At 70.3% G+C, this 57,671-nt stretch carries 46 protein-coding genes and 2 tRNA genes (2 of these 48 only partly in view); 6 read left to right on the forward strand and 42 right to left on the reverse strand.

All coding sequences use genetic code 11. The features are described from left to right. The 8 genes from ACN20J_RS17655 to leuS form a co-directional block, all read right to left on the reverse strand. Positions 1-41 carry the start of a hypothetical protein gene (locus ACN20J_RS17655; protein WP_189837892.1) on the reverse strand. 205 nt of this gene lie to the left of the window's left edge, so only the first 41 of its 246 coding nucleotides appear in the window; the start codon lies at positions 39-41; its stop codon lies off the left edge, out of view. Between the two features lie 172 nt (positions 42-213). Continuing rightward, positions 214-1,095, reverse strand: a complete 882-nt coding sequence (locus ACN20J_RS17660; protein ID WP_419666278.1) for a YceI family protein — start codon at positions 1,093-1,095, stop codon at positions 214-216. Between the two features lie 177 nt (positions 1,096-1,272). Beyond that, complete coding sequence (locus tag ACN20J_RS17665; RefSeq protein ID WP_189837890.1) at positions 1,273-2,094, reverse strand: arylamine N-acetyltransferase family protein; 822 nt, start codon at positions 2,092-2,094, stop codon at positions 1,273-1,275. A gap of 4 nt (positions 2,095-2,098) precedes the next feature. After that, entirely contained in the window at positions 2,099-4,735 is a 2,637-nt protein-coding gene (locus tag ACN20J_RS17670) for a ComEC/Rec2 family competence protein (protein WP_419668902.1), read from the reverse strand. Between the two features lie 113 nt (positions 4,736-4,848). Next, on the reverse strand, positions 4,849-5,970 hold the full coding sequence (locus ACN20J_RS17675) for a helix-hairpin-helix domain-containing protein (RefSeq protein ID WP_419666279.1): 1,122 nt from the start codon (positions 5,968-5,970) through the stop codon (positions 4,849-4,851). Between the two features lie 107 nt (positions 5,971-6,077). Then, positions 6,078-6,923 carry a DegV family protein gene (locus ACN20J_RS17680; RefSeq protein WP_055610571.1) on the reverse strand — a complete coding sequence of 282 codons (846 nt, stop codon included), beginning with the start codon at positions 6,921-6,923 and terminating at the stop codon, positions 6,078-6,080. Between the two features lie 72 nt (positions 6,924-6,995). After that, on the reverse strand, positions 6,996-7,883 hold the full coding sequence (locus tag ACN20J_RS17685) for a hypothetical protein (protein WP_419666280.1): 888 nt from the start codon (positions 7,881-7,883) through the stop codon (positions 6,996-6,998). Positions 7,884-8,044: 161 nt separating this feature from the next. Further along, positions 8,045-10,921, reverse strand: a complete 2,877-nt coding sequence (leuS, locus tag ACN20J_RS17690; protein ID WP_190227940.1) for a leucine--tRNA ligase — start codon at positions 10,919-10,921, stop codon at positions 8,045-8,047. A gap of 416 nt (positions 10,922-11,337) precedes the next feature. On the opposite strand from leuS, the gene ACN20J_RS17695 reads away from it, so the two are divergent. Next, the gene (locus ACN20J_RS17695) at positions 11,338-12,663 is read left to right on the forward strand and encodes a cytochrome b/b6 domain-containing protein (RefSeq protein ID WP_189837886.1); all 1,326 of its coding nucleotides are present in this window, start codon (positions 11,338-11,340) and stop codon (positions 12,661-12,663) included. After that, positions 12,663-14,285, forward strand: coding sequence for an NADH-quinone oxidoreductase subunit NuoF family protein (locus ACN20J_RS17700; RefSeq protein ID WP_189837885.1), 1,623 nt, complete (start codon positions 12,663-12,665; stop codon positions 14,283-14,285). Before ACN20J_RS17695 ends, ACN20J_RS17700 begins: the two co-directional genes overlap by 1 nt. Positions 14,286-14,445: 160 nt before the next feature. On the opposite strand, the gene ACN20J_RS17705 is transcribed toward ACN20J_RS17700, so the two are convergent. The 4 genes from ACN20J_RS17705 to ACN20J_RS17720 form a co-directional block, all read right to left on the reverse strand. Beyond that, positions 14,446-14,518: transfer RNA gene (locus tag ACN20J_RS17705), tRNA-Ala, on the reverse strand. Between the two features lie 393 nt (positions 14,519-14,911). Then, positions 14,912-15,145, reverse strand: a complete 234-nt coding sequence (locus ACN20J_RS17710; RefSeq protein ID WP_010986886.1) for a hypothetical protein — start codon at positions 15,143-15,145, stop codon at positions 14,912-14,914. Between the two features lie 3 nt (positions 15,146-15,148). Continuing rightward, on the reverse strand, positions 15,149-15,322 hold the full coding sequence (locus tag ACN20J_RS17715; protein ID WP_189837884.1) for a hypothetical protein: 174 nt from the start codon (positions 15,320-15,322) through the stop codon (positions 15,149-15,151). A gap of 66 nt (positions 15,323-15,388) precedes the next feature. After that, the gene (locus ACN20J_RS17720) at positions 15,389-16,870 is read right to left on the reverse strand and encodes an MFS transporter (RefSeq protein ID WP_190227939.1); all 1,482 of its coding nucleotides are present in this window, start codon (positions 16,868-16,870) and stop codon (positions 15,389-15,391) included. A gap of 94 nt (positions 16,871-16,964) precedes the next feature. On the opposite strand from ACN20J_RS17720, the gene ACN20J_RS17725 reads away from it, so the two are divergent. Continuing rightward, complete coding sequence (locus ACN20J_RS17725) at positions 16,965-17,885, forward strand: helix-turn-helix transcriptional regulator (protein ID WP_419666281.1); 921 nt, start codon at positions 16,965-16,967, stop codon at positions 17,883-17,885. 4 nt (positions 17,886-17,889) lie between these two features. Here ACN20J_RS17725 and ACN20J_RS17730 read toward each other — a convergent pair. The 7 genes from ACN20J_RS17730 to ACN20J_RS17760 all read right to left on the reverse strand — a co-directional run bounded on the left by ACN20J_RS17730 (position 17,890) and on the right by ACN20J_RS17760 (position 22,821). After that, positions 17,890-17,962, reverse strand: a tRNA-Ala gene (locus ACN20J_RS17730). A 216-nt stretch (positions 17,963-18,178) separates the two neighbouring features. Then, positions 18,179-18,838, reverse strand: coding sequence for a histidine phosphatase family protein (locus tag ACN20J_RS17735; protein WP_189838481.1), 660 nt, complete (start codon positions 18,836-18,838; stop codon positions 18,179-18,181). Positions 18,839-18,876: 38 nt separating this feature from the next. Further along, positions 18,877-19,323: a ribosome silencing factor gene (gene rsfS / locus ACN20J_RS17740; protein WP_189837881.1), complete on the reverse strand. Its 447-nt coding sequence runs from the start codon at positions 19,321-19,323 to the stop codon at positions 18,877-18,879. Between the two features lie 430 nt (positions 19,324-19,753). Further along, positions 19,754-21,577: an LCP family protein gene (locus tag ACN20J_RS17745; RefSeq protein ID WP_419666282.1), complete on the reverse strand. Its 1,824-nt coding sequence runs from the start codon at positions 21,575-21,577 to the stop codon at positions 19,754-19,756. A 16-nt stretch (positions 21,578-21,593) separates the two neighbouring features. Then, positions 21,594-22,268, reverse strand: a complete 675-nt coding sequence (nadD, locus tag ACN20J_RS17750; RefSeq protein WP_055610578.1) for a nicotinate-nucleotide adenylyltransferase — start codon at positions 22,266-22,268, stop codon at positions 21,594-21,596. Between the two features lie 47 nt (positions 22,269-22,315). After that, entirely contained in the window at positions 22,316-22,480 is a 165-nt protein-coding gene (locus ACN20J_RS17755; protein WP_186000990.1) for a hypothetical protein, read from the reverse strand. Positions 22,481-22,665: 185 nt separating this feature from the next. Beyond that, on the reverse strand, positions 22,666-22,821 hold the full coding sequence (locus ACN20J_RS17760) for a hypothetical protein (protein WP_189837878.1): 156 nt from the start codon (positions 22,819-22,821) through the stop codon (positions 22,666-22,668). A 101-nt stretch (positions 22,822-22,922) separates the two neighbouring features. On the opposite strand from ACN20J_RS17760, the gene ACN20J_RS17765 reads away from it, so the two are divergent. Then, positions 22,923-24,044, forward strand: a complete 1,122-nt coding sequence (locus ACN20J_RS17765) for a M48 family metallopeptidase (RefSeq protein ID WP_246575002.1) — start codon at positions 22,923-22,925, stop codon at positions 24,042-24,044. A 129-nt stretch (positions 24,045-24,173) separates the two neighbouring features. Here ACN20J_RS17765 and ACN20J_RS17770 read toward each other — a convergent pair whose 3' ends face one another. The 5 genes from ACN20J_RS17770 to proB all read right to left on the reverse strand — a co-directional run bounded on the left by ACN20J_RS17770 (position 24,174) and on the right by proB (position 29,186). Continuing rightward, positions 24,174-25,241 carry a hypothetical protein gene (locus ACN20J_RS17770; RefSeq protein ID WP_189837876.1) on the reverse strand — a complete coding sequence of 356 codons (1,068 nt, stop codon included), beginning with the start codon at positions 25,239-25,241 and terminating at the stop codon, positions 24,174-24,176. 77 nt (positions 25,242-25,318) lie between these two features. Further along, the gene (locus ACN20J_RS17775) at positions 25,319-25,936 is read right to left on the reverse strand and encodes a hypothetical protein (RefSeq protein ID WP_189837875.1); all 618 of its coding nucleotides are present in this window, start codon (positions 25,934-25,936) and stop codon (positions 25,319-25,321) included. A 184-nt stretch (positions 25,937-26,120) separates the two neighbouring features. Continuing rightward, positions 26,121-27,407: a glutamate-5-semialdehyde dehydrogenase gene (locus ACN20J_RS17780; RefSeq protein ID WP_189837874.1), complete on the reverse strand. Its 1,287-nt coding sequence runs from the start codon at positions 27,405-27,407 to the stop codon at positions 26,121-26,123. 74 nt (positions 27,408-27,481) lie between these two features. Then, entirely contained in the window at positions 27,482-27,940 is a 459-nt protein-coding gene (locus tag ACN20J_RS17785; protein ID WP_189838480.1) for a hypothetical protein, read from the reverse strand. A gap of 139 nt (positions 27,941-28,079) precedes the next feature. Next, on the reverse strand, positions 28,080-29,186 hold the full coding sequence (gene proB / locus ACN20J_RS17790; RefSeq protein WP_361919590.1) for a glutamate 5-kinase: 1,107 nt from the start codon (positions 29,184-29,186) through the stop codon (positions 28,080-28,082). 405 nt (positions 29,187-29,591) lie between these two features. Here proB and ACN20J_RS17795 point away from each other — a divergent pair, with 405 nt between their 5' ends. Further along, positions 29,592-31,676: a hypothetical protein gene (locus ACN20J_RS17795; RefSeq protein WP_419666283.1), complete on the forward strand. Its 2,085-nt coding sequence runs from the start codon at positions 29,592-29,594 to the stop codon at positions 31,674-31,676. Positions 31,677-32,001: 325 nt separating this feature from the next. Here ACN20J_RS17795 and obgE read toward each other — a convergent pair whose 3' ends face one another. From obgE to ACN20J_RS17845, 10 genes are all read right to left on the reverse strand, one after another. Further along, the gene (gene obgE / locus ACN20J_RS17800) at positions 32,002-33,438 is read right to left on the reverse strand and encodes a GTPase ObgE (protein WP_189837871.1); all 1,437 of its coding nucleotides are present in this window, start codon (positions 33,436-33,438) and stop codon (positions 32,002-32,004) included. Between the two features lie 148 nt (positions 33,439-33,586). Beyond that, the gene (gene rpmA, locus ACN20J_RS17805) at positions 33,587-33,841 is read right to left on the reverse strand and encodes a 50S ribosomal protein L27 (RefSeq protein ID WP_006374707.1); all 255 of its coding nucleotides are present in this window, start codon (positions 33,839-33,841) and stop codon (positions 33,587-33,589) included. Positions 33,842-33,855: 14 nt separating this feature from the next. Next, entirely contained in the window at positions 33,856-34,176 is a 321-nt protein-coding gene (gene rplU, locus ACN20J_RS17810) for a 50S ribosomal protein L21 (RefSeq protein WP_006374708.1), read from the reverse strand. 220 nt (positions 34,177-34,396) lie between these two features. Further along, complete coding sequence (locus ACN20J_RS17815) at positions 34,397-35,749, reverse strand: phospholipase D-like domain-containing protein (protein WP_189837870.1); 1,353 nt, start codon at positions 35,747-35,749, stop codon at positions 34,397-34,399. Between the two features lie 279 nt (positions 35,750-36,028). Continuing rightward, complete coding sequence (locus tag ACN20J_RS17820; RefSeq protein WP_419666284.1) at positions 36,029-40,150, reverse strand: Rne/Rng family ribonuclease; 4,122 nt, start codon at positions 40,148-40,150, stop codon at positions 36,029-36,031. A 249-nt stretch (positions 40,151-40,399) separates the two neighbouring features. Beyond that, positions 40,400-41,209, reverse strand: coding sequence for a TIGR03936 family radical SAM-associated protein (locus ACN20J_RS17825; RefSeq protein WP_419666285.1), 810 nt, complete (start codon positions 41,207-41,209; stop codon positions 40,400-40,402). Positions 41,210-41,257: 48 nt separating this feature from the next. Continuing rightward, positions 41,258-42,691 (reverse strand): hypothetical protein, encoded by a 1,434-nt coding sequence (locus tag ACN20J_RS17830; RefSeq protein ID WP_419666286.1) that lies wholly within the window; start codon positions 42,689-42,691, stop codon positions 41,258-41,260. Positions 42,692-42,706: 15 nt separating this feature from the next. Next, on the reverse strand, positions 42,707-43,240 hold the full coding sequence (locus ACN20J_RS17835; protein ID WP_364192314.1) for a GNAT family N-acetyltransferase: 534 nt from the start codon (positions 43,238-43,240) through the stop codon (positions 42,707-42,709). Positions 43,241-43,335: 95 nt separating this feature from the next. Next, positions 43,336-45,465, reverse strand: a complete 2,130-nt coding sequence (locus ACN20J_RS17840; RefSeq protein ID WP_419666287.1) for a restriction endonuclease — start codon at positions 45,463-45,465, stop codon at positions 43,336-43,338. A gap of 141 nt (positions 45,466-45,606) precedes the next feature. Further along, positions 45,607-46,029, reverse strand: a complete 423-nt coding sequence (locus ACN20J_RS17845) for a hypothetical protein (protein WP_190227932.1) — start codon at positions 46,027-46,029, stop codon at positions 45,607-45,609. Positions 46,030-46,249: 220 nt separating this feature from the next. Between ACN20J_RS17845 and ACN20J_RS17850 the strand changes: the two genes are divergently transcribed. Beyond that, positions 46,250-46,942 (forward strand): hypothetical protein, encoded by a 693-nt coding sequence (locus ACN20J_RS17850; protein WP_361995590.1) that lies wholly within the window; start codon positions 46,250-46,252, stop codon positions 46,940-46,942. 33 nt (positions 46,943-46,975) lie between these two features. Here the strand turns inward: ACN20J_RS17850 and ACN20J_RS17855 are convergent, their stop codons facing one another. From ACN20J_RS17855 to ACN20J_RS17890, 8 genes are all read right to left on the reverse strand, one after another. Continuing rightward, positions 46,976-47,413, reverse strand: a complete 438-nt coding sequence (locus ACN20J_RS17855) for an NUDIX hydrolase (RefSeq protein ID WP_361995592.1) — start codon at positions 47,411-47,413, stop codon at positions 46,976-46,978. 534 nt (positions 47,414-47,947) lie between these two features. After that, positions 47,948-49,909 carry a TIGR03960 family B12-binding radical SAM protein gene (locus ACN20J_RS17860; RefSeq protein WP_419666288.1) on the reverse strand — a complete coding sequence of 654 codons (1,962 nt, stop codon included), beginning with the start codon at positions 49,907-49,909 and terminating at the stop codon, positions 47,948-47,950. 129 nt (positions 49,910-50,038) lie between these two features. After that, the gene (locus ACN20J_RS17865; protein ID WP_419666289.1) at positions 50,039-51,553 is read right to left on the reverse strand and encodes a CHAD domain-containing protein; all 1,515 of its coding nucleotides are present in this window, start codon (positions 51,551-51,553) and stop codon (positions 50,039-50,041) included. A 50-nt stretch (positions 51,554-51,603) separates the two neighbouring features. Continuing rightward, a complete protein-coding gene (rodA, locus tag ACN20J_RS17870) occupies positions 51,604-52,803 on the reverse strand; it encodes a rod shape-determining protein RodA (protein WP_189837860.1) in 1,200 nt (399 codons plus the stop codon). After that, complete coding sequence (gene mrdA / locus ACN20J_RS17875) at positions 52,800-55,055, reverse strand: penicillin-binding protein 2 (RefSeq protein WP_190227927.1); 2,256 nt, start codon at positions 55,053-55,055, stop codon at positions 52,800-52,802. Before mrdA ends, rodA begins: the two co-directional genes overlap by 4 nt. Before the next feature lie 79 nt (positions 55,056-55,134). After that, positions 55,135-55,818, reverse strand: a complete 684-nt coding sequence (gene mreD / locus ACN20J_RS17880; RefSeq protein WP_189837858.1) for a rod shape-determining protein MreD — start codon at positions 55,816-55,818, stop codon at positions 55,135-55,137. A gap of 19 nt (positions 55,819-55,837) precedes the next feature. Further along, the gene (gene mreC / locus ACN20J_RS17885; protein WP_189837857.1) at positions 55,838-56,782 is read right to left on the reverse strand and encodes a rod shape-determining protein MreC; all 945 of its coding nucleotides are present in this window, start codon (positions 56,780-56,782) and stop codon (positions 55,838-55,840) included. 219 nt (positions 56,783-57,001) lie between these two features. Next, on the reverse strand, positions 57,002-57,671 hold the 3' portion of the coding sequence (locus tag ACN20J_RS17890) for a rod shape-determining protein (protein ID WP_037747701.1). The gene runs 350 nt beyond the window's last position; only the last 670 of its 1,020 coding nucleotides appear in the window; its start codon lies beyond the right edge, outside the window; the stop codon is at positions 57,002-57,004.

The raw sequence follows: 57,671 nt of genomic DNA on the forward strand, positions 1-57,671 counted from the left end.
TCGCGGTCGGGCAGGACCAGTACATGTCTCACATCGCTCACCCGGCCATTTTCCGGTACGCGGACAACGCTCCGCGCCCAGGGCGGGCAACCCTCAAAACACCAGGTCAGACCTACCAACCAGGGCAGACCCGCAGACCAGGCAGCCCCATGAGCCCTGTCAGCCCCATCAGACCCACGAGCCCCGCCAGCCCTGTCAGCCCCGTCAGCCCCGTCAGCCCTTGGGCACGATCTGTACATCCAGGTCGACCGTGATGCTCGGGCCGACCACCGCGATCCCCCGAGCGAGCATCGTCTGCCAGCTCACCGTGAAGTCGTCGCGGCGCAGCTCGGTGCTGGCCCGGCAGGCCGCCCGCACCTCGCCCTCCATGCCGTTGCCGACACCGAGATACTCCGTGTCGAGCGTGACCGTCCGCGTCACCCCGTGCAGCGACAGCGCCCCGGTGACCGCCCACCGGTTGCCACCCCGGTGCGTGAAGCGGTCGCTGTAGAACTCCAACGTCGGAAACCGGTCGACGTCCAGAAAGTCCGCGGACCTCAGATGGTCGTCCCGCATCTTCACGTTGGTGTCGATGGACGACGCGTCGATCACCACATGCATGGCCGACTGCTCGGTACGCTCCGCCAGCCGTATCGCCCCCGCGAACGTGTTGAACCTGCCGCGCACCTTGGCCAGCCCGATGTGCCGGGCGGTGAACCCGATCGTGGAGTGCGTCGGCTCGATCTCCCAGTCCCCCGGCCGGGGCAGTGCGGTCGGCCGGGCGACGTGCAGCGTCACTTCGCCGAGCGAGGCCAGCCCGTTCTCCTCCACCCTGGCCTTCGTCCGGAACGGGGCGTACCCCTCGGCCGACACCGCGAGCCGGTACTCGTCCGCCGGCACCGTCACCGTGAACGACCCGAACGGATCCAGCCCCCCGCCGACCACTTTTCGTCCGGCCGTATCCGTGACCACGAACTCGGCATTCTGCACAGGCTGGTTGACCGGATCCAGCACCCGGCAGGTGAGCACGCCGGCCCCGGCCGGCATCGACACCGCGGCGACACGATCCGCCCGTTGCGTTCGATTCGAACGCTTCCCCAGCCAGCTGCCGAACATTGCGACCCACCCTCGCGCGAGACGAACGTTGTGAAATCACCGTTGCCGAGGAGGTATTCGACCACTGATGCGACTTTCGAGGCAACAGACGACCACATCGCAGGAATCCAGCACATGTGCTGGGACTACGCACGAGTAGCCCGAATTGGCAGCTCTGTTAATGCCTTTCCCTGAGAATTAGCCTTTCCTGACAACCGGGACGCGTTCCAGCTCGATCCCGAACCGCTCCCGATACGCCGTCAACACCTCCTCGTCCGTGGCCAGTTCCGAGACTTCCTTCCCGCCGTCGGGGTTCGTGACCGTGAGAGTGGGGCCGCTGAGCGTGATGCGCCCGCCGTCCTCGGTGAGCCGCGAGCAGACGAGCGACTGCGTGAAGTGCGAGGCCGGTGAGGTGCTGTGCCACCACGCTCCGGCCACGCAGTCCCCGAGCACCCGCGGCCGGGTCTCCAGCCGGTACTGCGCCCTGCCGTCCCGCACGACGTCCAGGTCCCCGAACCGCCTGTCGTTCCCTCGCACCCCCGCCGGGTCCGCCCCGGCCACGATCACCCGGAACGCGCCACCCGGATCCGCCTGCTCTCCCCGCTCCCCAAAAGCCAGCGGATAGTGGCTGTTGGCCCCGAATCCGACGTCGACGAGCCAGTCGCCCCCGTCCACCGTCCGCACCCGCAGCGCGAGATGGTCGAACGGAATCCCCAGTCGTTCCTCCTCCCCGTACACACGCGCCGCGAGAAATGTCACATCGAATCCCAGCGCCCCGAGCAACATCCCGAACGCCCCGTTCAGTTCGTAACAGAAACCGCCCCTCCGGGACCCCACCACTTTGTCCAGCAGCCGCTCCTCCTCCAGCACGATCTCCTCGCCGAGATGGATCGAGAGATTCTCGAACGGCACGGTCAGCAGGTGCCTCAACTGGAGCTCACGCAGTACGTCGGCGGTGGGCCAGGCGGGGTGGGCGGCGCCGATACGGCGGAGGTAGGCATCAGCCTGTGCGGGTTTCATACCCTCAGTCTCCCGCCACCAGCAGGCGCTCACCGCCTCCTGCCACGGCGACCGCCCCGTCCTCGTCCGTACGCAGCACCTCCGCACCCCCGGCCCGAAGCGCCGCCACCGTGCTCGGCGCCGGGTGCCCGTACGGATTGTCGGCGCCGCAGGAGATCAGAGCGAGGCGCGGCGACACCCGGCGTATGAGGTCCGGATCCTGATAGGCCGACCCGTGGTGGGCGACCTTGAGCACGTCCACGCTCCCCAGGCCGGCGCCCGCCGGGGACCGCAGCAGTGCCTGTTGTGCCGGTGGTTCGAGGTCTCCGAGCATCAGCAGCGTCAGCCCCGCCGACCGTACGAGCAGGGTGACGCTCGCGTCGTTCGGCCCCTCGGGTCCCGGGGCGCCACTCGGTGGCGGCCACAGGACCTGCCAGTCGAGCCCACCCGTCCGTCGCCGCTCCCCCGCCACCGCCCGCGTCACCGGGATCCGCCGGGCCGCCGCCTGCCGGTGGACGGACTCCGCCTGGTCCAGCGGCTCTTCGAAGCCCGTCGTCTCGATCGCGCCCACCGATCTCCCGCGCAGCACGCCCGGCAACCCGGCTACGTGGTCCGCGTGGAAGTGGGTCAGCACGACGAGCGGGATCCGTGTGACGCCGAGCGCGCGCAGGCACCGGTCGGCCAGCGTCGGGTCCGGCCCCGCGTCGACCACGACCCCGGTGCCGTCGCCCGCCGCGAGGACCATCGCGTCGCCCTGTCCCACGTCACACATCGCGAACCGCCAGCCGGGCGGCGGCCACCCCGTGATCACCCGGGTGAGAGGAGGCGGCTGCACCATCACGAGCAGGAGCAGCACTCCACAGGCCGCGCTGAGCCAGGGGCGTCTCAGGAGCCTGCGCCCGACCAGCACCACGACGGCGATCACCAGGGCGAGCAGCAACGCGCCCGTCCAACTGCCCGGCCAGTCCACTCCTCCGCCCGGCAGCGCGGCCCCCGCACGGGCGATGTCGGCGATCCACCCGGCGGGCCAACTCGCGCACCACGCCAGCGCCTTGGCGACCGGCATCGCCCAGGGAGCCGTGGCCAGGGTCGCGAAGCCAAGGACCGTGGCCGGCGCGACCGCGAACTCCACCAGCAGATTGCACGGCACCGCCACCAGGCTCACCCGGGCCGAGAGAACGGCGACCACCGGCGCGCACACCGCCTGCGCGGCCCCCGCTGCCGCCAAAGCCTCGGCCAACCGCGGTGGCACCCCGCGCCTCCGCAGCGCGGAACTCCACCGCGGTGCCAGCGTGAGCAGGGCGCCGGTGGCGAGCACGGACAGCAGGAACCCATAACTCCGGGCGAGCCAGGGGTCGTACAGCACCAACAGCAGAACCGCCGTGGCCAGTGCCGGGATCAGCGATCGGCGGCGGCCGGTCGCGATGGCCAGCAGCGCGATCGATCCGCAGGCCGCGGCTCGCAGCACACTCGGGTCCGGCCGGCACACGATGACGAAGCCGAGCGTGAGCGCCCCGCCGGCCAGGGCGGTCGCCCGCAGTGGGATGCCGAGCCGCGGAGCCAGCCCTCGGCGCTCCGCCTGCTGGGCACGACCGGGTGGCCCGATGAGCAGGGCCAGCAGGATCGTGAAGTTGGCGCCGCTCACCGCCAGGATGTGTGTGAGGTCCGTCGCCTTGAACGCCTCGTCCAGCTCCGGTGTGATCCGTGAGGTGTCTCCCACCACCAGGCCCGGCAACAGCGCCCGTGCGTCCGACTCCAGGCCGTCGGTCGCCGCCCGCAGCCCGCCTCGCAGCTCTCCGGCGAACCGCTGCGTGTCCGACGGCTGCCCGACCACTCGCGGCGGGCCACTGCCGCGGACGCGCAGCACCGCCGCGATCCGGTCACCGCCTCCGAGCGGAGGCACGACCCGCGCCGTCACACGCACCCTCGTGGAGGGCAGGAGAGAGAGCCAGGGCGAGCCCTGCCGCTCACGGGCCACCCGCGCGCCCGCATCCACGATCAGCAGCACCGGCGTTCGCGTCTCCGCGACCGTCCCGTCCGGCTTCTCGACCCGTCTGACCTCGGCGTTGAGCAGGACGGCGGTCGGAGCCGCGTGGTTGCCCTTGATCCGCGGACGCGTCAGCCGTGGGTCCGAGGTGACCTCCACCTCGGCGGCCACCTGGGCGTACTGTCGCGCCAGCTCCGGGACGGGGCCACGCCGCAGGTCCGCGCCGTGCAAACCGCCCGAGGCAGCCGCCGCCGCGACACAGAGCAGCACAGCGGCGACGGACACCTTCGGCCACGAACCCCATCGACCTCTGCGCGTGCTGCCCTGCGGCACACCACCTCGCCCACGCCCACGCTCCGGCTCCGGCTCCGGCTCCGGCTCCGGCTCCGGCTCCGGCTCCGGCTCCGGCTCCGGCTCCGGCTCCGGCTCCGGCTCCGGCTCCGGCCGATGATGCGGCCGTAGCTCACCGCTCGCACGGCTCCGGCCGGTGGCCAACAATCCACCGGCCACGACCACGCAGACGATCACCACACCGGTGACCCACCCCGGCGGCGCGTCCAGCGCCAACGCCGCCGTCGCCCACGCCGCCAGTGCCGGCGGCACCAACCGCAGGTCCGTCGGCGCCTCTTGGCGGGGATGCGCGGCACCGAGCGGATTACCGGACGTGGCATGCACGCCCGGACGGCGGTCGTCGGACAGCTGAGCGTCGTTCAGCACGCCGGGCGCCGAGGAGGCGTGCCGCACTACGGGTCCCGCCGGACCCGCCGGACCGTGTGTCTCCGGGCCCCTCATGGCCGTACGAGATTCTGCAGATCCGCGAAACGGCGGTCGCCGATTCCGTTCACCTCGCGGAGTTCGTCGACCGAGCGGAAGCCGCCGTGCTGGGTGCGGTAGTCGATGATGTGCTGGGCCAGTACGGGGCCGACGCCGGGCAAGGTGTCCAGCTGTTCCAGCGTTGCCGTGTTGAGGCCGACCGGAGCGGCGGCAGCCCCCGCGGCGGCTCCGCCGGAGCCCGCGGCACCAGGACCGCCCGCCGCACCGGGCCCGGCGACAGCCGGAGGCGCTCCGACCACCACCTGCTCACCGTCCACGAGCAACCGCGCTCGGTTGAGTCCCTCGGTGTCCGTACCTGGGCGCACCCCGCCGGCCGCCCGGAGGGCATCGGCGACCCGGGAACCGGCCGGCAACCGCTGGAGACCGGGTTCCCGCACCTTGCCGCTGACGTCCACCACGACCACGGCACCGGCACCGGCAGCACCTGCCGTACCGGCCACGCCCACAGGATCCCGTGCGGCAGCGGACGATCCGGCCGCCGCCTCCTGCCCGCCCTCGCCCTCTCCCCCGTACGAATCCACAGCCCGCACCACTTCAGGTGCCCGCACCGGCTGGGTCCGCCCCGACCAGAAGTGCTGCGCCGCGAAGACGGCCGCGACCACGAGAACCACGGTGAGCGCGACCACGCTCCTCCGCTCCAGCCCGCACCTGGACTGCAGCCACAAGGGCATCCGCTCCCGGACCGCGAGCCCGGCCCGCTCCCGCCACACGGCCCCGGCTCGGGCCTCGACATCAGCTCCGATTCCAGCCCCAGTTTCAGCACCGCTCTCAACGGCAGTCTCAACATCGGCGACCACACCACCGCCGCCACGACTCCACCCCTCCCGCCCCGACAAGACCGGCGGGCCATGCCTCAACTCCCCGCGCACTCTCGTCCGTTCGGCGAAGAGTGTCTCCGCGCGCAGGCGCAGCGCCTCCGCGGAGGCTTCTCGGCGCCGGGACCTGCCGCGATAGCGGTGACGGTTGTGGTGGTCGTGGTGTCGGCGGTGGCTGTGCCGCGTTCGGCTGTCGGAGACCGGGCCCCGGCCCGGCCCACTGGTTGCTGTCGCTGTCCGTGAAGGTGATCGAAGTGCCATGCGTCGAGAATCGGGCACAACCGCCGAACCGCGATGATCTTGCTCAATTCCCGGGGATTACCGCCCAGTTGTGGATAACTCCGTCACCCACACGAGCCAGTCCGACCTCACCGAGGCGAAACAACCGCCCCCAGCAACCCGGGCCCGGTGTGCGCCCCGATCACCGCCCCGACCTCGCTCACATGCAGATCGGCCAGCCCCGGCACCCGAACCCGCAACCGCTCCGCGAGCGCCGCCGCCCGCTCGGGCGCGGCGAGATGATGGACCGCGATGTCGACCTGCGCGCTGCCCGCCCGCTCGGCCACGATCTCCTCCAGGCGGGCGATCGCCTTGCCCGCGGTCCGCACCTTCTCCAGGAGCTCGATGCGTCCGCCGTCCAGTTGCAGCAGCGGTTTCACGGCCAGCGCCGACCCGAGCAGCGCCTGCGCCGCCCCGATCCGGCCGCCCCGGCGCAGATAGTCGAGGGTGTCCACGTAGAAGTACGCGTACGTACCCGCGGCCCGTTTCTCCGCCGCGGTGACCGCCTCGTCGACCGTGCCGCCCGCCTCGGCGGACTCGGCCGCGGCCAGCGCACAGAAGCCGAGGGCCATGGCGACCATCCCGGTGTCCACCACCCGCACGGGCACCGGCGCCTCGCGCGCGGCCAGGACAGCGGCGTCGTACGTGCCCGAGAACTCCGCGGACAGGTGCAGCGAGACGATGCCGGTCGCGCCGGACTCTGCGACCCTGCGATAGGTCTCGGCGAACACCTCGGGGCTGGGCCGGGAGGTGGTGACGGACCGTCGTTTCTGCAGCGCCTGGGCCAGTGAACGGGCCGAGATCTCGGTGCCCTCTTCGAGTGCCTGGTCGCCGAGGACCACGGTCAGGGGCACCGCGGTGATGCCGTGGCGCTCCATCGTCCGTGGCGGCAGGTAGGCCGTTGAATCGGTGACGATCGCGACATGGCGGGACATGAGCTGGAGGTTACCTGTCAGTCAGCGTGGGCGGCAGTCCGCCCCCTCCCACCTGCGGTCGGGCAGACGGGATCAAGTCGTGCTCTCGGGGCGGGGCTTCTTCTCCCAAGGGTAGGCCTGTCGCTGCACGGGCGGGTCGATCGCGGCCCGGGTGGGCTCCTCGGCCCTGCGCGACTCGGGGTTCTCCGGCCAGGTCTGCTGATCAGCGGGGACGGGCGGCGCCTCGGGCCACGAAGACGGAGGCGGCGTCTGTCCCGCAGCCGGCTCCGGCGTCCGTGTGGGCGCCGGACCGGGCACCCCCGCGGACGGACCCTGCATCCCTGCAGAGGAGCCGGGCGTCCCCACGGACGGACCGGACGCCCCCGCGGAAGCCGGATCCGACGACGTACCCGTACCCGTGGCCGTGGGAGCCGGCTCCGTCGTCCAGTGGCGCAGCGCGCCCGCCTCCATGTCGATCTGGGTGCTCAGCGAGTCCAGGTCGTCGTTCCCGAAGCGCTGGGCGCGGTCGCGGGCCGCCCAGCGCAGGGCGTCCGCCGACTGCGTTATCCGTTCCGTGCGCTCCCGCAGTGAAGGAAGGCGCTCGGCGAGGCGGGCCCGGTCCGGCTCGCGCTCCAGTCGCTTCAGGTCCCCGTCCAGCTCGTGGCCGTGGGCGCTGAGGCGCTCGAAGAGCGCCAGGGACTCCTTCAGCGACTCGTCCTCCGTCACGCCCGCGTGCAGCGCGTCCTGGGTGGCTCGCATCGATGTGCGCAAGGAGAGGCGCAGTTGGGCGATCTCGCCCTGGGGTCCCGGCTGGGCGAAGGTCTTCGCCCTGAGTGTGGAGTCCTCCACCGTGCGGCGGGCCTGGGCGACCGTGCGGTCCACTCCGCGCTTGGCCGCGCCGACCACCTTCACCGTGGCATACGCCCCCAGCGCCACGAACAGCACGAAGATCAGCGCCACGATTGCGACCACGGCTTCCATGACGATCCTCTCGGGTGCTGCTTCCACTGCCCGGCGGTGCCGGCCGGCTCTTCCACGGTAAACGGAAAAGGCAGGCCGAGGGTTCCAGCGGAACCCCCAACCTGCCCGTAGGGGACTACCCCGACAAGGGGGAACTACCCCCGGCCCGCTCGGGCCACCGTCTACGCGGGAACGATGTTCACCAGCTTCGGCGCCCGCACGATCACCTTCCGGATGCCCGCCCCGTCCAGCGCGGCGACCACCTTCTCGTCGCTCAGCGCCACCTTCTCCAGCTCCTCGTCCGAGATCGACGGGGAGACCTCCAGGCGCGCCTTGACCTTGCCCTTGATCTGCACGACGCAGGTCACGGTCTCGTCCACGACGTACGCCGGGTCGGCGACCGGGAAGTCCCGGTGGACGACGGAGTCCGTGTGGCCCAGCTTGCGCCACAGCTCCTCGGCGATGTGCGGGGCCAGCGGCGCGACCAGCAGCACCAGCGACTCGGCGACCGTGCGCGAGACCGGACCGCCCACCTTGGTCAGGTGGTTGTTCAGCTCGGTGACCTTGGCGATGGCGGTGTTGAAGCGCATGCCCTCCAGGTCCTGCCGTACGCCGTCGATCGCCTTGTGCAGGGCGCGCAGCGCCTGCTCGTCCGGCTCGGTGTCGACGACCGTGACCGCACCGGTGGCCTCGTCGACGACGTTGCGCCACAGCCGCTGCAGCAGCCGGAACTGGCCCACCACCGCGCGCGTGTCCCACGGCCGCGACACGTCCAGGGGGCCCATCGCCATCTCGTACAGGCGCAGCGTGTCCGCCCCGTACTCGGCGCAGATCTCGTCCGGAGTGACCGCGTTCTTCAGGGACTTGCCCATCTTGCCCAGCAGCCGGGAGACCTTCTCGCCCTGGTAGAAGTAAGCGCCGTCGCGCTCCTCCACCTCTGCGGCCGGTACGGCGATGCCACGGCTGTCGCGGTACACGTAGGCCTGGATCATGCCCTGGTTGAACAGCTTGTGGAACGGCTCGACCGAGGAGACGTGGCCCAGGTCGAACAGCACCTTGGACCAGAAACGCGCGTACAGCAGGTGCAGCACGGCGTGCTCGGCGCCGCCGACGTACAGGTCGACGCCGCCGTGCGGCTGGCCCTCGCGCGGGCCCATCCAGTACTGCTCGATCTCCGGGTCGACCAGTTTCTCGGAGTTGTGCGGGTCCAGGTAACGCAGCTCGTACCAGCAGGAACCGGCCCAGTTGGGCATGGTGTTGGTCTCGCGGCGGTACTTGCGCGGACCACGGCCGTCGCCCAGGTCCAGCGTGACGTCGACCCAGTCCTCGTTGCGGGACAGCGGGGTCTCCGGGGACGTGTTCGCGTCGTCCGGGTCGAAGGTGCGCGGCGAGTAGTCCTCGACCTCGGGCAGTTCCAGGGGCAGCATCGACTCGGGCAGCGGGTGGGCGATGCCGTCCTCGTCGTAGACGATCGGGAAGGGCTCGCCCCAGTAGCGCTGACGGCTGAACAGCCAGTCGCGCAGCCGGAAGTTGACGGTGCCGTGGCCGATGCCCTTGCGCTCCATCCACTCCGTGATGCGCGCCTTCGCGTCGGCAACGGCCATGCCGTCCAGCGAGATGTCGTCGTTGGCGGAGTTGATGATCTTCGCGTCGTACGCCCCGAAGGCGTTCTCCCACGTCGACGTGTCGGTGCCGCGCCCGTCGGTCGGCTCCACGATGCAGTGGATCGGCAGCTCGAAGGCGCGCGCGAACTCGAAGTCGCGCTGGTCGCCCGCCGGTACGGCCATGATCGCGCCGGTGCCGTAGCCCATCAGGACGTAGTCGGCGATGAAGACGGGGATCTGCTCGCCGTTGACCGGGTTGGTCGCGTACGCGCCGATGAAGACGCCGGTCTTGTCCTTGGCCTCGGCCTGCCGCTCCACGTCGGACTTGGAGGCGGCCTGCGCGCGGTAGGCGGCGACGGCCTCGGCGGGGGTGGCGTGCCCGCCCGTCCAGACGTCGTGGGTGCCCTCGGGCCAGGTGGCCGGGGTGAACTTCTCGACCAGCGGGTGCTCGGGCGCCAGGACCATGTAGCTCGCGCCGAACAGGGTGTCCGGGCGGGTGGTGAAGACCGTGATGGCCTCGCCGTCCACGGGGAAGTCGACGCGGGCGCCCTCTGAGCGGCCGATCCAGTTGCGCTGCTGCAGCTTGATGGCCTCGGGCCAGTCCAGCGCGTCCAGGTCGTCCAGCAGCCGGTCGGCGTACGCGGTGATGCGCATGTTCCACTGGCGCAGCTTGGCCTTGAAGACGGGGAAGTTGCCGCGCTCGGAGCGGCCGTCGGCGGTGACCTCCTCGTTGGCCAGGACGGTGCCCAGCCCGGGACACCAGTTGACGGGCGCGTCGGAGGCGTACGCCAGGCGGTACTCGCTCAGGATGTCGGCGCGCTCGACCTCGGTCAGCTCGCTCCAGGAGCGTCCACCGGGTACGGCGCGCTCACCGGTCTGGAACTGTGCGACCAGTTCGGCGATCGGGCGGGCCTTGTCGGCCTCGTCGTCGTACCAGGAGTTGAAGATCTGCAGGAAGATCCACTGGGTCCACTTGTAGTACTCCGGGTCGATCGTCGCGAACGACCGGCGCTTGTCGTGGCCCAGGCCCAGCCGGCGCAGCTGGACCTTCATGTTCTCGATGTTGGCCTCGGTGGACACCCGCGGATGCGTGCCGGTCTGCACGGCGTACTGCTCGGCGGGCAGGCCGAAGGCGTCGAAACCCAGGGTGTGCAGGACGTTGTGGCCGGTCATGCGCTGATACCGGGCGAATACATCGGTGGCGATGTAACCCAGGGGGTGACCGACGTGCAGGCCCGCACCGGAGGGGTACGGGAACATGTCCATGATGAACTTCTTGGGCTTGGCGACCAGCGAGGAGTCTCCGGCCAGGTCACCCTTCGGGTTGGGCGCCTCGTACGTGCCGTCGGCGTCCCAGAAGTCCTGCCAGCGTGCCTCGATCTGCTCGGCCATGGCGGCCGTGTAGCGGTGCGGCGCGGCCACCTCGGAGGCGGCAGCGTTGTTCGTCTCGCTCATGATCCTCAAAGCTCCATCGATCGTCTCTGCCAGCGGCTCAGGAAATGAAAAAACCCCTCGCACAGGAGGGGGCGCCGCGCCGATGCCGGTCGCGGTTTTCCGACGACCGGGATTGATCAGCGCGGCTCACTAAGCAGAAGGCGTACGGCACGCATGGCGTCAGGGTACCGCAGCGGCCGAGCGGACCGCGACGCGCTTTCGGCTACGCTGCGGCACTGCGTGTCACGTCCGCGCCAGGTCGACAGAAGCTGAACGAAAGTCAAAAGTTACTTCGCGTAAGGGCCTCTAAGGGACATCACAACTCCCTCGCAGCCCTTTGATAACAGCGCAATAACTCAAACCTCGTACCCCTCGGTATGGCTCGACCTAGAGTGCGGCAGCGGGACCGCTTTCCCGAACTGTTCGGAGTTGCCCCCATGAACTCTCGCCGCAACAACAGCACGCTCACCCAGCCGAGCCGATCGGTCCGGGGTGGAGTGACGGCTGCCGCTTTGCTGCTGATACCCCTCGTCGTCGTGGTCGGAGGTGACGCATTCCGCGACTTCCTCAACTTCGGCGCGGGTGTGCTGTCGCTCGTGTCCCTCACCCTCTCGGTGCTCTGGGGGCTCGTCGCGACCGACCGGGTCTTCCTCAACACGCGCCAGAGGCTGATAGCCCAGGCCGTGCACAGGAGCACGGCGGTGGGCTCGGTCGGCTTCCTGCTGCTGCACGTCTCGGTCAAGCTCGCGCTCGACCACACGTCGGCGATCGCGGTCGTGATCCCCTTCGGCCTCGGCGTGTCCGGCTCCAACGGGCTCATCGGCTTCGGCACCCTGGCCGGCCTCCTGATGGTCCTCACGGCCCTCACCGGCGCCCTGCGCAGTGCCTTCTCGTCCACCGTGCAGGTCGCCGGCCGCTGGCGCGCGGTGCACATGCTGGCCTACCCCGCCTGGTGCTCGGCCCTGATCCACGGCCTCTTCGCCGGGCGCGAGGCGAAGCCCGTCTTCGTGATCCTGTACAGCCTGTCCCTGGTCGCCGTCATGGGCGCACTGCTCCTGCGGTCTGCCCCCCTGTCGTTCAAGCGGAAGGTCGCCAGGCGCGTCCTGTCCCTGCTCGACAGCGGCAACCGGTCCTACCGCGAAGAGCCCCCGGCACGCCGTGCCGCGGAGGGCTCGCTGCCCGGCGGCGGCGGTCGGCCCGGCTTCCCGGACATGGCGGTTCCCTCGCAGCGGACGTCGTCCCCGTCCGGGTCGTTCGATTCGCCGCAGCGCTCCGCCCTCCAGGACTCGGCGTCCTTCACGGACACCGGATCCCTCACGGACACCGGCGGCTTCGCGGCCGCCTACCGGGCCGTCAACACCCCCCGCGCGCAGGACCCGATGACGCCCAGCCCCACCCAGGGCATGCAGGTCCCGATGGACATGCAGGCCACGGAGGCGATGCCGCGCGTCGACGGCAACACCGGGCCCCGCTGGCCGGCCCCGTCCCCGCCGCTCTACGAGGCCCCGCCGCGCCCCGCCGGAACACCGACGTACGACACCGGGACGATCCCCACATACGACGCGAACGCCATGTACGACACCGGCGCTGTCCCCGCGTACGGCACAAGTGATGTGTACGACACCGGTGAGACGAACGACCCCCTCGGTACGTACAACCCGAACGACACGTACAACAGCGGTCCCGCCACTGAAACGCTGCCCGGTTCCTACGAGGCACCAAGCAACGGCGAACCCTGGAACGCGCCTTCCGGAGGCTTTTAGTGAACGAGGCCCTTCCCGACGTCCCCGAAGTCCGAGTGGTGGGCCTTCCCCAGCTCACCTCCGGTTTCGATCTCGTCGAGAGACTCGACCTGCCCATGCACCTGAAGGTGCACGGGCCGCTCGAGCCGATGGGCGGCGAGCAGCTCGCGCAGCTCTCCGAGCGCATCAACCTGAAGGGCCGCGGCGGCGCGGGCTTCCCGTTCCACAAGAAACTGCGGTCGGTCGCCGAGGCGGCGATCCGCCGCGGTGTACGTCCGGTGGTCGTCGTCAACGGCAGCGAGGACGAGCCCGCCTGCCGCAAGGACACGGTGATGATCAACCGTGCCCCGCACCTGATCCTGGACGGCGCCCTGCTGGTCGCCGAGGCGCTGGGCGCACGCACCCTGGTCGTCGGTGTGACCCGTGAGTCGACGCAGCGGTCGATGGAGGCGGCGCTCTCCGAGCGCGGTCTGACCAACCGCCGCGGAGCGACCATCCGCGCGCGTGTGCAGCGCAATCCGGTGCGCATGGTGACCGGAGCGGCGGCCTCGCTCGTCCGCTCCATCGACGGCGGTCCCGCGATCCCCCCGGGCCGCAAGACCAGCGCCTCGCAGAACGGTGTCGGCGGCGCGCCCACCCTGCTGTCGAACGCCGAGACGTTCGCCCAGCTGGCGATCGCCGCGCGCATCGGCGCCGAGCGCTACGGCAACACGGGCCTGTACGACGAGCCCGGCACGGTCATGCTCACCGTCTCGGGAGCGGTCGCCCGCCCGATGGTGATCGAGGCCCCCACGGGCGTACCCCTGCGTTACATCCTGCAGCTGGCCGGCGCCCCGCCGGTTCCGCAGGGCGTGCTGACCGGCGGGTACCACGGCAAGTGGCTGGACTCCGCGACGGTCAACGAGGCGATCGTCTCGCGCAACTCCCTGGACGCGGTGGGCGGTGCGCTCGGCGCGGGCGCGATCCTGCCGATCAGCACGGCGACCTGCCCGCTGGGCGAGTCGCTGCGGGTGGCGCAGTGGCTGGCGGAGGAGAGCGCGGGACAGTGCGGCCCCTGCTACCTCGGGCTGCCCGCCGCGGCGCGCGGCATGGAGGACATCCTCAACGGCGGCGGCCCGGCCGCCCTGGAGGCGCTCAAGCAGGTCGCCAACGCCGTGAAGCGGCGCGGCGCCTGCTCGCACCCCGACGGCTCCGCGATGTTCCTGGAGTCGACCATCAAGGCGTTCACGGACGACCTGGCCGCACATGTCCTCGGCAACGGCTGCGGACGGCCCGTGGAGGGCGTTCTGCCGCTCTTCGAGGGCGGCCAGCAGCCCACCGGCATCCCGGGCGGCCAGGCGGAGCCGGAGCAGGGTCCCAGCCGCCAGAAGATCTACGTCGACTGGACGCTGTGCCGCGGACACGGCCTGTGCGCGGACATCCTCCCGGAGGTCTTCCAGCTGGGCGCCGACGGTTTCCCGACCGTCGCGCAGGCAGGAGTGCCCCGGTACGCGGAGGCGAAGGCGCTGCGTGCCGTACGCCGCTGCCCGGCGCTCGCGCTGCGCCTCGAGGAGGACACCCGCGGAGCGGCTCCCCGCCAGAACCTCCCCGCCGTACGCGAGGGCGGTGGCGGCGGACGCCGGGCCCTGGGCCGCGGACGCTGACGCACCGGCGGCCCGGGAGACCGGGCCGCCGAACCGCACGACAAGAGACACGAGCAGCACAAACACAAGCAGCACAGCAAGCGACTCAAGCAAGAGACACAAGAGCGAGCCAACGCAAAAGGCGGGCCATCCATTTCGGATGACCCGCCTTCAACTGCTGTGGAGCTAAGGAGATTTGAACTCCTGACCCCCTGCATGCCATGCAGGTGCTCTACCAACTGAGCTATAGCCCCTCACGGTGTTCCACCGGACTTCCCCGGCGGCGACGCCAACATTACCGGTCCCCTCGGTGCACCACCAAATCGTTTCCGGGGCGAACGGACAAGCCGGACAAGAGGGATGCCGCACCGGATAGCGCACCGGATGACGCCCGCCTTCGTGACCGTGATCGCGCTCCCCTGGTCCCGCTCGTCCTCCACGCGCGCGTGGAGGACGTCTGGCGGGCCGTCTCGGCGTCCCTCACGGGCTTCCTGGGGTCCTGTGTCGCCGCACCCCCGCAACCGCGCGGAAGACGCGCCTGTGCCGTCGTCGCCCGCGCGACGACGGCACCGAGGGGTCAGCTTTCGTGATGGCCGGCCATGACCGGGGTCACCCTGTGGCGAACTGTGGCGAAACCCCGGCCGGCGTCAGGCGGTGGCGAAGGAGTAGAACCGTTTGAGCGTGCAGTGCTCGTCGAGCAGCCGGCCGTAGATCGGCTCGCCCTCCAGCTCGCGGTACGTCTCGATCGGGTCGCCTTTTATGATCAGCGCCCGTGCGCACTCCTCGCACCAGTACTGGTAGTCGTGGTTGACCGGCTCCATGTCGCGCACGATGGGCGTACCACTGCCGCACCAATCGCACTTGCGCCTGTGTGCACCCATCGATCAGCTCCAGCTGTGGCCGCAGGCCGTGCACACGTAGGAAATTCCGCCACTGTCACCGAAAAGCAGGTCGACATGGGCCGAACCGCAGGAAGGGCAGTCGAGGCGAGTGATCCGGTCCCGTATCACCTCGGATCCGGGAAGGTCGCCGACCTCCCCGAGGATGCTCGCAGGCATCGCCACTCCCTCCCGTCGGGCCGCCCCTTCCGGCCGTTTGATTCTGCCACGGCCGGGCCAATACGGTCAGCGACGCCTTCGTACCAGTCCGGACACGGCACCCGTCGCGGCGGTCGCGGCCAGCGCGAACATGCAGACGAGAAGCGCGTCCGAAGAGGTATACGCCCCCGGGGCCCCAAGTGACTCAAGCCGATTCAAGAAGAGTGTGCCGAACATCGCGACACCGATCAGCTGACCGAGCTGGGTGACCGTGGCGAGCAGGCCGCTGGCGTCCGCCGCGTCCTCGGGGCGCACGGTGGCGAGCGCCCGCGTGAGCGTGGGACTGAAGCCGAGTGCGAGCCCCGTACCGACGCCGGCGAACGCCACGTACAGCCAGAAGCCGGCCCCGTGGCCGTCCCGCAGTGCCAGGCCCACGCCGGCGACGGAGACCGCGGCGAGCGCGAACCCGGCCGGGATCAGGGCGCGTTGCCAGGACGCGGGCCACCCGCGCCAGGTCAGCCCGACCAGCCCGAAGACCACCGCGGTCGGCGCGAAGGTGAGTCCCGCGCGCAGCGCGCTGAAGCCGAGGCCGCCCTGGATGTGCAGGGTGAGCGCGAACAGGAAGCCTCCGTTGACCGCCATCACGGCCATGATCCGGAAGACCGCGAGCCCCATGCCGGGGTGGCGCAGCACCCTGGGCGCGATCAGCGGGGTGCCGCCGCGCCGGGCGAGCCGGGACTCGTACACGCAGAACAGGGCGAAGGTCACCGCGGCGGCCGCGAGCGACAGCCAGGACCACAGGGGCCAGCCCTCCTCCTGCCCGAGCACCAGCGGCACCGTGAGCAGCGACACGGACGCGCCCAGGAGTACCAGGCCCGGCAGGTCGAGCCGGTGCGCGCGCTCCGGGGCGCGTGCGTCGTCGCGCGGCAGGACGCGCGCGCCGAGTGCCAGGAGTACGAGGCCCACGGGGACGTTCACCAGGAAGACCGGGCGCCAGCCCGTGCCGAACAGGTCCGCGCTGACCAGGACCCCGCCGAGCACCTGTCCGGCCGCGGCGCCGGTCGCGAGGACAGCCGCGTACAGGCCGAGGGCCTTGCCCCGGGCCTCGCCGGTGAAGTTCCGCTGGATGAGGCTGAGGACCTGCGGGATCATCACGGCCGAGCCGGCTCCCTGGATCAGCCGGAAGGCGATCAACTCGCCCGTTCCCTGGGCGAGTCCGCAGGCGAGCGAGGCCGCCGTGAACAGCGCGAGGCCGGCCAGGTAGACGCGGCGGTGGCCGAGCAGGTCGCCCAGGCGGGCGCCGGTGATCAGCAGGACGGAGTACGTGATGGCGTATCCGGCGACCACCAGCTGCAGTTCGGCGCCGGAAGCGTGGAGTTCGGCCCCGATGGTGGGGACCGCGACATTGACGATGAAGACGTCGAGGAGCGCCATGAACTGGGCGGCGAGGACGATCGCGAGCAGTCGGCCGGGGCGATTGTCAGTGCCGGGAGTTTTACTTGGGGCAGGTATTGGTCCGGGGCCGGATCCGGGTGCGGAGTCCGGGCCCGCGGGGGTTGTCGTCGTCATGGCATCGAGCGTGGGGGCGGGCGGGTACGGGTGTGGAGAGCCCGCCGATGCTGGTACTGACAGCACCTGGCAGGGGTTGGGTCCGAGGTCGACGATGGGGGACGTGACGACGATGACCACGACACAGCGGCGTCGGCCGGAGCTGGCCGCCTTCCTGCGGAGCAGGCGGGCGCGGGTGACACCGGCCGATGTGGGGATGCCGCCGGGTCTGCGCCGCCGCACGCCCGGGCTGCGGCGCGAGGAGGTGGCGCAGCTGTCGGGGGTCGGCGTCACCTGGTACACGTGGCTGGAGCAGGGCCGGCCGATCAACGCGTCACCGCAGGTGCTGGACGCCGTGGCGCGCACACTGCGGCTCGACCAGCCGGAGCGCGAGCATCTGTACGACCTCGCGGAGGTGCCGTACACCCACGGCGGCGAGTCGACCACGCTGGCCGTGGGTCCGGAGGTCCAGGAGATAGTCGACGCCCTCGACCCGAGCCCGGCGGTGGTCTACAACGCGCGGTACGACATCCTCGCGACCAACCCGGCCTACCGGGACCTGTTCTTCGTGCCGGAGACGCTCCCGTCCGGCGGAGCCGTCCGCAACGCGCTGTGGACGCTGTTCACGGCCTCGGAGGAGGACTGCCCGCTGGTCTTCCGGGAGAACGAGCTGCCGGTGATGGTGGCGACACTGCGGGCCGCGTACGGCAGACACGTCGGCGAGCCCGTGTGGGAGGACTTCATACGCAGGCTGTCGGAGGTCAGCGGACACTTCGCCCGGCTGTGGCGGAACGGGGACGTGGCGCCGCCGGGACCGCGCGTGAAGACGTTCCGGCACGTGGCGGTGGGCGAGTTGCGGATGACGTCGGTGTCGATGTCGGTCGACGGGATGCCGGAGTGCCGGGTCGTGGTCTACCGGCCGGCCGACGAGGAGACGAGTGCGCGGGCCGCGCGGCTGAGGGAATTCCGACGGCAGCGGAGGGCACGAAAAATCCCGCCCCCTGCTGGGGACGGGATCATCGATCTGCGGTACTGAACTGTGGAGCTAAGGAGAATTGAACTCCTGACCTCCTGCATGCCATGCAGGCGCTCTACCAACTGAGCTATAGCCCCTTGCGGTGTCCGATCCCGGCTTCCCGGCGGCGGAACAAGAAGAACTTTAGCCTGCGACCAGCCGGAAAGTGAAATCCGGTCCCGCGGGGCATCGGAGGCCGGACGGAAGGCCCGCCGACGTGCCCTGCGAGTGCCCCGAGACGGCTCGCGCCGGACGTCAGGAGCACCTCGAAGGAGCGGCCCGGCCGGAAGCCCGGCAGGCTTCCAGCGGAGCGCCTAGTCGTCGTCTCCCAGTACCGGCTCCGGCAGGGTCCCCGCGTTGTGCTCCAGCAGTCGCCAGCCGCGGGCGCCCTCGCCGAGGACGGACCAGCAGCAGTTGGAGAGGCCGCCGAGGCTCTCCCAGTGCTGGGACTCCAGGCCGAGGAGGCGGCCGATGGTGGTGCGGATCGTGCCGCCGTGGCTGACGACCACGAGCGTGCCGTCGTCGGGGAGCTTGTCGGCGTGCCGGAGGACCACGGGGGCCGCACGGTCGGCGACCTCGGTCTCCAGTTCGCCGCCGCCCCGGCGCACCGGCTCGCCGCGCTTCCACGCCGCGTACTGGTCGCCGAACCGCGCGATGATCTCCTCGTGCGACAGGCCCTGCCAGACGCCCGCGTAGGTCTCGCGCAGGCCCTCGTCGTGGGTGATGTCGAGGCCGGTGAGCTCGGACAGCTCGGCGGCCGTGTTCGCGGCCCGCTTCAGGTCCGAGGCGACGATCGCGTCGGGCTTGAGGGACGCGAGCAGCCGGGCGGCGCGGCGGGCCTGGCCCACGCCGGTCTCGGTGAGCTCGACGTCCGTCGTGCCCTGGAAGCGGCGCTCCACGTTCCACAACGTCTGGCCGTGGCGCCACAGGATGACGCGGCGCCCCCGGCCCGCCTTCTTCCCAGCCTCGGACAGCGGCCTGCCGTCCGAGGCCGGACGCTCCGCCCCGGCGGTCACCGAAGCTCTCCGCGCAGCTCGGCGGCGTCCTCCGCGTCCCGGAGCTCGGCGTGCTCGGCGCCCTTGCCGCGCGTGGCCTTCGCGTCCGCGGGCAGGTCCAGCTCGGGGCAGTCCTTCCAGAGGCGCTCCAGGGCGTAGAACACCCGCTCCTCGCTGTGCTGGACGTGCACCACGATGTCCACGTAGTCGAGCAGGATCCAGCGGGCGTCGCGGTCGCCCTCGCGGCGCACCGGCTTCGTGCCGAGCTCCTTGTTCAGCCGCTCCTCGATCTCGTCGACGATCGACTTGACCTGGCGGTCGTTGGGCGCGGAGGCCAGCAGGAAGGCGTCCGTGATCGACAGCACGTCGCTGACGTCGTACGCGATGATGTCGTGCGCGAGCTTGTCGGCGGCCGCCTGCGCGGCGGTGGTGATGAGCTCGATAGAGCGGTCAGTGGCGGTCACTACAAGGCTTTCCGTAGACGGTCAGGAGTCCCCGAGGGGTTGGGGCCTGTGCGGCGGATCATGCCGGAGACGCGGGGTCTGGCACGCGCGTCCGCGCTTGCCGGACGCCCTCGCACGCCTCCGGCCTGCTCCGCCGGGCAGGCCCTGCCCCAAGGGTCTCACGGACCGCCGACAGCACCCCACGCGATTAACCGATCACGCGGCGGGCACTCCGGGCCTCCGGGCCCGCACCCGGACACGCCCGGCGCATGTACGGGGGCGGGCCCGGCGCATGTACGGGGGCGGGCCCGGCGCATGTACGGAGTGCCTGGCCCCGGCGCCTGAACCGGGTGCCCGCGTCGAGCGCCTGCACCCACACCCGCGTGCCCGACCCGCCGCACGGCCCGGGCATCCCGAGGGCACCACCCGACACCCGCCCATCACCCGCTCGTCAGCCGCCCGACGAACCCGCCGAGCCGCCCACCTTGTAGTCCTGGCCCAGTACGACCGACACATCCGCGTTCGACGTGGTCTTGCCCTTCTTCACCGAACTCGTCGGCAGGCCCAGCGTCTTGGCGACCTCCACCGCGTCCTCCTTCTTCGCGGCGTCGGCGTATGTGATCTGGGACACGGCCTGGGCGACATCGGTCCGGCCGCCGTCGACGAAGGTGTAGCCGCCGTTCAGCAGGACGACCCGGGCCTGTTCGGTGGCGTCCTTGTTGCCCGTCGAGTTGCGGATGCCGACCTGGACGGCCGCGCCCTTCTCGGGGCTCTTCGCGGCGCCGCCGAGCACGTCCTTGACCACGCTGTCGCTGGCCTGCGCGCTGAGCCTGCCGTCCGTCTGGACCGGCAGCAGCGCCGTCTTGTAGTCGCCGCCCTTGGCGCGGTCGGCGAGCTTGGCCAGGAAGGCGCCCAGGTCCTTGTCGCTCAGCGAGGGGTCGAGGATCTGCGCGAGCGTCTGCACGGTGGTCGTCGCGGCCTGCGGGTCCGACGACAGCTTGCGCAGCACTCCCTGCATGACCTGGCCGAACCGCTCCAGCTGCGCGTTCTGCGACTCCCCCGAGGCGCGGTACGTGGCGTACGCGACGGCCATCTTGCCGCTCAGCGTCTGCTCTTCACCCTTCTTGACGAGGGGCGCCTCGCCCTTCTTCTTCGCGTCCGGGTCCGGCACGTCCGCGTTGGTGTCGATGTCGATGTTGCCGACGAGTTCGACGAGGTTGTTGAGGTACGGGGTGTCGAGGCGCCAGGTGCCCTCGACGTCGGTCCCGAGCACGGTGTCGATCTCGTCGCGCGTCCCGGAGGACCCGTCGTCGTCGACCGACTTGGCGAGCGTGGTCGTGGTGCCGTTGTCGTCCGTCAGGGCAAGGGAGTTGGGCAGCAGGACGGTGGTGCCCTGCTTGGTGGTGGTGTTGTTGACGAGCAGCGCCGTCGCCGTGCCACCGCCCTTGGTGTTGTGCAGGTGGACGATGATCACGTCACGGTTCTGGGCACCGCCGGCGGTGGTCGTGCCGGACGCCGACTCGGAGGACGTTCCCGGCAGACTGCCGTCGTACCAGAGGTAGCCGACCCCGCCGACCGCGACCAGCGCGAGCACCACGACCAGGGCGACGACACGGCCGCGCGCCCGGCGCTTGGCCTCCTCGCGCCGCTCGGTGCGGTTCTCGGTGAACTTCAGCCAGTCGATGACGTCTTCGGACTCCTCGGGCTGCTCCTCCACGAAGGCGAACTGCTCGGTCCGGTAGTCGCGTTCGCCCTGCTGCTGCCCGTCGCCCTGGCGCCCGTCTCCCTGCCGCCCGTCCTCAGAGGGCTCCTGGGACCCCGGGGACTCCGCGGGGCGCCCCTGCTGCGGGATGTAGGCGGTCTGCTCCGCGACATGGGCGTGGGCCTGCTGCTGACCGGTGTCATAGGGCGCCACAGGTTGCTGCTGACCCGTGTCATACGACACCACGGGCGACGCCTGCTGCCCCTGCTGGCCCGCCGCGTACGGGTCGTACCCGTACCCCTGCCCGTATCCCTGACCCTGGTGGTCCTGGTGGCCTTGCTGCCCCTGGTACGCCTGGTGTCCCTGCTGGCCCTGCTGGCCTTGCCCGTACCCCTGCGCCTGCCCCCCGTAGGGGTCGTACGAGCCGTACTCCTGCTGGGCCTGCGAGGCCCCCGGAGTGTGGGGAGTCTGGGAAGGTGACGGCACCTGCCGGTACACAGGCTGCCCGAACTCGTCGTAGCCGACGAGCTCGTACTGGTCGCCCCCGTACCCAGCGTCGTATCGGTCGTTCACCGGTGCCCCTCTCGGCTCACTCGCCGCGGTACAGCTCTCGCTTGTCGATGTAGCGCACCACACCGTCCGGCACCAGATACCAGACCGGGTCGCCCTTCGCGACCCTCGCACGGCAGTCTGTGGACGAGATGGCGAGCGCGGGAACCTCGACGAGCGAGACACCGCCCTCAGGCAGACCGGTGTCGGTCAGTATGTGGCCGGGCCGGGTGACCCCGATGAAGTGCGCGAGGGAGAACAGCTCTTCGGCGTCGCGCCAGGTGAGGATCTGGCCGAGCGCGTCCGCGCCGGTGATGAAGAAGAGGTCCGCGTCGGGGTTCAGCACCCGCAGATCGCGCAGGGTGTCCGTGGTGTAGGTCGGGCCGCCGCGGTCGATGTCGATGCGGCTCACGGAGAACTGCGGGTTCTCGGCGGTCGCGATGACCGTCATCAGATAGCGGTCCTCGGCCGGGGAGACCTTGCGGTCGGTCTTCTGCCACGGCTGTCCGGTCGGCACGAACACCACCTCGTCGAGGTGGAACTGCGCGGCGACCTCGCTGGCCGCCACGAGGTGCCCGTGGTGGATCGGGTCAAACGTTCCGCCCATGACGCCGAGGCGGCGCTTTCCCGGGTTCGACGGGCCGTTTCCCGGGCCGCGCCGAGCGCTTCGCGCCGTGCCGCCCGCCGGACCGGTAGGCATGTCCTGCTCTCCCATGCGTGCAGACCCTACCGGCCCCGACGACGGGTCCGGTCGCGCGGGCGTCAGCGGTCCCGGTTGAAGCGGGTGGTGATCCACAGCAGCAGCATCAGGATGAAGAAGGCCCCGCCGCCGGTCAGGTAGGGGCTGAGGCTCTCGTGGTTGCCGCCGTGCTCCTCGCCCTCGGCGGCGAATGTGACCAACTGGGCAGCGGTGCTGTGGAAGCTCATCTTCGGCAGGACCTATTCGGTGTGGGCGGGATAAAGACTTCGGCACATCGTATGCGGGGGCTGTCGCCGGTATCACTCCGACTCCGCCGTCAGGACCGCCCGGCGTCGGCCGAGAGATCCTTCCCCCCTCTCAACCGTCCGGAACCTTCCGTGGGTCTAAGTGGTCGGGAACCTTCCGCCCGGCCTCACTCGTCCCGTTTGTAGCCGCGCAGAAGGAACCAGGCAGTCAGCACACAGCCGACGACCATCACGATCAGCACGACACGGAGGAGATTCCCCGCCCCTTGCTGTTGGGCGGCGCTCGCGGCCTCGGTGAGCCAGGGCTGGGGGAGATGCTCCATGACGTACGACTCCTTCGCTGTACTGCCCGTCCACGGTATCTCCGCCTAGGCTGGGCCCCGCCTTGGGGGCACAGAAGGCAATCAAACGCATGGGGGACCACATGCCAGAAGAAAGCCACGAGAACGTACCGAGCAGGCAGCGCCGGCGCTTCGAGGGAATCTCCTCCCGGGCGTACGAACACCCGGCGGACCGTTCGGCCCTGGTCGCCCTGCGCAAGCTCAGCGGCTTCGACACCGTTTTCAAGGCGCTCAGCGGCCTGCTCCCGGAGCGCAGTCTGCGGCTGCTGTTCCTGTCGGACTCCGTGCGCGTCTCGGACGCCCAGTTCGCCCACCTGAACGTCATGCTGCGCGACGCCTGTTACATCCTGGACCTGGAGAAGGTCCCGCCGATGTACGTCAACCAGGACCCGCAGCCGAACGCGATGTGCATCGGTCTGGACGAGCCGATCATCGTCGTCACCACCGGCCTCGTGGAGCTGCTCGACGAGGAGGAGATGCGGGCGGTCATCGGCCACGAGGTGGGCCACGCCCTGTCCGGCCACTCCGTCTACCGCACGATCCTGCTCTTCCTGACCAGCCTCGCCCTTCGGGTGGCGTGGATCCCGCTGGGCAACCTCGCGATCATGGCGATCGTGACCGCCCTGCGCGAGTGGTTCCGCAAGTCCGAGCTGTCCGCGGACCGCGCCGGTCTCCTGGTCGGCCAGGACCTGAAGGCCTCGATGCGCGGCCTGATGAAGATCGCGGGCGGCAACCACCTGCACGAGATGAACGTGGACGCGTTCCTCGCCCAGGCCGAGGAGTACGAGGCCGGCGGCGACCTCCGCGACTCGGTGCTCAAGATCCTCAACGTCATGCCTCGCTCCCACCCCTTCACCACGGTCCGGGCGGCCGAGCTGAAGAAGTGGGCCGAGTCCCGCGACTACCAGCGGATCATGGACGGCCACTACCCCCGCCGGGACGAGGACGGGGACACCTCGGTCACGGACTCCTTCCGCCAGTCGGCTTCCAGCTACGCCACGGACGTCAAGAACTCGAAGGACCCGCTGATGAAGCTGGTCAGCGACATCGCGGGCGGCGCGGGCGACCTCGGCGGCCGGGTCCGGCGCGGCTTCGGCGGCTTCGCGACGGGCGGCGGAGGCACCGCGAGCAGCTCCCCCACGGACCAGCCGCCCACCGACCGCCCGGACGACGAAAGCCCCAACGGAAGCAACGGCAGGGCCTGAGCGCGGGGCGCGCCCTGAGCGCAGGAAACGCGGCCCCGGGAGCCCGGGGCCGCTGAGAGCCCGGCCCAAGGCCAGAACCACAGCCGCCCCAGGGCCGGAACTACAACTGACCCAAGGCCAGAACCACAGCTACAGCTTCGGCTGGGCGCTCGCCGCCAGTGACCCGCACAAGGACGTCGCGCTGCCCGTCGCGTACGGGTCCGTGCCGGCCGGGCCGCCCGCCTTGGCCGTCTCGCCCGCGAGCAGCGGACGCAGATGGTTCGTCGCGTCCTCGGCGCAGGCCAGCGGACCTGCCTGGACGTACGAGACGACCAGCTCGGTCTGGTGCATGCGCAGGTCGTCGCGGTCGAACCGGAAGTGCAGTTCGCGCCGCACGGTGAACAGCGAGGCCTTGGCCTTCTCGTCCGAGCCGGTCGGCCGCAGGGCGTAGACGAAGGTGTGGTCGGCGCTGACCTCGAGGGTGTCGGAGTCGGTCTCGGCGGCCGACAGCGTGCCCTGCACCCGGATCTTGCTGTCGGCCAGCTCCGCCTGGTTGGGATCGAAGCGGACCAGCCAGCCGGTGGGCGCGTGCCGCCCGTCCGCGGTCGGTCGCTCGAAGCTCTGGTCGAACTGGTCGAGCTGCTGCGGGTCGAGCCGTATCCGCACGGACCGGGTCGCGCCGCCGGTGAGGACGTCCGGGTCGAGCGAGGACTCGACGAGGTAGTCCTTCGCCGTGGTCAGCGCGGTGACGACCTGGCTGTCGGAGAAGTGGGCGGTGCGCCGGGAGGCGGGCAGCGTGATGCCCTCGGCGCCGATGCGGAACTGGTCGGCCGGGCTGTGCGCGTACAGCGAATCGATGTCGGTGGAGCCGGGCACGGCGTTCTGCGGCGCGAGCGGTATCACGGTCATCCGCAGCGGCTCGGGGTGCTTGGCGGCGGGCGTCTGGTACGGATGGCGTACACCCATGTAGATCGCGGTGCCGAAAGCCACGGCGATCAGCAGGACGAGGATCAGCGCCTGCCGGGACAGGCCCCGGCGCATCTGCGGACGGCGGCGGACGGCCGGGGCATGATCGCCGATCCGCTCCTGCGCGGAGAATTCCTGGAGGCGGGCAGCGCGGACGAACGACTCGTCGAAGACGACGGATCGATACTCTTCCTCGCCACCACCAGGAGCACCCTCGGGGGTCCCCTCAGGTGGGTCTCCAGGTCCGCCCATACATTCAGAGTAGGTCGCGAGGACCTCAGGTAAACGCCCTGGTACACGACAAGTTCTGACAGGACCTCACGGAAGCCCTACGGCGTGCGCGGCACCGCCGAGACGGCTGGCTGGGAATAGTCGGCCGAGGCCGAGGGACCCACTCCGCTTCCCTGTTCGAGGCCTGTGGACGCGGGCGGCGGGACCTGGTCCCGGCTGCCCGAGGAAGCTCCCCGGTAGACCGCCGTGAAAGCGAGCGCGACCATGCCGATCCCCATCACGAGGGCGAGCATCCAGGCGACGGGACGGTGCCAGCGGGCCTGCTTCCCGTACGTCCCCGGGTGGCCGTAGCCGCCGTGCAGGACGTCACGGTCGTCGAGGTCGTCCAGATCCGGGTCGTGGCCGAAATCACCACGTCCGTCGGGTCCGAATCCGTCGTCGAAGAGCTCGTCGTCGCCACGTACCCCCCGGGGGTGTGTCCGGCGGGCTTCGGCCTCGGAGGCCTCGGCTCTCGCCTGGGCAGCGGCCAGGAGGCGCTCCACTGCGGTCGGTTCGTGAACCGTTGCCGCCCGTACAAAGGCCTCGTCGAAGACCACGGAGGCGAACTCTTCGTCCGCACCCCCGCGGTCGCGGTCGTCGTCGGGCTCCCAGCCGTCAGGGAACGGCGTGCCCCCCACGTCCTCCGGCACGGATCCAGAGTAGACCGGGGTGGTCAATTTGGGCAGACGGTATGGAAATTCATCCGCCTGGCGAGACGCTTTCCGCGGGAGGCCCCCAAACACTCCGTGCGGAGATTTCTCGGCCTGTCCCCCGAGCGCCCTTCGGCACGTCCGGGAGAGGCTCCTGGGACGCGCCCCGGCAGCCCCTTCGGCGACTCCCGCAACAGAGTCGGCCGCCCGATCAGCGGCGGATGTGCCCGTCCCCGGTGACGATGTACTTGGTGCTCGTCAGCTCCGGCAGCCCCATCGGCCCCCGCGCGTGCAGCTTCTGCGTGGAGATCCCGATCTCGGCGCCGAAGCCGAACTGGCCGCCGTCGGTGAAGCGCGTGGACGCGTTCACGGCGACCGTCGTGGAATCGACCAACTGGGTGAACCGGCGGGCCGCCTGCTGCGAGGTGGTGACGATCGCCTCGGTGTGCCCGGAGCTCCAGAGCCGGATGTGCGCCACGGCCTTGTCGAGCGAGTCGACGACGGCGGCGGCGATGTCGTACGACAGGTACTCGGTGTCCCAGTCCTCGGTCGTGGCCTCGACGACGGTGGCCCTGGAGTCCTTGGCGTACGCGAGAACACGCTCGTCGGCGTGCACGGTGACCCCGGCGTCCGCGAGGGCATCGAGGGCGCGCGGCAGGAACTCGGGAGCGATGTCCTGGTGGACGAGGAGCGTCTCGGCGGCGTTGCAGACGCTGGGCCGCTGCGCCTTGGAGTTGATCAGGATGTCGATCGCCATGTCGAGGTCGGCCTGCGCGTCGACGTAGACGTGGCAGTTGCCGGTGCCGGTCTCGATGACCGGGACGATGGACTCCTGGACGACCGTCTGGATCAGGGAGGCGCCGCCGCGCGGGATGAGCACGTCGACGAGACCGCGGGCGCGCATCAGCTCCCGTACGGACTCCCGGCCCTCCCCCGGCACGAGCTGGACGGCGTCGGCGGGCAGGCCCGAGCCGCCGACCGCGTCGCGCAGGACCCGTACGAGGGCGGTGTTGGACTCGTACGCGGAGGACGAGCCGCGCAGCAGGACCGCGTTGCCGGACTTCAGGCAGAGGGCTGCCGCGTCGACGGTCACGTTCGGGCGGGCCTCGTAGATGATGCCGACCACGCCGAGCGGGACGCGGACCTGGCGCAGGTCGATGCCGTTCGGCAGGGTCGAGCCGCGGACGACCTCGCCGACCGGGTCGGGCAGCGCCACCACGTCGCGCACGTCCGAGGCGATCGCGCGGATCCGCTCGGGGGTGAGCGTCAGCCGGTCGATGACCGACTCGCTGGTGCCGGCCTCGCGGGCGCGCTCGACGTCCTTGGCGTTGGCCTCGACGATCTCGCTCGTACGGACCTCCAGCGCGTCCGCGATCGCGAGCAACGCGTCGTCCTTCTCGGCCCGCGGGAGCGGAGCGAGGTCGGCGGCGGCGCCCTTGGCACGGTAGGCGGCCTGGGTGACCGGGGACATCGAGTCGTACGGCGAGAGCGTGGTCATATCCCGCAGGGTAGTGCGCCCGCGAGAGGTGTTCAGCCGTTGTCCCACACCGCGAGACAGGTCCTGAAATGCCCCTAGAAAGGGTGTACGCCCACAGGTGTCGCCGGCAGCGGTCCGTATCCCTCGGCGATGCGCTGGTGGTAGGTCTCGCGGTCGATGACCTCCAGGCCGACGATCTCCCAGGGCGGCAGTTTCGCGGTCTGGCGGTGCTCGCCCCACAGGCGCAGCGCGACCGCGGCGGCGTCGTGCAGGTCGCGGGCCTCTTCCCAGTAGCGGATCTCCGCGTGGTCGTTGGCATAGCGGCTGGTCAGCAGAAAGGGATGGTCGTGGGCGAGCTGTTCCAGACCGCGCCTGACCTCCTTCAGCGGTGCCTCGTCGCCCGAGACGCTGAGCGTAACGTGCCAGAGCCTCGGGAGGTCGTGCGGCTCCTCGACCTCGTAGGTGTCGCCGGCCGCGACGCTGGTGAGGGCCCGCTCCTCGCCGGCCACCCGGGAGCCGACACCACCGCGGGACGCCGCCGCCCCAGGGCGCACTCGTCTCACGACGGCCTCCTTTACGCAATGGGTCCGCTCGGACTGAGGGGGTCTCCCTGAAACAAAGTTGAGCAGGTGGGAAGCCTCCGTGTGACGGTTTTACTGAACGTCCACCGGCGGGGGCCTTCCTTTCGGCCGTTTACGGGTGGAGCAGCACCAGATCGTCCCTGTGTACGACTTCGCGTTCGTACGCGGGACCCAGCTCGCGGGCCAGCTCGTGCGTGGAGCGGCCGATCAGCTGGGGGATCTCCTTGGCGTCGAAGTTCACCAGCCCCCGGGCGACCGCCCGCCCCGCGCTGTCGCGCAGTTCGACGGGATCGCCCGCGGCGAAGTCGCCCTCGACGGCCGCGATTCCGGCCGGCAGCAGGGACGTACGCCGCTCGACGACCGCGCGCACGGCCCCGTCGTCGAGGGTGAGGGCGCCCTGCGGGGTTGACGCGTGCTGGAGCCACAGCAGCCGGTCGGCGGAGCGGCGGCCCGTGGAGTGGAAGTACGTACCGGTGTCCCGGCCCGCGAGGGCGTCGGCGGCGTGCACCGCGCTCGTCAGCACCACGGGGATCCCGGCCGCTGCCGCGATACGGGCCGCCTCGACCTTGGTGACCATGCCTCCGGTGCCGACGCCCGCCTTGCCCGCGCTGCCGATGTCGACGTGCGAGAGGTCGGCCGGGGTGCGCACTTCCGCTATCCGTGACGTGCCGGGCTTGCCGGGGTCGCCGTCGTACACCCCGTCCACGTCGGAGAGGAGGACCAGCAGGTCAGCGCGGACGAGGTGGGCGACGAGGGCGGCGAGCCGGTCGTTGTCGCCGAAGCGGATCTCGTCCGTGGCGACGGTGTCGTTCTCGTTGACGACCGGCAGGGCGCCCATCGCCAGGAGCTTGTCGAGGGTGCGCGAGGCGTTGCGGTGGTGGGCGCGGCGGCTCATGTCGTCGGAGGTGAGCAGCACCTGGCCCACGCGGACGCCGTAGCGGGCGCAGGAGGCGGTGTAGCGGGCGACCAGGAGGCCCTGGCCGACGCTGGCGGCGGCCTGCTGGCGGGCGAGGTCCCTGGGACGGCGGCGCAGGCCCAGCGGGGCGAGGCCCGCGGCGATGGCACCGGACGAGACGAGGACGATCTCCTTCTCACCGCCGCTGCGGCCCTTGGCGAGGACGTCCACGAGGGCGTCCACACGGTCGGCGTCGAGACCTCCGGACGCGGTGGTCAGAGAAGAGGAGCCCACCTTGACGACGATCCTGCGGGCCTCCGCCACACCCGGCCTCGCCGCCTGTACCTCTGCCTGACTTGCCGCCCGCCCTGCCGCCTGCCTTGCCGCTGACACGCTGTACCCCAATGTTCCGACCAGCCCGGTCTGTGCAATCTACGTGACCGAGGGTGGCCGGCGCCGCCGCGTTTCGAGTGGCGGACGGCGCGGGGGCCGCGGGAGACCCGAGCGAGGAAGACGAGAGAACCACCTCACAGGTTCCAGTCTTTTTACCCCGAAATACGGTGAATGATCTCACGCAAGATTGCTAGCGGGCCCGCCGAAGTCATACGGTCAGGGATCGGCTTCCCGCTCGCACGAGGATCCGCGAGAAATCGCGGGGATTTGCGAGGCATGACGAGGCCGACCCCCTGTTTCCCCCCATCCGTCGCATCCCTCGCAGGAGCCCATTCCGTGCCCTCCGCCGGACTCGCCCCCCGCCGCATCGTGCAGCTGTCCGCGCTGCTCTCGATGTTCGCGCTCTTCACGGCGCAGATCGTCTCCGCTCTGCTGCCGAACGTCCCGGTGTTCATCGCCGCGAGCGCCGCCGGGCTCGCCCTCGACGTGTTCCTGCAGTACCGGGACCCCGGTCTGCTCTCGCTCCTGGGCAAGGTCCGCTTCGACGTCACGGTCCGGCAGTTGCTCCGCGACATGCTGATCCTGGTGGGGCTCCTGCGGATCGAGGGCATCAACCCGACGCGCGAGCAGGCTCCGCTGCTGATCGCGATGTGCGTGTTCTACGCCCTGCACTTCGCCTGCCAGGCCGCCGCGGTCGTGGTCCGCCGCACCCGTACGCTGCCGATCGTCACCCGCAACATCGACGCGTCCGCGCTGCGCCTGAGCGCCGCCCCGCCGCGCGTCCTGGCCCGTCGCCCGGGTCACCGTCTGCTCACCTTCTCGATCCCGACCACGGCCGGCCTGATGGTCACCGCGGCCACCACGGACGCGTACTGGGGCGCCATCGGCGTCGGCATCGCGCTCGTCCTGATCGGCGGCGGCACGGTCTACCTCGCCACCTGGCTGCTGCCGAAGAAGCGCGCCAAGAGCGAGCAGAAGGTCATGGAGTGGCTGGACAAGTGGCTGGCCGACTACCGGCCGACCGTCGCCATGTACTTCTCGGGCGGTACGACCTCCGCGTACCAGGCGAACATGTGGCTCTCCACGCTCTCCTCGGTCGACGCGAAGCCGCTGATCGTGCTGCGTGAGCGCTTCATGGTGCAGAAGATCGACGCCACGGACGTCCCGGTCATCTGCTTCCCCAAGGTCTCGACGATGTTCTCGCTGGAGAACTCGACGCTGAAGATGATGCTGCACCCGGCCAACGCCGCGAAGACCTCGCAGGTCCTGCGCATCCCCACGATCAAGCACGCCTTCATCAACCACGGCGAGTCCGACAAGCTGTCCTCCTGCAACCCGTACGCGAAGGCGTACGACGAGGTGTGGGTGGCCGGTCCCGCGGCGCGCGAGCGGTACGCGCTGGCCGAGGTCGGCGTCGAGGACAAGGACATCGTGGAGGTCGGCCGCCCGCAGCTGGCGCCGATCCGCCCCTACTCCGGGGCGCCGACGGGCACGTACACGACCGTGCTGTACGCCCCCACGTGGGAGGGCTGGGACGGCAACCCCGGCAACACCTCGGTGGTGCTGGCCGGCGAGAACATCGTGAAGCGGCTGCTCGCCGACGAGGGCGTACGGCTCCTCTACAAGCCGCACCCGATGACCGGTTCCGTCGACCCGCGCGCGGGCGCCGCGAACCAGCGCATCATGGCGATGATCCGCGAGGCCAACACCAAGCGGTCGGGCGCCCGTCCGGACGCCGGTGCCGCCGCCGAACTGACGCGCCGCACGGCCGAGTTGGACAAGCTCACGTCCACCGACTTCCGTGAGAGCGCGGACGAGATGGAGCGGATGCTGCTCCAGGGCGCGCCGCGCGGTGACCGCGAGGCGGCCATCGTCGAGGCCACGCTGGCCTGGGAGAAGGCCTACTGGGCGTCCTTCCCGGAGTGGGAGCACGAGATCATCACGGACGCGCGGCCGGCCATCTTCGCCTGCTTCAACCAGGCGGACCTGCTGATCAGCGATGTCTCGTCGGTCGTCTCCGACTGGCTGTCGAGCGAGAAGCCGTACGCGGTCGCCAACACCTCGGGGATGTCCGAGGCGGCGTTCCGCACGGGCTTCCCGACCGTGTCCGCGGGCGCCATCCTGTCGCCGAAGGCCGAGGGTGTTCCGGCACTTCTGGAGTCGGTCCGCCACCCGGAGAAGGACCACTTCACGGCGGCCCGTGCCGAGCTCAAGGAGCACCTGCTCGGCCCGTCCGACCCGCCGTCGCTGGCCCGCTTCAATGCGGCGATCGACGACCTGTGCACCCTGGCCGACGAGCGGCGCGTACGCATGGAGTCCCGCCTCGCCGCGGAGATCCCCGCGCCGCGCTCCGCGAAGGAGGACGCGGCCGAGGAGGCTGCGCAGGACCCGAACGAGGCGGACGACTCCGTCAACGCGTAACCGCTGCCGCGGGGAGCGAGCGTGGAAGAGGGCCCGGAGATTCTCCGGGCCCTCTTCCTTGGTGGGTGCGTTTTCTGGTGCGGGTGCCTTTTCTGGTGCGGGTGGGTCGGGGTTACCCGCGCAGTTCCCCGCGCCCCTAAATGGCCAGGTTGCTTGCGCAGTTCCCCGCACCCCTGAAAGTCCGGGTTGCTTGCGCAGTTCCCCGCGCCCCTGAAGGAGACGGGCCCGCTATTAGGGGCGCGGGGAACTGCGCGAACGGCTCCACCGGTCCGCAGTGCGCGTACAAACCCGTGGGGGTTCAGGGGGCGGCGCCCCCGAGGTCGGCCTAGAACGGGTCGAAGTCGTCGAACTCCTTGTCCGCCTCGTCCCGTTCCGCCTGCTTTTCGCGGCGGCGGGTGACGGCGGGGCGAGGTGCCTCGAAGCGATGGTCCTCGCCACGGCGACCGAGCATCTCGGCGCCGGCCATGACCGTCGGCTCCCAGTCGAAGACGACCGCGTTCTCCTCGGGGCCGATGGCGACCCCGTCACCGTGCTTGGCCCCCGCCTTCATGAGCGAGTCCTCGACGCCGAGGCGGTTGAGCCGGTCGGCGAGGTAGCCGACGGCCTCGTCGTTGCTGAAGTCGGTCTGGCGGACCCAGCGCTCGGGCTTCTCGCCCCGTACGCGGTAGAGGCCGTCGTCCTCGCGGACCACCGTGAAGCCGGCGTCGTCGACCGCCTTCGGGCGGATGACGATACGGGTGGCCTCCTCCTCGGGCTTCGCCGCACGGGCCTCACCGACCAGGCCGGCGAGGGCGAAGGAGAGCTCCTTGAGGCCCGTGTGGGCCACCGCCGAGACCTCGAAGACCTGGTAGCCGCGCGCCTCCAGGTCCGGGCGGACCATCTCGGCCAGGTCCTTGCCGTCCGGTACGTCGATCTTGTTGAGGACGACCAGACGGGGCCGGTTGCCGAGGCCGCCGTACTGCTTCAGCTCCTCCTCGATGATGTCGAGGTCGGAGACCGGGTCACGGTCGGACTCCAGGGTCGCCGTGTCGAGGACGTGGACGAGCACCTCGCAGCGCTCCACGTGGCGCAGGAACTCCAGGCCGAGGCCCTTGCCCTGGCTCGCCCCGGGGATCAGTCCCGGCACGTCCGCGATCGTGTAGACGGTCGAACCCGCCGTCACCACACCGAGGTTGGGGACGAGGGTCGTGAAGGGGTAGTCCGCGATCTTCGGCTTGGCGGCCGACAGGACCGAGATCAGCGAGGACTTGCCCGCGCTCGGGTAACCGACGAGCGCGACGTCCGCGACGGTCTTCAGCTCCAGGACGATGTCCTGGAGGTCACCGGGCACGCCGAGCAGCGCGAAGCCGGGCGCCTTGCGGCGGGCCGAGGCCAGCGCCGCGTTGCCGAGGCCGCCCCGGCCGCCCTGTGCGGCGACGAAGGTGGTGCCCTGGCCGACCAGGTCCGCGAGTACGTTCCCCGCCTTGTCCTGGATCACCGTGCCGTCCGGCACGGGCAGGACCAGGTCCTGGCCGTCCTTGCCGGAGCGGTTGCCGCCCTCGCCGGGCTTGCCGTTGGTGGCCTTGCGGTGCGGGGAGTGGTGGTAGTCGAGGAGCGTGGTGACGGACTGGTCGACGACCAGGATCACGTCACCGCCACGGCCGCCGTTGCCGCCGTCCGGGCCGCCGAGCGGCTTGAACTTCTCCCGGTGGACGGAGGCACAGCCGTGACCTCCGCTACCCGCGGCGACATGCAGCTCGACGCGGTCCACGAAGGTGGTCATGGGATGTGCCTCCAGTTACGTACGGAAATCTCTCATCGATGATCACCCGGCGGCCTTCGCCGCTCAGTGATCACTACTCAGTTAAAACACGCGAAAGGCGGACCCGCTTCCCGTACGGGAAGTGAGGTCCGCCTCGCGAAAGATCCGGTCAGGCGACCGGAACGATGTTCACGACCTTGCGGCCACGGTGGGTACCGAACTCCACCGCACCGGCGGCGAGGGCGAACAGCGTGTCGTCCTTGCCGCGGCCGACGCTCGCGCCGGGGTGGAAGTGGGTGCCGCGCTGGCGGACCAGGATCTCACCGGCGTTGACGACCTGACCGCCGAAGCGCTTCACGCCGAGCCGCTGAGCATTGGAGTCGCGACCGTTCCGGGTGGACGATGCGCCCTTCTTGTGTGCCATCTCTCCTCAGTCCCTTACTTCGCAGCCGCGGGGATCTCAGTGACCTTGATCGCCGTGTACTGCTGGCGGTGGCCCTGACGACGGCGGTAGCCGGTCTTGTTCTTGTAGCGAAGGATGTCGATCTTCACACCCTTGTGGTGATCCACGATCTCGGCCTGGACCTTGATGCCGGCAAGGACCCACGGGTCGCTCGTCACGGCGTCGCCGTCGACAACGAGCAGGGTCGAGAGCTCGACCGTGTCGCCAACCTTGGCAGTGGAAATCTTGTCAACCTCAACGATGTCGCCGACAGCAACCTTGTGCTGGCGACCACCGCTGCGCACGATGGCGTACACGCGGATCTCTCTCTCGCTCGAAATCGGAATCCCCGCAGTCCAGCCGCCGAGGAAAGCAGGCGGCCTCTCCCGGGGCGCGAGCCACCGGGAGGAAGAGGTTTACGGGAATGCGGTGCGTCAGTGAACACACCGAGGGTCAAGGTTACGGGGCCCCGACCTGGGGGTCAAACCGGGTCGGGGGCCGCTCCCGACCAGTACGTACGCGGGACCTGCGCGGGACCTACGTGGTCGGCTTCTCACCGTCGTCGGGCAGCGGCTTCACGCCCTTGCACAGGTCCGTGGTGTCCGCGGTGCCCGGATAGGCCGCCTTGGCCACCCGGTCGAAGTGGACCCTGTACATGTCGTGCACGGCGTCGTCGTCGACCTTCACGATCGACTCGTCGTTCTCGCGCAGCGCCGGGCCCGTGTAGTTGCCGGAGCCGGTGAAGCTGACCTTGTTCTTCACGCCGTCGTACATGCCCTCGATGAGGATGTACTTGGAGTGGATGATGTACGGCGTCGACAGCTTCTGGCCGGGGTTCAGCGGGTCCCGGTCGTCGTTGTAGCAGCGCACGGTCGGGCCGCCGGTGGTGTGCAGCTTCTCCCACGTGCCCGCGGTACCACCGCTGCTCTTGGCGCTGTCCGACTCCGCGTAGACGATGCTCACGGAGCAGCCCGCCTTCTTCAGCGAGACCAGCTTCTCCGCGATGGCCAGCCGTGTGATCTTGAAGATCGCCACCCGGACCTTGGTCGACTGCGTGACCCCCGCGGTGTCCTTGTACTTGCAGGTCACGTTGTTGAGGATCGAGTACACCGTGTCGGTGGCCCGGGTGTTGCCGGCCCGCGGGAAGAAGTACGCCTTGTAGAGGCCGTTGCTCACCGTGCGGTAGTTCCAGGACTCCCAGTCCTGCGCGACCATCGTGTCGAAGTAGTCCGCGTACGCGTCGTACATCGTCGGGTTGTTCGGCAGCAGCAGCGCGTCGTTGAAGAACTTGGTGTGCGCCGACGGCGTGGAGTTCGAGGTGGTCTCGACGACCACGTTCGTGGCGCCCTTGACCGCCGAGAACAGCCAGAACTTGTTGTGCATGATCGACTGCCCGAACTTCGGGTCGCCGAGGCACGACTTGTTCTCCGGGCAGGTCGCCACGTACGAACTCTGCGTACGGTCCGTGCCGAGCCCCGAGGCCAGCGTGCCGTACGCGGTGTTGGTGGGGCGGTCGCTGATGCTGGACTCGTCGAGCAGCACCTGCACGTCGACGCCGCGGTTCTTCGCCGCCACGAGCGCGTTGACGACCGACGCCTCCCACACGTGGTAGACGGCGACCTTGATCGTGGAGCCGGGCAGCGCGGCGTTCGTCAGCTCGATGAGCCTCGTACGGATCGCGGTCTGCTCGTCGGCCGTGCCGAGCGGGTCGTTGAAGATCGGCCCCTCGGTCCACGCCGGGTTGTCCACGGCCTGCGCGGTACCCGCCGACATGACGGCCTGTCCGCCCGCCGCGGACAGCACCGTGGCCAGCGCGACGACCTGGCGCCCGCCCTTGACCGGCTTTACGGCACGGTGTCGCCCAGTGCCCTTCAGGCGCACGCGCGCCATTCCAATCCCCTCCCCTGACACGTGTGAACGTTCTCCCCAACGCGCACCCGTGTGTTCACGCCTATGACTGCATGAGTTTTACAGGTAGATGATCGCCTTCCAAGAGGCGGGGGGTGATTGTGATGACCGTGATACTCCTGAAAACATGTCAGGAGCCACCAAATCGGGTGGAAATCATGGCAGTTCAGTTCCCCTGACGGACCGTCGTCCGAGCAGCCGAACGCCCCCTGGCCTGCGGTCGGACCGCGGGCCAGGGGGCGTCTTCGGTTATGCGGGTGCTCAGCCCTCGTCGGTGGAGGCCGTGACGGTGGACGGAGTCTGCTGCTCCGCCGCCGCGGTCTTCTTCGACGTCGACTTCGTGGCCGTCTTGGCGGTCTTCGCCGTCTTCTTGGCCACGGTCTTCTTCGCGGCCGTCTTCTTGGCCGTCGTCGTCTTCTTCGCGGCGGCCTTCTTCGCGGGCGCCTTCTTGGCCGCCTTACGGGCCGTCTTCTTGGCCGGGGCCTCTCCGTCGCCGGACGCCTCCGCGGGGGCCTCGGCAGGCGCCTCGGCGGCCTCCGTCCGGGCTTCCGCGGGAGCCTCCGCCGAGGCCGAGGGGACGACCATGACGGCCGTCTCCGCGGACGCGGTGGGAGCGGTGGCCTTACGGACCGCACGGCGGCGCGCCCGCGGCGGGGCGGCGCTGTCCGTGGCGGGCTCCGGCTGCGACTCGGCGACCGGCTCCGCCTTGGGCTCGACGGGTGCGGCGACCGGCTCGGTGACGGTCACCACGGCCTCCTCCGCGGCCTTGGGCGAACCGGCGGGCGCGGTGGCCTTGCGAGTCGCCCGACGGCGCGTACGCCCCTTGGGCGCGGCGTCCTCGGCGGCGGGGGCCGCGGCCGCGGGGGCCTCGACCACCGGGTCCTCGGCGGCGACGGGCTCGGCCTGCGCGGTGGCGGCCGGCTCGGGCTGCACGGGACGCTCGGTCTCGTCCTCCGACGTCACGGACTGGGCCGTCGGAGCCTCCGAGCGACGCTCGGACCGGCGGCTCTCGGACCTCGGCGCGCCCGCCGGGGCCGACGCGCGCCTGCCGGCACGACGCCGCGAACGGCCCCGCGTGGCCGCGGCCTCCGCCTCGGCGGCACTGCTGTAGAGATCCTCGTCCGGTACGAACTCGGGCTCGGGAAGCGCGACCGGCTCGGCGGCCTCCGCGGCGACCTCGGCTTCCGTCTCGTCGGGCTCGGCCGTCTCCGCGTCGTGCGTGTGCTCGTGATCGTGGGTCTGGTCGGCGCCGCCACGGCCGCGCTTCTTGCGCTTGCCGCCGCCTCCGGCGGAGGTCGGCTGCTCCATGTGCACGATCACGCCACGGCCGTTGCAGTGGACGCAGGTCTCGGAGAACGACTCCAACAGGCCCTGGCCGACCCGCTTACGGGTCATCTGGACGAGGCCCAGCGAGGTGACCTCGGCGACCTGGTGCTTCGTACGGTCGCGTCCCAGGCACTCCAGGAGGCGGCGCAGCACCAGGTCCCGGTTGGACTCCAGGACCATGTCGATGAAGTCGATGACGACGATGCCGCCGAGGTCGCGCAGCCGCAGCTGGCGCACGATCTCCTCGGCCGCCTCCAGGTTGTTCCTGGTGACCGTCTCTTCGAGGTTGCCGCCCTGACCGGTGAACTTGCCGGTGTTGACGTCGATGACGATCATCGCTTCGGTCTTGTCGATGACCAGCGAACCACCGCTCGGCAGCCAGACCTTGCGGTCCAGCGCCTTGGCGAGCTGCTCGTCGATCCGGTACGTCGCGAAGACGTCGACCTCGGAGGTCCACCTCGACAGGCGGTCGGCCAGGTCGGGGGCGACATGGGCGACGTAACCGTGGATGGTCTCCCAGGCCTCGTCGCCGCTCACGATGACCTTGGTGAAGTCCTCGTTGAAGATGTCGCGGACGACGCGGACGGTCATGTCCGGCTCGCCGTAGAGCAGCGTCGGCGCGTTGCCGCCCTTCGCCTTCTTCTGGATGTCCTCCCACTGCGCCTGGAGCCGCTCGACGTCACGGCGCAGCTCGTCCTCGCTCGCGCCCTCGGCGGCGGTGCGCACGATGACGCCCGCGTCCTCGGGGACGATCTTCTTGAGGATGGTCTTCAGGCGCGCGCGCTCGGTGTCGGGCAGCTTGCGGCTGATGCCGGTCATCGAGCCCTCGGGCACGTAGACCAGGTAGCGGCCGGGGAGGGAAACCTGACTGGTGAGGCGGGCGCCCTTGTGGCCGATCGGGTCCTTGGTGACCTGCACGAGGACCGACTGGCCGGACTTCAGTGCGCTCTCGATGCGGCGGGGGCCGTTGGCCATGCCCAGCGCCTCGAAGTTGACCTCACCGGCGTACAGCACGGCGTTGCGGCCCTTGCCGATGTCGATGAAGGCGGCCTCCATCGACGGCAGCACGTTCTGGACCTTGCCCAGGTAGACGTTGCCGACGTACGAGGTGGCCTGCTCCTTGTTGACGTAGTGCTCGACGAGCACGCCGTCCTCCAGGACGCCGATCTGGGTGCGCTCGCCGCTCTGGCGGACGACCATCACGCGCTCGACGGCCTCACGGCGGGCCAGGAACTCGGCCTCGGTGATGATCGGAACGCGGCGGCGGCCCTGCTCGCGCCCCTCGCGGCGGCGCTGCTTCTTGGCCTCCAGACGGGTCGAGCCCTTGATGGACTGCACCTCGTCCGAGGCGTCGGCCCGCTCTTGACTCTTGCTGCGCGGCTCACGGACCTTGACGACCGTGCGCTCGGGGTCGTTGTCGCCCGACTCGGCCTCGCCGGAGGAGTCACCGGCGCGACGACGACGGCGCCGACGGCGCCGGCTGCTACTGGAGCCGCCCGCGTCCTCGCGCTCGTCCTCGGCGTCCTCTTCGGTCTGCTCGGCGGTGTCCTCGGCGTCCTGGGACGCCTGCTCGGAGCGCTCGGACCGGTCGGACTGCTCGGTGGCGTAGTCGTCTCCGTCACCCGAGTCGCCGTCCGCCTCGGCGGACTCGCCCCGGCGGCGGCGACGGCCGCCACGGCGGCGCCGACGGCGCGAACCGGTCTCCTCGCCGTCGTCACCCTCGGCGGAGTCGTCGGCGGTGTCCTCCGCGGACTCCTCGTCGACGGGCTCCTCCTCGGGCTCGGGGGCCTCCGCCACGGGGGCGGCGGGCTCCTCGGCCTTCCTGCGGCGGCGCCTGCGCGGTCCGCCGGTCTCATCCTCGGCGACGGGGGCCGGGGCCTCCTGGACCGGCTCCACGACCTCCTCGGGCTCCTCGGCGGCCTCGGCAGCGGCGGCGGCCGCGGCGCGCTCCGGCGTCTGGAACATCGGCTCGGTGAAGACGGGCGCCTGGAACACGGCGACCGCGGGACGCGCGGGGCGCCGCGAGGAGTCCTTCTCGGTCTCCGCGCTCTTGTCCGGCGGGGGCGCCGCGAAGCCTCCGGCGGCCTTGCGCGTGGCACGGCGGCGGGCGCGGCGCGGGGCGCCGTCCTCGGCGTCGGTGGTGGTGTCGGCCTCGGGGGCCCGGTCGTTCTTGGCAGCGGCCACGGGGGCCTCCCTGCGCTCGTCGCGGACATCGGCCTCGACGGGCTCGGTCGCGGTGGGGGTCTCGGCGGCGGCCTCGGCGGGCGCCGTCGCGGGTACCTCGGCCTCGGCCTGCGGCGCACCGGTGGGCGCGGTGGCCCGACGGGTGGCCCGGCGGCGGGTACGGCCCTTGGGGGCGGCGTCCTCGGCCTCGACGGCCGGCGCCTCTTCGGCTTCGGCGGCGGCCGGGGCGGTGGTCGTGGTCACGACAGCCTCGGCGGCCTCGGTGCTGTTCTCCGTGGGCGCACCGGCGGGTGCGGTGGCGCGGCGCGTGGCGCGACGGCGCGTACGCGGCGCCGGAGCGGCCTCCTCGGCCACGGGCTCGGCGGCGGGCGCCTCGGGCTCCGCCTGTACGGCAGGAGCGGCGACGACCTCTTCGGTCACGGCGGGCGCGTCGGGCCCGGCGCTCTCAGCCGCCTCGGCGGCCTGCGGCGCACCGGCGGGAGCGGACGCACGACGGGTGGCGCGACGGCGCGTACGCGGTGCCGGGGCAGCCTCGTCGGCCGCGGGCTCCGCCTGTACGGCAGGTGCGGCGGCCTCAGCCGCGGGCGCGTCGGTGACAGACGTCTCAGTGACCGCCTTCTCGGGGGCCACCGCTTCAGCGGCCACAGCCGCCTCTTCGGTCTCCTCCGGCTCCTCCGTCGCGAGATCGGTGGAGCTCACGGCCGGTATGGCCGGCGCGGTGGTCTCGGCCACGCTCTCGCCCTCGGTGTTCCCGGCGGGCGGTCCCGCGGGGCGGGACGCGGCGCGACGACGCCTGCGCGGCGGCAGGGTGTCGCTGGGGGTGCTGTTCTCGGAGCCCTTGGAGGGCTCAGCGGGTTCGGTCGGTTCGAGCATGCGGGTGGATCTCCCGTCAGGCTCCCGGGCGCCGCGGATCCGGTGACGTCCGCGGCTCGCGCGATGCGCGGTGCCGCCGTCCGGGGCGCGGGCGCCGCACGGGAGCTCTCTGTGTCCTGTCTCGCCGGTTCCGTACGCCATGTGTGCGTACGGCCTGGCGAAAGTCTTCTGGTCGGTGCGCTGCCCGAACCAGGTGGCTCCCGGATACGAGGGCGGCGCTTCGACGTACGTCCTTACGCGGGACCTTCCTTACGCCGGCGCCTTCGCGGCGGCAGCGGTCGCGGCCGTGGGTGAGGCGGCAGCCACTGCCTCGCGGTCGGGCGCGAGCGGGTCGGTCACCGTGCCGGTCTCTTCATCGAAAAGCCCCTGCGCCAGCCTGATCACCCCTGCGGGGACCGGCGGCGCCAGGTCGGCCACAGCTCGGAGACCGGACAGGACGTCGTCAGGTCGAACGGCAGGCGTCACGTGCCGAACAACCAGCCGCAGTATCGCACAGGCCTGGTCGGTCGGCCTATCAGGCTGTGGACTGTGCGTCTCAGGCTGTGACTTCTGTGCCTCGGGTTGTGCTGTGTGCGCCTCCAGGCTCACGACCGCGCCGCGGGCGTCGAAGGTGCGCATGCCGTTCTTCATCTTTCGCTGGACCTCGACGGTCTCGGCCGACGTGAAGGCGTCGACCGCGCGCTCCGCGTCCTCGGGGGTCACGCCGTCGAGGCGCAGCTCCCATACGGACGCGGTGAGCCGGTCGGCGAGACCCGACGTACGGGCCTCCACGGCGTCGATGATGTCGAGCCCGACAGGCATCGACTCGTCGAGGAGCAGTCGCAGCTTCTCGGGGTCGCGCGCGTCGGTGAGCGCGATCTCCAGGTACTCGGCCTCACTGCCCGTGCCGGTGGGTGCGGCATTGGCGTACGACACCTTCGGGTGTGGGGTGAACCCCGCCGAGTACGCCATGGGCACCTCGGCGCGGCGCAGCGCACGCTCGAAGGCACGCTGGAAGTCGCGGTGGCTGGTGAACCGGAGGCGGCCGCGCTTGGTGTAGCGCAGACGAATGCGCTGCACCGCGGGTGCGGGCGGCGGGCCTTCGGGCTGTCGCTTGCCCAGTGTCGTTCAGTCCTTCGTGAGAGCGGTCGTACTGCTACCTAGAGTACGTGCCTCGGCGCCCACAGGTTCCCCTCGGGAGCGGTCCGGCCCGGACCGCGGGCCGCCGCCGGGCTTGGCCAGTAGCACCGGCTCGGGCTCGCTCCGGGGCTTGGACAGGGCGACCGGCTCGGGTTCGCGCGGCGCTCCGAACAGCATGCGCCGGATGTCGGCCCGGGTCTGCCGCGCCGTCTCACGGGCGCTCGCGAGGGCCTGCCGGGTGGTACGGCCCACGCTCCGGGCGGCCTCCGCGGCGGGCCGCCAGACGGCGTCCCGTACGAGGTGTCCGACGGGGGTGAGCACGCACTTGTACGCCCATCGCACCGGCTCCACGAAGATCCACCGGAAGAGTCGCCCGAGGAAGCGTCCGACGGCGAGGGAGATGTACCCGGCGACGCGCCACGCGTGCCCCAGGGCCTCGCCGATCTCCCGGGCGACGACGGCGATGCCCCGCCCGATGGGGGCAAGCACCCAGCGCCACAGCGCGACCGCGGGCACGACGAAGATCCACCGCAGGAGCGTCCCGACGACCATGGCGGTCCAGGTCACCCCCGCCCAGATCCCACGCCCGATCCATGTCATGGCGGCCCACAGCCCCGCGCCGATCCATGTGATGCCGGCCCACAGACCACTCGCGACCCATACGACGCCGACCCAGAGGCCCCGGGAAGCCCATGTCACGCCCGCCCACACACCGCGGCCGGCCCATGTGATGGCGCCCCACAACCCCAGCGCGGCCCAGGCGAACCCCCGCCCGGTCGGCGCGAGCAGCGCCCGGTAGATCCACCCGGCGGGAGCGACGACCGACACCCGCCACAGCCAGGCGCACCCGGCCCCGATCCCCCGCAGTGCCCACACCACTCCGTGTCCGACGGGCGTCAGCACGCGCTGGTACAGCCAGACGGCGGGGACGACGAGCAGCACGTTCCCGAGCCAGGCGAGGGCACGGCCCAGCGGCAGGGCCACGTACCGCCAGAGCCCCACCCACGGCCAGACGAACACCAGCTTGCCCAGCCACGCCAGGGCGTACCCGAAGCCGGTCAGCACCCACGCGACGACGGTCGCGATCCCCTCGACCAGCCACACGAACGCCCGCCCCACAGGCGCGAACACCCACATGAACGCCCGCCCCAGCGGCCGGAACAGCGCGTCCCTGAGGAAACGCCCACCGACGACCAACGCGTCCCACACCATCCGTACCGGCACGACCAGCACCAGCACCACGATCCGCACCGGAATACGGATGGCGACGGCGAGGCAGCCTTCGGGAGCGGCGTCCTGCCGCGCGGGCACACCGTGCGCACCATGTGCACCGGACGCCACGGGCGACTCGGGCTGCGCGGGAATCCCACGCAGCCCGGGCGACTCACGCGGCGCGGGCTGCGACGACTTCTCCAGGTCCATATCAACGAGGACGCATCAAGGGCCCGTATGGATCCAGAACCGCAGCATTCCGCCGCGTTCGTCCTCGAACTCTCCACCATTGGCCTCGATCACCTTGCGGGAGCCGACGTTGGTGGTGTCACAGGTGACGAGGACCCGGTCGAGCCCGAGGTCACGCGCGTGCGGCAGGACGTCCCGGAGCATGGCCGTGGCGTACCCCCTTCTGCGCGCCGTCGGCCGTACGCCGTAGCCGATGTGGCCGCCGAAGTCGCGCAGATGAGGGGTGAACCGGTGCCGTATCTGGATCCGGCCCAGATAGTCGTCCCCGTCCACGTACCAGAACCAGCTGCTCGGTACGAAGCCCTCGGGCCGCCGCCCCTCCTCCAACTCCTCCTCACGGATCGCCGCGACATAGCGCGCGAAGCCGTCCGGCTGCTGCCAGTTGTCGCCGTACACGGCGAGCTCCCGCTTGAGGGTGTCGCCGAAGTACTCCCCCTCGGCCACGTTTTCGCGCACGGCATCGAGGAAGGCGGTCCGGAACCGGGGGTCGGGGCTGATGAGCTGCGGCATCGCCTCATTGTGGCGGGCCCGGGCGAGGTCCGGCCACGGCTTTTCCACCATGGACCGGCCATGGACCGGAGCCTTCGCCCGGCGCGGCGAGGACGCTAGTCCACGTCGATCCCGTACTCCCGGATCAGTTCCTCCAAGCCGCCCCGGTACCCCTTGCCGCCGAGTACGAAGTCCCAGTCGCCGCCCGCTCGGCGGCGGAAGGAGCCCAGGACCAGCGCGGTCTCGTCGGCGCGGCCGTCGGAGACGTCGAGGCGGCCCAGCTCGGTTCCCGAGGCGTCCGACAGGCGGATGCCCGCCTCGGTGAAGCCGGAGAGGTCCGCTTCGGGGTTGATCTCGGGGTCGACGGCGGCGACGAGGACGAGCCGGTCGGCGCCCTCGGGCAACGCGTCGAAGGACACGCCGATCGCCGCCTTGTCCGGTGCGGCGGCGGCGAGCGCGCGGACCGTACCGTCCGGTGTCCGCGGGTTGTTGAAGAAGACGAAGTGCTCGTCGCTCAGCACCCGGTTGCCGTGGCAGACGAGCGCGCAGACGTCCAGGGCGACCTGGCCGGTCCAGAACATGCCCAGCCTGTTGTGGTCGCCCGCCCCGTCCTCGTCGGCGCCCGGTGTGCGTCCCTCCGATGTACGTCCTGCCGGTGTCCGTCCATCCGGTGTGCGCTGGGCGGGAATCGGGCTGCCCGAGCCCCCGAGCCGGCCGCGCAGCCCGTGCCGGTGCAGGAGGTCGACGAGTTCGTTGCCCGCGACGAGTTCCAGGGGCTTGCCGTTGGCGAAGGTGTGCGAACCGGGGCCGAAGCCGGAGGTGGTGACGAGGACGCCCTTGTTGGCGCCCGCGTCCTGGACCGTGCCGAACAGGTCGCGGACGGCGGTCGGCGGCACGGTGTTGCGGTAGCGCTTCACCTGCACGACGATCTTGCCGCCCCGGATCGGCGTCGGGTCCAGCGCGTCGACGTCCACACCGCCGTCGTTCGACCGCTGCGTCGTCACGGCCTGCATGCCCATGGCCCGGAACAGCTCCGCGACCAGCGACTCGAAGGCGACCGGGTCCATCTCGTACAGATCCGGCTCCTCGTCGCCCCCGTGGGTGACGACGCCGTTGCCGACGTCCTCGGGCCGCCGGCCGGGCCGTACGACCGCACGCTGGTCGGGCCGTGCCGACAGCTGCCCCCGTAACCCGTCCACCAGGCAGTCGACGGCGCTGACCTGCTCCAGACGGAGCCCCGTGAAGACGGAGCGGGACGCCATGACCGTGGCCAGGAAGATCCGTGCCTGCCTGCCCGTCGCCGGGTCGTGGTCGTCGACGAACCCGTTGAGCGCCACCGACTCCAGCGCCCCGAACTCGTCCGCCGCGAAGAGATCGTGCAGGACGAGGAGCACGCACTGCGCGAGCACGTCCCGGTACAGCCCGCGGCGCTGGGAAGCCGGCCGGGGTGCCTCTTTGTCCTGATCGGCGCCGGGCATGTACCGCACGAGCTTCACCTCGGGGACGACGCCGTACCCGGGCAGCTCCCAGTTGAGCACCAGCTGCCGCGCGGACGAGTCGTACGCGGCCGTCACCTGGCGCGGCAGGTCCTCGGGCCACGCGGAGGAGGCGTAGAGGGCCGCGGAGAAGTACTCCACCACCGCCTCGGGGTCACCGTCGCGGAGCCCGGCGGCCATCTCGGCGACACCGGCGTTGTGTTGACGGATTTCACTCAACCGGGCGCCGGCCCACTGCTCGTACTGCCGCTGGTAGGCGGCCAGTTGCTGCAGCCGCTGCCCCTCCGCGGCCTGCGCGGCCTGCCAGTCGCGCTCGAACCGGGCGCGCGCCTCGGCCTGCGCCTGGGCCCGCCGCCCGGCACCGAGCCCCCAACCACCCTGCGCCTGATACTGATTCGGATCAGGCATCGGCCTCGGGTACGCCAACGGCCCGGGCGTGAAGGGCTCCACCTGCTCTGCGCGGGCGAGCTGCGCGGTCCCGAAGGCCGGCGCCCGGCACCCGGCGGCCAGCAACCCCCGCAAGACCTCGACCCGCGCGTCCAACTCCTCGGTACGCCGCCTCGCGTCGGCCTCCCGCTGCTGCCGGTACGCGGCCTGATGCTCACGCCGACTGCGCGCCAACTCCCGCTGCTGGAACCGCTGCTGCCGCTCGAACTCCCTCTCCTGCCGCGCCCGCTCCTCCACCTGACGCTGCTGCTGCCGCTGCACCTCGGCCCAGATCCCGACCAACCCATTGGAGCGACGACTCATGCCCTACAGGCCCTCCCCCACAACTCCGAGGCCCTGCCCCCGAACCCCGACCCACAACCGACCGTAACCAGACGACTCTAGTGCGCGATCACCCGCCCCTCCTCCACTTCACGGAGGCGCACGAGGCACATGCGGGGCGGCTCAGCCCGCGATCCGGTTCACCTTCGTCACCTTGCACGTCACTTTCTGAGTGACCTGGTCCTTACCGGCAGCCGTGGTCGTCACCTTCTGACCGGGCGCGACGGTCAGGGACAGGGCAGCCCCCTCGGACAGACGCGTTCCGTTCGGGGCCCTGAACTCGACCGTGACGCCGTACGTCGAGGTCTTGGAGCTGTGGTTGTGGATCTCAAGTCCGGCCGACGGCAGCCGCGTTGCCGCATCGACGCCGCAGGACGTGACCCTCACATCGGCCGACGGCGGATTCTCGGGGCTCCCGTCCGAACCTGCCAGCGCGACAACCAGTACGACCACGACAACGACGATGACGACCACCGCGGCCAGAGCCCCGACGCAACCCCACAGACACGCACGGCTCCGCCGCGGCTTCTGCGGAACCCCGGCCATGGCTGCCTCCTCCGTAGCGGACAACGCCACGCTAGGAAGCCACAAGGCACCGCGCGAACCGAGAGCGGCCAGTCAGGGGACGGCCGGGGCCGATCTGGATCGAGGTGTCCATCCGAGGGCAGGCCACCTCACGAAAAGCGGAACTCCGGCGCTCCGGAACATGGCCATCCGCCTACCCGCGGCCGGGGACCTGTCGGTGGCGTCCGCTTGGATGTGCCGCATGACTGTTCACGATGTCGCCCGGGTACTGCCAGATGTCCCTGCCCTACGAAATCTCTGCCGCTCCATGGCAATGGTGGAGGCCGTCCTGAACCCCGCTGGCGAGCGGTTCTACTCGTTCAACTCGACGTGGTCACAGACCGAAGAGCTCGCTTCGATGAGGAACGGGTCAGGGGACGAGTTCGACATCGTCTTCTCGCCCGTCGGCGCATACGTACGGGGCTTCGATCACGAGTCCCCGCTCAGTCCGTACCATCACGACGACGTCCCCCGGACATGGCCCGGAGTGGTGGACTCCGTCCCGTCGATCTTCCAGCGCTACGTCCACGAACCTGCCTTCACGGACGAGAACGGCACCCCTGTAGTGACGGCATGCCTGTGGCGCGAGGCCGAGGCCGACCACTGGCAGGCCGGACAGGTCGACTTCCCCGACGGACATCCCGACCCCGACGGCTCCACATGGCTGTTCGAGCTACTCGTCGACCCAACGCCAGAAGCCTTTCAGGCATTCGGCGAGGACTACTACGAGACCACCATCTCCATCGACGCCATACGCCACGTCTACGACCTGCGTCCCCTCGACCGGGCCCTGATCGCCGGTCTCAACCCCACGGCATCCGTCGAGGATGTCGCGCGGGAGGCGGCAACGATCGGATACCCGCTCGTGCGAGAGCCCTCGCTCACGACCGACTGATCCTCCGCGACGGAATTCGTCGAGTGGCGCCGGCTATCGGACTCTCCATGCCTTGACGTGCTCAAGGACGTACTCGGCGAGCTCGGTCGGCTGGAGATCGAGTGCAGTCACGGCCGGCACTCGCAGCGCGACGCGAACCGGCTCGAAGTCGCCCGTGTCGGGTGAATCGAGTTCGGGACCGTGGCGGCGGTCCAGCCGCATGTCCAGCAAGTCGGCGAGAAAGTAGTGCTCTACGACAGTGGTCGTCCCGCCCGGTTCGGTCAGCGTCAGGAACTCGGTGGCAGGACCGATCCGGGCGCCGATCTCCTCCATGACTTCACGACGCAGCGCCGCCTCAAAGTCCGCATCGTGGGGCTCGACGCTCCCGCCGACGGTCGTCCAGAACGGGACGCCACCCGGCCATCCTCGGCGCAAGAACACCAGATGATCACCATCGAGCAGAACCACGCGGACCTTGTGACGGACCTTCATGTTCGCGACGATAGTGCGCCCGCCCCTGGCAAGGAGCTTGAACCGACGACTGGACAAGCCCCGGTAGCGGGAAGAAGGGGAGCACCAGGCCAAGCGATCGCGCGAGATGGCAGGGCACGCAACGCGCGAGACGGAACGGCGATCAGAGTTGGATCGCTCGTCTCCCTAGCCTGCTTCTCGGACAACTCCCGAGGTGGGGACAAGTCCCATATGAACGAGGAACTGACGCTCTCCGCAGCGGATATCGCCACGCTAGGAAGCAAGGGCGCGCCTCGCGATCTGAAAGCAGCCACTCAGATGACACAGGCGCCGAGTACGACGCTCCCAGGCCGTCAGCCCCTCAAGACCCACTCCACCTCGGACTGGACAGCCGTCGAGCCCCCAGGAGGCTGCAGAGACGTTCTCGGCGCCTCCCGCACGATCTCCTGCCGCCTACTCTGAGCGCCGAGCGCCCTCAGGACGGCAGCCGCCCCTTCCTCGCTGCCGCCGCCGTCCCCCAGCACCTCCACGATGCGCCCCGACGCCTCACTCACATCAGTGAACGTGCCCGCTCGTCGCAGGATCCTTCTTGACCGTCAGTGGGAGCAGCTTCTTGCCCGTGGGGCCGATCTGGATGGAGGTGTCCATCTGTGGGCACACCCCGCAGTCGAAGCAAGGCGTCCAGCGGCAGTCCTCGACCTCTGTCTCGTCGAGGGAGTCCTGCCAGTCCTCCCAGAGCCAGTCCTTGTCGAGGCCGGAGTCCAGGTGGTCCCAGGGGAGGACCTCTTCGTAGGTGCGCTCGCGCGTCGTGTACCAGTCGACGTCGACGCCGAAGGCGGGGAGCGTCTTCTCGGCGCACTGCATCCAGCGGTCGTACGAGAAGTGCTCGCGCCAGCCGTCGAAGCGGCCTCCGTCCTCGTAGACCGCGCGGATGACCGCACCGATCCGACGGTCGCCGCGCGACAGCAGGCCCTCGACGATGCCCGGCTTGCCGTCGTGGTAGCGGAAGCCGATCGAGCGGCCGTACTTCTTGTCGCCGCGGATCTTGTCGCGGAGCTTTCCGAGACGTACGTCCGTCTCCTCCGCCGACAGCTGCGGGGCCCACTGGAAGGGGGTGTGGGGCTTGGGGACGAAGCCGCCGATCGACACCGTGCAGCGGATGTCGTTCTGGCCGGAGACCTTGCGGCCCTCGGCGATCACGTTCATCGCCATGTCCGCGATCTGGAGGACGTCCTCGTCCGTCTCCGTCGGCAGGCCGCACATGAAGTACAGCTTCACCTGGCGCCAGCCGTTGCCGTACGCCGTGGAGACCGTCCTGATCAGGTCCTCTTCCGAGACCATCTTGTTGATGACCTTGCGCATGCGCTCCGAGCCGCCCTCGGGCGCGAAGGTGAGACCGGACCTGCGCCCGTTGCGCGTCAGCTCGTTCGCCAGGTCCACGTTGAAGGCGTCCACGCGGGTCGACGGGAGGGACAGGCCGATCTTGTCCTCCTCGTACCGGTCCGCCAGGCCCTTCGCGATGTCGCCGATCTCCGAGTGGTCCGCCGAGGACAGGGACAGCAGGCCGACCTCCTCGAAGCCCGTCGCCTTCAGGCCCTTCTCCACCATGTCGCCGATGCCCGTGATGGAGCGCTCGCGCACCGGGCGGGTGATCATGCCCGCCTGGCAGAAGCGGCAGCCGCGCGTGCAGCCGCGGAAGATCTCCACCGACATGCGCTCGTGGACCGTCTCGGCCAGCGGCACGAGGGGCTGCTTCGGGTACGGCCACTCGTCCAGGTCCATGACCGTGTGCTTCGACACCCGCCACGGGACGCCCGACTTGTTCGGGACCACACGGGCGATCCGGCCGTCGGCGAGGTACTCGACGTCGTAGAACGCCGGGATGTACACCGAGCCCGTCTTGGCGAGGCGGAACAGGACCTCCTCGCGGCCTCCCGGCTGTCCCTCCGCCTTCCAGGCGCGGATGATGTCGGTCATGTCGAGCACGGCCTGCTCGCCGTCACCGATGATCACCGCGTCGACGAAGTCGGCGATCGGCTCGGGGTTGAAGGCAGCGTGGCCGCCGGCCAGCACGATCGGGTCGTCCAACCCCCGATCCTTCGATTCCAGCGGAATCCCCGCCAGGTCCAGCGCCGTGAGCATGTTCGTGTAGCCCAGCTCCGTGGAGAAGGACAGGCCGAACACGTCGAAGGCCTTCACCGGGCGGTGGCTGTCCACCGTGAACTGCGGGACCCGGTGCTCGCGCATCAGCTCCTCCAGGTCCGGCCACACGCTGTACGTGCGCTCGGCGAGGACGCCCTCACGCTCGTTCAGGACCTCGTAAAGGATCATGACACCCTGGTTGGGAAGTCCGACCTCGTACGCGTCCGGGTACATGAGTGCCCAGCGGACGTCAGTGGTCTCCCAGGGCTTGACCGTGGAGTTGAGCTCTCCGCCGACGTACTGGATCGGCTTCTGCACATGCGGGAGCAGAGCTTCGAGCTGCGGGAACACCGATGCAGCGACTTCGGCAGACATCTCGCAAACCTTTGGTGGGGTGAGATCCGACAGGGGTGACCATCCAGCGTAACGTGCGCGGAGCCACCCCTCGTCCGCCCCGACGATCTCGTCCGAGTCCGGGTCAGTCGCCAGGACCGGCCGGCCGGGTCAGCGGAGCACCCCGCTCCGGATCGCCTCCCACGCCCCCGGCAGGTCCGCCTCGACGCCGTCGGCGGACCGCTCCTCGCGCCCGTACAGCACCCCGTACGTGAAGGCGTTCTCCCCCGCCGCGTGCGCCTGCGTGGCGACGTCACGCAGGGCCTCACGGGCCATGACGCTGTCCTGGTGCTCGCCGAGCAGGCTCTGGAGGGACTTCATGGCGCTCGACAGGCTCTTCGCGGGCTTGCCGAGGGCCGGGGTGGCCGTCTCCGCCGAGTACCGGGTGCGCTTGGCCTTCTTGCGGGCCTCGTGGATCGCGAGGTCGCGGTCGGGCCCGGGCGGCAGCTCGATGGCCTCCGAGACGAGGCCGGACAGCTTGTCGAAGTCCTTGCGTACGGCCTTGGAGATCACCCTCTCCGGTTCGCCCGAGGCGGCCTTGAGCAGCGGCGGGGTGGCGAGGAGCGTGTCGAGGGTGATGAGCAGGTCCAGATACCGCCTGCCGTCGAGGACCGCGATCAGCCTGCGCCGGGAGCCGGAGCGGCGGGCGTGCGACCAGGTGCGGATCCGGGTGCGGACGGGCCCGATGAGCTGGGCGCGCGGGAGTGCGTCGAGGGCTGCCGTGAGCCGGTCGGTCAGGACCTCCTGGTCGCGGTCGACGCCCAGCTCACCGGCCAGCCACTTCAGCTCGTCGCCGATCGGATCGGTGACGGCCCGGTCCAGGACCTTCCCGTACGAGCGGAAGGCGCTGCGCATGCGGCGGGTGGCGACGCGCATGCTGTGCACGGAGTCGTACAGGTCACGCCGGACGGCGGGGTCGAGCTCGATGATCGCGTCGCGCTGGGCCCGGACGTACGCGAGGGCGTGGTCGCCGGAGGTGACCGGAGCCGCCTCCACGACGGCCTGCTTGCGGGGCGCCTGGCCCGTCTCCCCGAGGGCCCTGGCCAGCTTGGAGGCGGACTTGGAACGGGAGACGCCTGCCTTGCGGAGCTTCTTCTCGACCTTGTCGAGGAAGGCGGGGTCGCCGTCGTCGGCCAGCTCGACCTCGATCTCGGTCCATTCGACGGTGCCGTCGCCGCCGCTGAGCCGCTCGGCGTGTACGCGGTCGACGCTGACCTCGGCGAGGAGGCCCCCGGATTCGTCGACGAGGTGGCGGATGTCGCGGGCCGACTGCAGCCGGACGACGGGGACCAGTTCGGCGTCGCGCACCCGGGAGCGGACGAGTCCGCTGAGCGCCCGGGGCACGGTGTCGGAGAGCGGGGCGTGGATCTCGTCCCGTACGCCCTCGGAGACCGGCAGCTTCAGGTGCCAGCCCGCGTCGTCGCCCCCGGTGCGGCGGCGCAGGGTGAGGGATGCGGCGGCGAGCCGTTGATCGGGCGTGTCGTAATAGGTCGCGTCGAGTTCGGCGACGCCCTTGTCGATGACGGCCGAGACGCCGGAGACCCGTGTCAGGTCCGGCAGATCCGACAGTCCGGCGCTCTCATCGGCTTCGTATTTACGCTCGATCTCCCGCTTCGTGTCCGCCATGAACCGAATCTAGTCGCGAATCCGGTTCATGGGCAGACCCCGAAAGTCCGCTAGGCCGACATCGGCCGTTGGACCCGGATCGATTGCAGAAGCCCCACGGCCACCCAGACGGCGAACATCGACGAGCCTCCGTACGACACGAAAGGCAGTGGTAGACCGGCCACCGGCATGATGCCGAGGGTCATGCCGACGTTCTCGAAGGACTGGAAGGCGAACCAGGCGATGATCCCGGCGGCGACGATCGTGCCGTACAGCTCGGTCGTCTCGCGGGCGATGCGGCAGGCCCGCCACAGCACGATGCCCAGCAGGACCAGGATCAGTCCGGCGCCGACGAAGCCGAGCTCCTCGCCCGCGACCGTGAAGACGAAGTCCGTCTGCTGCTCGGGCACGAACTGGCCGGTGGTCTGCGAGCCCTTGCCGAGGCCGGTGCCGAAGAGCCCGCCGGAGCCGATCGCGATCCGCGCCTGGTTCGTGTTGTAGCCGACGCCCGCCGGGTCGAGCTCGGGGTTGGCGAAGGCCGCGAAGCGGTTGATCTGGTACTCGTCGAGGATCTTGAGCTGCCAGACCGCGATCGCGCCGAGGGCGCCGGCGCCGAGGAGTCCGAAGACCCAGCGGTTGGAGGCGCCGGAGGCGAGCAGCACGCCGAGCACGACGATCACCATGACCATGACCGAGCCGAGGTCGGGCATGAGCAGCACGATCAGTATCGGTACGGCGGCCAGGCCGAGCGCCTGAAGGACCGTGCGGTGGTCGGGGTAGGGCTTGTCGCCGGCGTCGACCCGGGCCGCCAGCAGCATCGCCATGCCCAGGATGATCGTGATCTTCACGAACTCGGAGGGCTGGAGCGAGAAGCCGCCGCCGATGACGATCCACGCGTGCGCGCCGTTGATGGTCGCGCCGAGCGGGGTCAGCACAAGCAGGATCAGGAAGACGGAGATCCCGTACAGGATCGGTACGGCCGTGCGCAGGGTGCGGTGGCCGAGCCAGACCGTGCCGATCATCAGGGCGAAGCCGATGCCCGTGTTGAGCAGATGCCGGAACAGGAAGTAGTACGGGTCGCCCTGGTTGAGCTCGGTGCGGTTGCGGGTCGCCGAGTAGACGAGGGCCGCGCCGATCAGGGAGAGCGCGATGGCCGAGAACAGTATCGGCCAGTCGAGCCTGCGGGCCAGCGAGTCGCGGGCGAACAGCCGCGACAGGCTGGAGCGTTCGGGCCCGTATCCGGAGACGGAGAACCCGTTCGAGCCGGTCATGTGAGCGTCCTCCGCCTCTTCTTCGGGCGGGCCGAGCGCCTTCGGGTGTCGCGGTTGTTGCCGGTGTTGGGGTCGGGCACGGTGGCGGCCGGGTCGTCACCGTTCACCGGCTGCTGCCCGCCCTCCTCGGAGGCCTGCTCCTTCTTGGCCGGGTACTTCTCGACCTTCGGGGAGTCGATCGAACCGTCCTTCTCGATCTTCGGCAGGCTCTTCTGCGGGTCGTAGAGCAGGGCCTTCTTCTTGTCGATCGCGCCGTCCTCGGAGACTCCGTACAGCGCGTTGTAGATGTTGCGCACGGCGGGGCCCGAGGCGCCGGAACCCGTACCACCCTGGGAGATGGTCATGACGACCGAGTAGTCCTTGGTGTACGTCGTGAACCACGAGGTCGTCTGCTTGCCGTAGACCTCGGCCGTACCCGTCTTGGCGTGCATCGGGATCTTGTCCTGCGGCCAGCCGCCGAACCGCCAGGCGGCCGTACCGCGGGTCGCGACTCCCGCGAGGGCACCGTCTATCTCGTCGCGCGTCTTGCGCGTCATCGGCAGCTTGCCGTGCGACTTGGGCTTGATCTCCTGGACGGTCTTGCCGTCGGGGCTGATGATCGCCTTGCCGACGGTCGGGTCGTAGAGGGTGCCGCCGTTGGAGATCGCCGAGTAGATCGTCGCCATCTGGATCGGGGTGACGAGCGTGTCGCCCTGGCCGATCGAGTAGTTGACGGAGTCACCGGCACGCATCCGGTTGCCTTCGAGGCAGTTCTCGTACGCGATCTGCTGGGCGTACGAGCCGCCCTTCTTGCCGTACTTGCACCAGGCGTCCTTGTTGGCCTTCCAGTAGTCCTGCTTCCACTGGCGGTCGGGGACGCGGCCGGCGACCTCGTTCGGCAGGTCGATGCCGGTCTCCTTGCCGAGGCCGAACTGGTGGGCCGTCTTGTAGAACCAGTCCTTGGCGTTCTTCTTCGGCTTGGTGCCGCCGTCCCGCTTCCACTCCTCGTGGGAGAGCCGGTAGAAGACGGTGTCGCAGGAGACCTCCAGGGCGCGGCCGAGGCTGATCGGGCCGTACCCCTTGGACTCGAAGTTGTTGAAGACCTGGCCGCCGATGGAGTACGAGCTGGAGCACTCGTAGGGGCCGTTGAAGGAGTAGCCCGCGTTGACCGCGGCGGCCGTCGGGATGACCTTGAAGACGGAGCCGGGGGCCGACTGGCCCTGGATCGCGCGGTTCAGGAGCGGGTAGTTGGAGCCCTTGCCGGTGAGCTTGGTGTAGTCCTTGCCGGAGATGCCGCCGACCCAGGCGTTCGGGTCGTACGACGGGTTGGACGCCATCGCGACGACGCGGCCGGTCTTGGCCTCCATGACGACGACCGCGCCGGAGTCGGCCTTGTAGTTCTCGCCGGTGTTGTCGTCGAACACGTCGCGGGCGTCCTTCATCGCCTCGTTCAGCTCGTACTCGGCGACGCGCTGGACGCGGGAGTCGATACTGGTGACGACGTTGGCGCCAGGCTGGGCCTCGTCGCTCTTGGCCTGGCCGATGACGCGGCCGAGGTTGTCGACCTCGTAGCGGGTGACGCCGGCCTTGCCGCGCAGTTCCTTGTCGTACTCGCGCTCCAGGCCCGAGCGGCCGACCTGGTCGGAGCGCAGATACGGCGAGTCGGTGTCCTTGGCCTTGGTGATCTCCTCGTCCGTGACGGGCGAGAGATAGCCGAGGACCTGCGCGGTGTTGGCCTCACCGGGGGCGGCGTAGCGGCGGACGGCCATGGGTTCGGCGGTGATGCCGGGGAAGTCCTCGGCGCGCTCGCGGATCTGCAGGGCCTGCTTGGCCGTGGCCTCGTCGGTGATGGGGATCGGCTGGTAGGGCGAGCCGTTCCAGCACGGCTGCGGCGTCTTCGAGTCGCACAGCCGGACCTTGTCCAGGACGTCCTTGGCCTTCAGGCCGAGAACCCGCGCGAGCTTGGTGAGGACGGCGTCGCCGTCGTCCTTCATCTTCAGCAGGTCGGTGCGGGACGCGGAGACCACGAGCCGGGTCTCGTTGTCGGCGATCGGCACCCCGCGGGCGTCCAGGATCGAGCCGCGCACGGCGGGGCTGACGACCTGCTGGACGTGGTTGCCGGAAGCCTCCTTGGCGTACTCGTCGCCGTTGCGGATCTGGAGGTACCACAGGCGCCCGCCGAGGGTGCCCAGGAGCGAGAGCACGAGGATCTGGATGACGACGAGCCGGATCTGGACCCGTGGGGTCCGGCCGGTCTCCGGGATGTTGGTCACTTCTCCCCCTCCCTCAGCTCATACGGTGTGCCGACCTCGTGAGAGCCCACACGGTGTGCAGTTGTCGTGAGCGCCGCTCTCACAGCCGCTTGACCCCCTTGATGCGTCCCGCACGCGCGACGCGCGCCCTGGCCGCCTTGACTCTCAGGCCGCCGCGCTGGCTGCCGATGCTCAGGCCCGTCCCGGAGGACAGCCAGCCCGCGGTGACGTCGGGCTTCTTGGCGGAACCACCACCGCCTCCGCCTGCCTCCGCCAGCGGGTCGTTCTCTGCGCGCCGGGCCAGGGCCATGATCCCCGGCACGACGAACGGGGCGAGCAGCAGGTCGTACAGGGCGGCGGTGAACAGCAGGCTGCTCAGGCCGACATGGCGGGCCGCGGTGTCTCCGACGAGGGCGCCCACTCCCGCGTACAGGAGGGTGGATCCGACCGCGGCGGCGACGACCACGGCCATCGGGCCGGTCGCGGACTTGAGCTGGCCGTTGTCGGGTTTGGCGAGTCCGGCGAGGTAGCCGATGACGCACAGCACGAGGGCGTAGCGCCCGGCGGCGTGGTCGGCGGGCGGGGCCAGGTCGGCGAGCAGGCCCGCGCCGAAGCCGACGAGGGCGCCGCCGACATGGCCGTAGACCAGGGCGAGGCCGAGGACGGTGAGCAGCAGCAGGTCGGGCACTGCGCCCGGCAGGTGGAGCCGGGCCAGGACGCTCACCTGGATGACCAGGGCGACGACCACGAGGGTGGTGGAGAGCAGCATTCGGTTGAAGCGCATGGGATTCAGCTCCTACTTCCTACTGCTCTTGCTGCAGACCGTCGGCGGGCGCGTTCGCCGAGGGGGTGACCGTCACGGTCACGGTCGGCGTGGGCGTTGGCTCTGGTTTGGGCGGCAGCACGTCGTCACGCGGGTCCTTGCGCGGGGCCTGGACGACCACGCCGACGATGTCGAGCTTGGTGAAGGACACGTACGGCGTGACGTAGAGCGTGCGGGTCAGGTCGCCGCCGGAGGGGTCGACGCGGGACACGATGCCCACGGGGACGCCGGGCACGAACGGCCGGTCGGCCTGGGACCCGAAGGTGACCAGCCGGTCGCCCTTCTTGATCTTGGCCTTGCCGTTGAGCAGTTCCACGCGCAGCGGGCGGTCCCCCTGGCCGGAGGCGAAGCCCAGCTCGTCGGTGGCCTCCATACGTGTGCCGACCGTGAAGTCCGGGTCGTTGGCGAGCAGCACGGTGGCGGTGTTGGGCCCCACGGTGGTGACGCGCCCGACCAGCCCGTCCCCGTTCAGGACGGTCATGTCGCGCTTGATGCCGTCGTTCGCGCCGACGTCGATGGTCACGGTCCAGGAGAAGCCCTGGGCCGCTCCTATGGCGATGACCTCGGCGCCCTTGATGCCGTACTGCCCGGCGCCGGCCGTCTTGAGGACCTTGTCGAGCTGTTTGAGGCGGCTGCGGTTACGGTCGTCGCTGCCCAGCTTCGCCTTCAACGCGGCGTTGTCGCGCTCCAGTTGGGCGATGCGGTCGTGACGGCCGCCGGAGCCCCTCACCGCCTCGATCGCGTTGCCGACGGGGTCGACCGCGGTGGACACCCCGTCCTCGATCGGGCCGAAGACCGTGGCGGCGGCCTGCCGGGCACCGTCGACCGGCGAATCCTTGCCACCGCGGATGTCCACCGTGATCAAAGCGAACGCGATGGCGATCAGCAGCACCAAGAGCAGCCGGCTCTCTCGTGTGTCCCTCACGTGCGGCGGCCGTGCCTTCCTCATCGAATACGTATGTCTACGTGCGTCTGCGTGTGTCTACGTGTGTCGAATACGTGTATGACTCACCCGGAAAATCCCCGGAGTGCGGACCCGGGAGTGCGGACCTGCGGGCGGCGTTATGGGGGAGCTTATGCCTGAATATCAACGATCCGCCGTACGAGAAGGGATCATCCCGTACGGCGGAATCGAAGCGTTACGTCATCTGCGGGGCTGGGCGTCCAGAACCTGCTGGAGCGCCTCGAACTCCTCGACACACTTGCCGGAGCCGAGCGCCACGCTGTCGAGCGGATCCTCCGCGATATGGATCGGCATGCCGGTCTCGCGACGCAGCCGCTCGTCCAGACCGCGGAGCAGGGCGCCACCACCGGTGAGCACGATCCCGCGGTCCATGACGTCGCCGGACAGCTCCGGCGGGCACTTGTCGAGGGTGGTCTTCACCGCGTCGACGATGGCGTTGACGGGCTCCTCGATCGCCTTGCGGACTTCGGCGGCCGAGATGACAACGGTCTTCGGGAGGCCGGAGACCAGGTCCCGGCCGCGGATTTCGGTGTGTTCGTCATTGTCGAGGTCGTACGCGGAACCGATCGTGATCTTGATCTGCTCTGCCGTCCGCTCACCGAGAAGGAGCGAGTACTCCTTCTTGATGTGCTGGATGATCGCGTTGTCCAGCTCGTCGCCGGCGACACGGATGGACTGTGCCGTGACGATTCCGCCGAGCGAGATGACCGCGACCTCCGTGGTGCCGCCGCCGATGTCCACCACCATGTTGCCCGTGGCCTCGTGGACCGGCAGGCCGGAACCGATGGCCGCGGCCATGGGCTCCTCGATGATGTGCACCTGGCGGGCGCCGGCCTGGGACGACGCCTCG

Source organism: Streptomyces sp. 2-1, assembly GCF_048564895.1.
GTDB lineage: Bacteria > Actinomycetota > Actinomycetes > Streptomycetales > Streptomycetaceae > Streptomyces > Streptomyces phaeochromogenes.

Bases quoted from the DNA above. Each gene is read 5' to 3' on its own strand.
- ACN20J_RS17660 (WP_419666278.1), bottom strand. From the start codon at position 1,095: ATGTTCGGCAGCTGGCTGGGGAAGCGTTCGAATCGAACGCAACGGGCG.
- ACN20J_RS17665 (WP_189837890.1), bottom strand. From the start codon at position 2,094: ATGAAACCCGCACAGGCTGATGCCTACCTCCGCCGTATCGGCGCCGCC.
- ACN20J_RS17675 (WP_419666279.1), bottom strand. From the start codon at position 5,970: ATGGCACTTCGATCACCTTCACGGACAGCGACAGCAACCAGTGGGCCG.
- ACN20J_RS17680 (WP_055610571.1), bottom strand. From the start codon at position 6,923: ATGTCCCGCCATGTCGCGATCGTCACCGATTCAACGGCCTACCTGCCG.
- ACN20J_RS17685 (WP_419666280.1), bottom strand. From the start codon at position 7,883: ATGGAAGCCGTGGTCGCAATCGTGGCGCTGATCTTCGTGCTGTTCGTG.
- leuS (WP_190227940.1), bottom strand. From the start codon at position 10,921: ATGAGCGAGACGAACAACGCTGCCGCCTCCGAGGTGGCCGCGCCGCAC.
- ACN20J_RS17695 (WP_189837886.1), top strand. From the start codon at position 11,338: ATGAACTCTCGCCGCAACAACAGCACGCTCACCCAGCCGAGCCGATCG.
- ACN20J_RS17710 (WP_010986886.1), bottom strand. From the start codon at position 15,145: ATGGGTGCACACAGGCGCAAGTGCGATTGGTGCGGCAGTGGTACGCCC.
- ACN20J_RS17715 (WP_189837884.1), bottom strand. From the start codon at position 15,322: ATGCCTGCGAGCATCCTCGGGGAGGTCGGCGACCTTCCCGGATCCGAG.
- ACN20J_RS17720 (WP_190227939.1), bottom strand. From the start codon at position 16,870: ATGACGACGACAACCCCCGCGGGCCCGGACTCCGCACCCGGATCCGGC.
- ACN20J_RS17725 (WP_419666281.1), top strand. From the start codon at position 16,965: ATGGGGGACGTGACGACGATGACCACGACACAGCGGCGTCGGCCGGAG.
- nadD (WP_055610578.1), bottom strand. From the start codon at position 22,268: ATGGGAGAGCAGGACATGCCTACCGGTCCGGCGGGCGGCACGGCGCGA.
- ACN20J_RS17755 (WP_186000990.1), bottom strand. From the start codon at position 22,480: ATGAGCTTCCACAGCACCGCTGCCCAGTTGGTCACATTCGCCGCCGAG.
- ACN20J_RS17760 (WP_189837878.1), bottom strand. From the start codon at position 22,821: ATGGAGCATCTCCCCCAGCCCTGGCTCACCGAGGCCGCGAGCGCCGCC.
- ACN20J_RS17765 (WP_246575002.1), top strand. From the start codon at position 22,923: ATGCCAGAAGAAAGCCACGAGAACGTACCGAGCAGGCAGCGCCGGCGC.
- ACN20J_RS17770 (WP_189837876.1), bottom strand. From the start codon at position 25,241: ATGGGCGGACCTGGAGACCCACCTGAGGGGACCCCCGAGGGTGCTCCT.
- ACN20J_RS17780 (WP_189837874.1), bottom strand. From the start codon at position 27,407: ATGACCACGCTCTCGCCGTACGACTCGATGTCCCCGGTCACCCAGGCC.
- obgE (WP_189837871.1), bottom strand. From the start codon at position 33,438: ATGACCACCTTCGTGGACCGCGTCGAGCTGCATGTCGCCGCGGGTAGC.
- rpmA (WP_006374707.1), bottom strand. From the start codon at position 33,841: ATGGCACACAAGAAGGGCGCATCGTCCACCCGGAACGGTCGCGACTCC.
- ACN20J_RS17815 (WP_189837870.1), bottom strand. From the start codon at position 35,749: ATGGCGCGCGTGCGCCTGAAGGGCACTGGGCGACACCGTGCCGTAAAG.
- ACN20J_RS17820 (WP_419666284.1), bottom strand. From the start codon at position 40,150: ATGCTCGAACCGACCGAACCCGCTGAGCCCTCCAAGGGCTCCGAGAAC.
- ACN20J_RS17830 (WP_419666286.1), bottom strand. From the start codon at position 42,691: ATGGACCTGGAGAAGTCGTCGCAGCCCGCGCCGCGTGAGTCGCCCGGG.
- ACN20J_RS17835 (WP_364192314.1), bottom strand. From the start codon at position 43,240: ATGCCGCAGCTCATCAGCCCCGACCCCCGGTTCCGGACCGCCTTCCTC.
- ACN20J_RS17840 (WP_419666287.1), bottom strand. From the start codon at position 45,465: ATGAGTCGTCGCTCCAATGGGTTGGTCGGGATCTGGGCCGAGGTGCAG.
- ACN20J_RS17845 (WP_190227932.1), bottom strand. From the start codon at position 46,029: ATGGCCGGGGTTCCGCAGAAGCCGCGGCGGAGCCGTGCGTGTCTGTGG.
- ACN20J_RS17850 (WP_361995590.1), top strand. From the start codon at position 46,250: ATGACTGTTCACGATGTCGCCCGGGTACTGCCAGATGTCCCTGCCCTA.
- ACN20J_RS17855 (WP_361995592.1), bottom strand. From the start codon at position 47,413: ATGAAGGTCCGTCACAAGGTCCGCGTGGTTCTGCTCGATGGTGATCAT.
- ACN20J_RS17860 (WP_419666288.1), bottom strand. From the start codon at position 49,909: ATGTCTGCCGAAGTCGCTGCATCGGTGTTCCCGCAGCTCGAAGCTCTG.
- ACN20J_RS17865 (WP_419666289.1), bottom strand. From the start codon at position 51,553: ATGGCGGACACGAAGCGGGAGATCGAGCGTAAATACGAAGCCGATGAG.
- rodA (WP_189837860.1), bottom strand. From the start codon at position 52,803: ATGACCGGCTCGAACGGGTTCTCCGTCTCCGGATACGGGCCCGAACGC.
- mreD (WP_189837858.1), bottom strand. From the start codon at position 55,818: ATGCGCTTCAACCGAATGCTGCTCTCCACCACCCTCGTGGTCGTCGCC.